At 64.9% G+C, this 57,671-nt stretch carries 42 protein-coding genes, 1 other RNA gene and 3 pseudogenes (1 of these 46 running past the window's edge); 20 read left to right on the top strand and 26 right to left on the bottom strand.

The window, feature by feature from the left end:
- Positions 1–891, top strand: partial view of a YopJ family type III secretion system effector XopJ gene (gene xopJ / locus J7360_RS08975; RefSeq protein ID WP_280515178.1) — the 3' portion only. Its footprint begins 198 nt before the window's first position; the window shows 891 of its 1,089 coding nt (coding positions 199–1,089); its start codon lies beyond the left edge, outside the window; it ends in the stop codon at positions 889–891.
- A gap of 36 nt (positions 892–927) precedes the next feature.
- A pseudogene (locus J7360_RS08970) lies at positions 928–1,140 on the top strand (Tn3 family transposase); the annotation flags it as partial.
- 329 nt (positions 1,141–1,469) lie between these two features.
- Here the strand turns inward: J7360_RS08970 and J7360_RS08965 are convergent.
- Positions 1,470–1,712 (bottom strand): annotated as a pseudogene (locus tag J7360_RS08965) (hypothetical protein); the annotation flags it as partial.
- Between the two features lie 346 nt (positions 1,713–2,058).
- Between J7360_RS08965 and arsC the strand changes: the two are divergent.
- Both arsC and def read left to right on the top strand, forming a co-directional pair.
- Entirely contained in the window at positions 2,059–2,481 is a 423-nt protein-coding gene (gene arsC / locus J7360_RS08960) for an arsenate reductase (glutaredoxin) (protein ID WP_007963670.1), read from the top strand.
- 333 nt (positions 2,482–2,814) lie between these two features.
- Entirely contained in the window at positions 2,815–3,330 is a 516-nt protein-coding gene (gene def / locus J7360_RS08955) for a peptide deformylase (protein WP_007963672.1), read from the top strand.
- A gap of 218 nt (positions 3,331–3,548) precedes the next feature.
- Here def and J7360_RS08950 read toward each other — a convergent pair whose 3' ends face one another.
- Positions 3,549–4,493 carry a DegV family protein gene (locus tag J7360_RS08950; protein WP_209033698.1) on the bottom strand — a complete coding sequence of 315 codons (945 nt, stop codon included), beginning with the start codon at positions 4,491–4,493 and terminating at the stop codon, positions 3,549–3,551.
- Positions 4,494–4,974: 481 nt separating this feature from the next.
- Between J7360_RS08950 and J7360_RS08945 the strand changes: the two genes are divergently transcribed.
- A complete protein-coding gene (locus tag J7360_RS08945) occupies positions 4,975–5,790 on the top strand; it encodes a cellulase (RefSeq protein ID WP_007963675.1) in 816 nt (271 codons plus the stop codon).
- A 389-nt stretch (positions 5,791–6,179) separates the two neighbouring features.
- Here the strand turns inward: J7360_RS08945 and J7360_RS08940 are convergent, their stop codons facing one another.
- The 4 genes from J7360_RS08940 to J7360_RS08925 all read right to left on the bottom strand — a co-directional run bounded on the left by J7360_RS08940 (position 6,180) and on the right by J7360_RS08925 (position 11,439).
- Complete coding sequence (locus J7360_RS08940) at positions 6,180–7,769, bottom strand: rhamnogalacturonan lyase B N-terminal domain-containing protein (RefSeq protein ID WP_209033696.1); 1,590 nt, start codon at positions 7,767–7,769, stop codon at positions 6,180–6,182.
- A gap of 356 nt (positions 7,770–8,125) precedes the next feature.
- A complete protein-coding gene (locus J7360_RS08935; protein ID WP_057663783.1) occupies positions 8,126–8,452 on the bottom strand; it encodes a hypothetical protein in 327 nt (108 codons plus the stop codon).
- Between the two features lie 300 nt (positions 8,453–8,752).
- Positions 8,753–10,033, bottom strand: coding sequence for an amidohydrolase family protein (locus J7360_RS08930; RefSeq protein WP_057663780.1), 1,281 nt, complete (start codon positions 10,031–10,033; stop codon positions 8,753–8,755).
- Positions 10,030–11,439 (bottom strand): amidohydrolase, encoded by a 1,410-nt coding sequence (locus tag J7360_RS08925; RefSeq protein WP_209033694.1) that lies wholly within the window; start codon positions 11,437–11,439, stop codon positions 10,030–10,032. Before J7360_RS08925 ends, J7360_RS08930 begins: the two co-directional genes overlap by 4 nt.
- A gap of 133 nt (positions 11,440–11,572) precedes the next feature.
- Here J7360_RS08925 and J7360_RS08920 point away from each other — a divergent pair, with 133 nt between their 5' ends.
- Complete coding sequence (locus J7360_RS08920) at positions 11,573–12,139, top strand: DUF924 family protein (RefSeq protein ID WP_173644191.1); 567 nt, start codon at positions 11,573–11,575, stop codon at positions 12,137–12,139.
- Between the two features lie 154 nt (positions 12,140–12,293).
- Here the strand turns inward: J7360_RS08920 and J7360_RS08915 are convergent, their stop codons facing one another.
- Both J7360_RS08915 and grxD read right to left on the bottom strand, forming a co-directional pair.
- Positions 12,294–13,163, bottom strand: coding sequence for a hypothetical protein (locus J7360_RS08915; protein ID WP_057663775.1), 870 nt, complete (start codon positions 13,161–13,163; stop codon positions 12,294–12,296).
- Positions 13,164–13,361: 198 nt separating this feature from the next.
- Positions 13,362–14,288 carry a Grx4 family monothiol glutaredoxin gene (gene grxD, locus J7360_RS08910; protein WP_057663772.1) on the bottom strand — a complete coding sequence of 309 codons (927 nt, stop codon included), beginning with the start codon at positions 14,286–14,288 and terminating at the stop codon, positions 13,362–13,364.
- Between the two features lie 45 nt (positions 14,289–14,333).
- Here grxD and J7360_RS08905 point away from each other — a divergent pair, with 45 nt between their 5' ends.
- Complete coding sequence (locus tag J7360_RS08905) at positions 14,334–15,125, top strand: polysaccharide deacetylase family protein (protein ID WP_007963688.1); 792 nt, start codon at positions 14,334–14,336, stop codon at positions 15,123–15,125.
- Between the two features lie 150 nt (positions 15,126–15,275).
- On the opposite strand, the gene J7360_RS08900 is transcribed toward J7360_RS08905, so the two are convergent.
- From J7360_RS08900 to J7360_RS08890, 3 genes are all read right to left on the bottom strand, one after another.
- Positions 15,276–15,947, bottom strand: coding sequence for a methyltransferase (locus J7360_RS08900; protein ID WP_209033706.1), 672 nt, complete (start codon positions 15,945–15,947; stop codon positions 15,276–15,278).
- Positions 15,948–16,400: 453 nt separating this feature from the next.
- Positions 16,401–17,051, bottom strand: coding sequence for an SGNH/GDSL hydrolase family protein (locus J7360_RS08895; RefSeq protein ID WP_057663767.1), 651 nt, complete (start codon positions 17,049–17,051; stop codon positions 16,401–16,403).
- Positions 17,051–18,322: a pyridoxal phosphate-dependent aminotransferase gene (locus tag J7360_RS08890; RefSeq protein WP_057663764.1), complete on the bottom strand. Its 1,272-nt coding sequence runs from the start codon at positions 18,320–18,322 to the stop codon at positions 17,051–17,053. The genes J7360_RS08895 and J7360_RS08890 overlap by 1 nt, the downstream gene beginning before the upstream one ends.
- Before the next feature lie 152 nt (positions 18,323–18,474).
- Between J7360_RS08890 and rsgA the strand changes: the two genes are divergently transcribed.
- Entirely contained in the window at positions 18,475–19,566 is a 1,092-nt protein-coding gene (gene rsgA, locus J7360_RS08885; protein ID WP_057663762.1) for a ribosome small subunit-dependent GTPase A, read from the top strand.
- Positions 19,566–20,828 (top strand): flavohemoglobin expression-modulating QEGLA motif protein, encoded by a 1,263-nt coding sequence (locus J7360_RS08880; RefSeq protein ID WP_057663759.1) that lies wholly within the window; start codon positions 19,566–19,568, stop codon positions 20,826–20,828. Before rsgA ends, J7360_RS08880 begins: the two co-directional genes overlap by 1 nt.
- A gap of 46 nt (positions 20,829–20,874) precedes the next feature.
- Here the strand turns inward: J7360_RS08880 and J7360_RS08875 are convergent.
- Positions 20,875–20,950, bottom strand: a non-coding RNA gene (locus J7360_RS08875) — sX9 sRNA.
- A 171-nt stretch (positions 20,951–21,121) separates the two neighbouring features.
- Between J7360_RS08875 and J7360_RS08870 the strand changes: the two genes are divergently transcribed.
- Positions 21,122–21,802, top strand: coding sequence for a type 1 glutamine amidotransferase domain-containing protein (locus J7360_RS08870; protein ID WP_209033692.1), 681 nt, complete (start codon positions 21,122–21,124; stop codon positions 21,800–21,802).
- A 178-nt stretch (positions 21,803–21,980) separates the two neighbouring features.
- Here the strand turns inward: J7360_RS08870 and J7360_RS08865 are convergent, their stop codons facing one another.
- Both J7360_RS08865 and J7360_RS08860 read right to left on the bottom strand, forming a co-directional pair.
- Positions 21,981–23,900: an alpha-amylase family protein gene (locus J7360_RS08865; protein ID WP_209033690.1), complete on the bottom strand. Its 1,920-nt coding sequence runs from the start codon at positions 23,898–23,900 to the stop codon at positions 21,981–21,983.
- 34 nt (positions 23,901–23,934) lie between these two features.
- A complete protein-coding gene (locus J7360_RS08860) occupies positions 23,935–26,391 on the bottom strand; it encodes a TonB-dependent receptor (protein ID WP_209033688.1) in 2,457 nt (818 codons plus the stop codon).
- A 265-nt stretch (positions 26,392–26,656) separates the two neighbouring features.
- Between J7360_RS08860 and J7360_RS08855 the strand changes: the two genes are divergently transcribed.
- Positions 26,657–27,976 (top strand): MFS transporter, encoded by a 1,320-nt coding sequence (locus tag J7360_RS08855; RefSeq protein ID WP_057663747.1) that lies wholly within the window; start codon positions 26,657–26,659, stop codon positions 27,974–27,976.
- A gap of 140 nt (positions 27,977–28,116) precedes the next feature.
- Here the strand turns inward: J7360_RS08855 and J7360_RS08850 are convergent, their stop codons facing one another.
- The 4 genes from J7360_RS08850 to J7360_RS08835 form a co-directional block, all read right to left on the bottom strand.
- On the bottom strand, positions 28,117–29,148 hold the full coding sequence (locus tag J7360_RS08850; protein ID WP_007963280.1) for a LacI family DNA-binding transcriptional regulator: 1,032 nt from the start codon (positions 29,146–29,148) through the stop codon (positions 28,117–28,119).
- 239 nt (positions 29,149–29,387) lie between these two features.
- Positions 29,388–30,128, bottom strand: a complete 741-nt coding sequence (gene phbB / locus J7360_RS08845; protein ID WP_007962607.1) for an acetoacetyl-CoA reductase — start codon at positions 30,126–30,128, stop codon at positions 29,388–29,390.
- A gap of 124 nt (positions 30,129–30,252) precedes the next feature.
- Complete coding sequence (locus J7360_RS08840; RefSeq protein ID WP_057663744.1) at positions 30,253–31,581, bottom strand: CitMHS family transporter; 1,329 nt, start codon at positions 31,579–31,581, stop codon at positions 30,253–30,255.
- 226 nt (positions 31,582–31,807) lie between these two features.
- Complete coding sequence (locus J7360_RS08835; RefSeq protein WP_209033686.1) at positions 31,808–33,001, bottom strand: porin; 1,194 nt, start codon at positions 32,999–33,001, stop codon at positions 31,808–31,810.
- 266 nt (positions 33,002–33,267) lie between these two features.
- Between J7360_RS08835 and J7360_RS08830 the strand changes: the two genes are divergently transcribed.
- The 4 genes from J7360_RS08830 (at position 33,268) to J7360_RS08815 (ending at position 37,338) form a co-directional block, all read left to right on the top strand.
- Positions 33,268–33,969: a response regulator transcription factor gene (locus J7360_RS08830; RefSeq protein ID WP_007962611.1), complete on the top strand. Its 702-nt coding sequence runs from the start codon at positions 33,268–33,270 to the stop codon at positions 33,967–33,969.
- Entirely contained in the window at positions 33,962–35,344 is a 1,383-nt protein-coding gene (locus J7360_RS08825) for a sensor histidine kinase (RefSeq protein ID WP_209033684.1), read from the top strand. The genes J7360_RS08830 and J7360_RS08825 overlap by 8 nt, the downstream gene beginning before the upstream one ends.
- Positions 35,344–36,393, top strand: coding sequence for an ABC transporter substrate-binding protein (locus J7360_RS08820; protein WP_007971217.1), 1,050 nt, complete (start codon positions 35,344–35,346; stop codon positions 36,391–36,393). Before J7360_RS08825 ends, J7360_RS08820 begins: the two co-directional genes overlap by 1 nt.
- 306 nt (positions 36,394–36,699) lie before the next feature.
- Positions 36,700–37,338: a response regulator transcription factor gene (locus J7360_RS08815; RefSeq protein WP_022558509.1), complete on the top strand. Its 639-nt coding sequence runs from the start codon at positions 36,700–36,702 to the stop codon at positions 37,336–37,338.
- Between the two features lie 129 nt (positions 37,339–37,467).
- On the opposite strand, the gene J7360_RS08810 is transcribed toward J7360_RS08815, so the two are convergent.
- The 3 genes from J7360_RS08810 to J7360_RS08800 are packed head-to-tail and all read right to left on the bottom strand — an operon-like array spanning position 37,468 to position 39,480.
- Positions 37,468–37,836, bottom strand: a complete 369-nt coding sequence (locus tag J7360_RS08810; protein ID WP_042675250.1) for an Atu4866 domain-containing protein — start codon at positions 37,834–37,836, stop codon at positions 37,468–37,470.
- A gap of 11 nt (positions 37,837–37,847) precedes the next feature.
- On the bottom strand, positions 37,848–38,393 hold the full coding sequence (locus J7360_RS08805) for a nuclear transport factor 2 family protein (protein ID WP_209033683.1): 546 nt from the start codon (positions 38,391–38,393) through the stop codon (positions 37,848–37,850).
- Positions 38,394–38,409: 16 nt separating this feature from the next.
- On the bottom strand, positions 38,410–39,480 hold the full coding sequence (locus tag J7360_RS08800) for an aldo/keto reductase (protein ID WP_209033681.1): 1,071 nt from the start codon (positions 39,478–39,480) through the stop codon (positions 38,410–38,412).
- Positions 39,481–39,791: 311 nt separating this feature from the next.
- Between J7360_RS08800 and J7360_RS08795 the strand changes: the two are divergent.
- Positions 39,792–40,693 (top strand): annotated as a pseudogene (locus J7360_RS08795) (LysR family transcriptional regulator).
- Here J7360_RS08795 and J7360_RS08790 read toward each other — a convergent pair.
- The 4 genes from J7360_RS08790 to J7360_RS08775 form a co-directional block, all read right to left on the bottom strand.
- Positions 40,685–41,452, bottom strand: coding sequence for a substrate-binding domain-containing protein (locus J7360_RS08790; RefSeq protein ID WP_209033704.1), 768 nt, complete (start codon positions 41,450–41,452; stop codon positions 40,685–40,687). The pseudogene J7360_RS08795 and the gene J7360_RS08790 overlap by 9 nt on opposite strands.
- A gap of 8 nt (positions 41,453–41,460) precedes the next feature.
- Positions 41,461–42,810, bottom strand: coding sequence for an MFS transporter (locus J7360_RS08785; RefSeq protein WP_209033679.1), 1,350 nt, complete (start codon positions 42,808–42,810; stop codon positions 41,461–41,463).
- A 301-nt stretch (positions 42,811–43,111) separates the two neighbouring features.
- The gene (locus J7360_RS08780) at positions 43,112–45,757 is read right to left on the bottom strand and encodes a PAS-domain containing protein (RefSeq protein ID WP_209033677.1); all 2,646 of its coding nucleotides are present in this window, start codon (positions 45,755–45,757) and stop codon (positions 43,112–43,114) included.
- Between the two features lie 375 nt (positions 45,758–46,132).
- Positions 46,133–47,284 (bottom strand): OprO/OprP family phosphate-selective porin, encoded by a 1,152-nt coding sequence (locus tag J7360_RS08775; protein WP_209033675.1) that lies wholly within the window; start codon positions 47,282–47,284, stop codon positions 46,133–46,135.
- A gap of 283 nt (positions 47,285–47,567) precedes the next feature.
- Here J7360_RS08775 and J7360_RS08770 point away from each other — a divergent pair, with 283 nt between their 5' ends.
- Both J7360_RS08770 and J7360_RS08765 read left to right on the top strand, forming a co-directional pair.
- Complete coding sequence (locus tag J7360_RS08770; RefSeq protein ID WP_007964504.1) at positions 47,568–48,941, top strand: dicarboxylate/amino acid:cation symporter; 1,374 nt, start codon at positions 47,568–47,570, stop codon at positions 48,939–48,941.
- Positions 48,942–49,139: 198 nt separating this feature from the next.
- Positions 49,140–51,449: an NADP-dependent malic enzyme gene (locus tag J7360_RS08765; RefSeq protein WP_209033673.1), complete on the top strand. Its 2,310-nt coding sequence runs from the start codon at positions 49,140–49,142 to the stop codon at positions 51,447–51,449.
- Between the two features lie 338 nt (positions 51,450–51,787).
- On the opposite strand, the gene J7360_RS08760 is transcribed toward J7360_RS08765, so the two are convergent.
- Complete coding sequence (locus tag J7360_RS08760; protein ID WP_057664272.1) at positions 51,788–55,129, bottom strand: GH92 family glycosyl hydrolase; 3,342 nt, start codon at positions 55,127–55,129, stop codon at positions 51,788–51,790.
- Positions 55,130–55,526: 397 nt separating this feature from the next.
- Here J7360_RS08760 and J7360_RS08755 point away from each other — a divergent pair, with 397 nt between their 5' ends.
- Complete coding sequence (locus tag J7360_RS08755; RefSeq protein ID WP_223572696.1) at positions 55,527–55,910, top strand: helix-turn-helix transcriptional regulator; 384 nt, start codon at positions 55,527–55,529, stop codon at positions 55,908–55,910.
- Positions 55,911–56,404: 494 nt separating this feature from the next.
- Positions 56,405–57,568 (top strand): HlyD family efflux transporter periplasmic adaptor subunit, encoded by a 1,164-nt coding sequence (locus tag J7360_RS08750; protein WP_209033702.1) that lies wholly within the window; start codon positions 56,405–56,407, stop codon positions 57,566–57,568.
- Positions 57,569–57,671: the final 103 nt, after the last annotated feature.

Here is a 57,671-nt window from a genome sequence, read left to right as displayed (position 1 = left end):
AAAGCTAAGGCGTTGTCTGAGGCGCTTGAGCGTCCGAACATCAATCCTGAGTTGGCGCACTATGCACAAAGGGTGCTGGACACTGTCACTCACAGCCAGCCGACTCGTGAGATAAGTAATCTCGATGCAAAAAACTTGGCGGTCCTAGTCAGGACATATAACGCCAAGTATCCCGGACTGAATTTGGGATATGCAAAATCGCCAGCGGAATTTAGGGCAACGCTGGCAGCTACCCATGAGCCTAGCTGGCGTTCAATCTCAATTCTGGACTCGAGGGGCTCGCACCGAATCGCTATCGACGTCAGGACACACGATGACGGTCGCAAGTCGTTGCTTGTCATGGAGACAGCGCAGGCGCTCAAGCGGGGCAAGAACAACGAGCCATTAATCTTGAATGGATACCCAGAATTTATTTCGGACCTAAAAGATGAGTTTGGCGATTCGGCTTCAATGGCGATAATCGATGTGGCTGCACAAAAGTCCAAGATAGGATGCCAGCAATTTTGCTTGGACTTCACCTTGCATGCCTTTCATAAGTCCAACTTCTTTGATAACCTACACCAGCGGCTGCATGACTACGGCCAGTGCTTCGCCGATGAAGATAGGGCGGAGCAAATCAATGGCATGGAATATATTCAGGGAATGGAAATTCTACCCGCCATCTTTTACAAGCATGCCGAGTCCCGCGCCTCAATCGATAGAGTACTGGAAAAGCAGCCAGACATCGCGGGAACGGATGTAAGTACCAACCGCTACGGTGCTGCCGAAACGCTTCACGAGCGAGTCCGCGCGTTCGGTATCAAGCGTGGCGCGCGACCTTACAGTATGTCTATAGAGGCTTCTCGCATCCGAAAGATTCGAGAAGCCATCGAAAATGATCCTGGCCCCTAGAGTGTGTCATCGATTGTCAGGATGAGGGTCGGCAGGTTCCGCCCCGATGAGGACATTCGTTACGAATACATCGATGCGCTGTTCCGGGACACTGCCGACTGGGATCTGATCGAGACCCACTGGAAGGGCCTGATGCAGGTCGTGCTCTCGATCAAGACCGGCAAGATCGCGGCCTCGACGCTGATGCGTAAGCTAGGCAACTACAGCCGCAAGAACCGGCTGTACCAGGCCTTCAACAGGGTTGGCAGGGATTCGTGCAAAAAAACAGCCAAATGTGGGATAACTTGCTGTTATTAAATAATTTTTTCGCAGATTCCTGCCGACTCTCAATCCCGGCAGCGTGTACTGCCGAATAGTCCTTGCGTGCTCTGCTGTGAAGCCGGCGGCATCCGTGTATTACCCACACTGCGACCGACCGGTCTCGCACAGTCGCCGCAAGACAGTTGCAGCGTGCCGAACCTCGAAAGGGACGAGGTAGTGGATGAGCGATGGAAGCGCCGTTTTATCTGGCAACTTCATGTTTTCACAAAAGAAATTGGATTCTGCGAGTCATTTTTACACGTATGTCGGCTGAACCCCGCTTCGGTCTGCGGAACCGCGGTGCGTGCGGCGCTGCTGCGTGCTGCGGAGGCGGCTGTAGCCGCCTGCTGATCCAGCGCCGCGCTCTCGGCGTCGGTCAGCGGGCGCAATTTGCCGGTGGTGGGGTCGATACCGACCTTGGAACTGCTGGTAGCTGCTTGCTGCGCTGCAGCGATCGCCGGCAGGCATGCGACACACAACACACCGGACAGCATCCATCCGGGCTTGCGAAAGCTCATCATCGTTGGGGTTTCCTTGGGTCCAACAGGGGAAAAAACGCCGTGCTGACACCGGCGCTCGGGAGAATCCTTCCGTTTCAGTCTGTTCATGACTGAATCATGAATCCGTGATTCGTGTCAATCTTTTGACACATTCGCCGTCGAATGCGAAGCGACAACCTGAAAAAGTCATCGGCAGGATTGCAGTCTGGGAATTCACTTCCGCCGGCCCGTCACCAAGGCGCCAGCGCACGCCGTGGCCCGGCGCTCGGCATCCCCGGACGCCACTCGTACACTGGCCGGTCTGGTCGTCGTCCGGACATCCGTTGCCGGCCCCGCCATCCACCAGCCAACCCAGCGCCAGGCCACCATGCACGCCGTCATCTACCACAATCCCGGTTGCGGAACCTCACGCAACACCCTTGCCCTGATGCGCCACATCGGCGTCGAACCGCAGATCGTCGACTACCTGCAGCATCCGCCCAGCCGCCAGACGCTGCAGTCGCTCATCGCCGCTGCCGGCATCACGGTCCGCGAGGCCATCCGCCAGAAAGGCACGCCCTATCTGGAACTGGGACTGGACGATCCCACCCTGGACGATGCGACACTGTTGAGCGCAATGCTCGCCCATCCGATCCTGATCAACCGCCCATTCGTCCAGACCGCGCGCGGCACGCGCCTGTGCCGTCCCTGCGAACGGGTGCTCGACCTGTTGCCGCCAGCCACGCATGGCTTCATCAAGGAAGACGGCGAACGCGTGCTGGACGAGGCCGGTCAACGCATTGGCCGCTGACATGTTTGAGCCGGTTCAACCGGCGCGAAGCTGGTGTGCTCCGTTACGTTGGCCGCAGCGCTGACGATAGACGCAGTACGCTTATGCACAGGGCGATGAACAAGCTTGTTACACGCCCGCTTGCGCATGCACGGCACCTGTTGAGCGCGGCAAGACAAGGTGACTGTACGCACCGTGCGCTGGCGCGAGCGGTGCCCGGAGCCGGGCATGCGCAAGCGCGGCAGCGACCGCTCGTACGCTGCCGCGCTTGCGTACCATTGCAGCGCCTGCACCTGTTCGCTACCGGTCGTCAGCCCCTCTAGAATCCACGCCACGATCGTCAGGAGCACCCGCATGATTCGCGAAATTATCCGCATGGGCGACAAGCGTCTGTTACGCGTGGCACCACCGGTCACCAACCTGGGAAGCGCCGAGTTGCACACGCTGGTGGCCGATATGTTCGAAACCATGGACGCTGCGCGTGGCGTCGGTCTGGCAGCACCGCAGATCGCGGTGGATCTGCAATTGATGGTGTTCGGTTTCGACGCCAGCGAGCGCTATCCCGAAGCGCCCGCAGTGCCGCGCACGGCCCTGGCCAACGCGCAGATCGAACCGCTGTCGGAAGAAATGGAAAACGGCTGGGAAGGCTGTCTGTCGATTCCCGGCCTGCGCGCAGTGATTCCGCGCTATCGCTTCATTCGCTACCGCGGCTTCGCACCCGACGGCAGCCCGATCGAGCGCGACGCCGAAGGCTTCCACGCACGCGTGGTGCAACACGAATACGATCATCTGGTCGGTCGCCTGTATCCCTCGCGCATCGAGAATTTCGACACGTTCGGTTTCGAAGACGTGCTGTCCTACGATCTCTAGCAGGTCGTTCGCTGTGTAAATTGCGGCGTGGCTGCGGCCATGGGACGGCAGCCATCTGTGCTGGATTTCGCCTCATTCAAGGTGGCCATCAGCAAGCTGCCTGGCGCGGTGCCCTCGTCGCTAGCGTCAGCGTTGGCGGCATGAACGCAGCAATCGACTCGCGGTGGATTGACGGCGTGTCTGGCGAGCGGCGAGGGTAGCGCACCCTCGGCCACGTCTCAGGCCGAAAACGCGTGTGGCTCGGCGGCAAATCCGACCGCCAAGGCGCCCTTGCCGACGTTGACCATGCCGGTCAGGCTCATCACGCTTTCCAGGAGTTCCACGCCGTGGGTCTGGCAGGCGCCCTGCAGTGCGGCGTAGCCGGGCAGGGCATGCAGCTCGGCCAGCTCGCCGCCGTAGCCCACGCACACCGTGGGCGTCATCAGGCCGTCGCGAATCTTGGGCACGGTGAAGCCGAACAGCTTTTCGGCCGAAGGTTCGAAACCCTTGAGCTTGGCCACCGGCTCGGTGACGCCGCGGTAGGCGCGCAGCACCGGTTTGATGTCCAGCGCGCTGCCGAGCGCGGCGCCGATCAGGCCGACGCTGCGATCGCCCTTGGTGCGCGCGCGGGCGCGCAGGTAATAGAGATCGCGTGGAATCATGTAGCCATAGGTGTGCTCGGCCAGCTGTTCCAGACGAGTACGGATGGCCGCCACGCTCTGGCCCTGGTCGCGCAGGCGGGCCGCTTCCACGGCGGTGATGCCCTGGCCGGCGAACAGGTTGAGCGTGTCGATCACCCGTAGCGCGAACGGCGAGGTGTGGCCTGCGGCCTGCCGGATCGGCTTGTAGTCGTTGAGGATCGCGAAACTGGCCTGCATCGCGTTGTCGAAGATCTGGCTGCGGAGTTTGGAAATGGTCAGGCAGAACACATGGTCGTAGTCGATGACCAGTCGTTGCAGGAACAGATCGCGGATCTGGCTGACCGAGAACGGCGTGGTTTCCGCTTCGTGCCCGCGCTCGGCCACGTGCGCCTGCAGAAAGCTCAGCGTGGCTTCCTCGTCGCGGTGATCGGCCAGCACCGCCTCGCCGATGCGCACGCTGATCGGCAATACAACGATGTTGTGACGTTGGATGAAGTCCTGCGGCAGATCGCACGCGCTGTCCACCACGATTCCGATACGCATCGTCGCCCCCTCCGGCTGTTGCGTTGTCTGTAGTGCGAACGCTATCGCAAAACGGCCCCGCCGCGTAGGCCTGAGGTGGGGCTTGTTCCGGGCACCGACCGCGCGGATGGCGGCCGGACTGATGCAGACCGGTGGCAGCGACGCGGCACTGCGTGCAAAGACATTGCATGCGCAAGCGACGCCGCCTGGCACGTGCGAACACGGCCGATGCGGATGTGGCTATGCACCATTCGCCGCCCCCACGCCCGGGCGTCTTCGCGCGAAACCTGCCGCTGCGCCCGCGTCCTGTGACCTAAGTGCTAGCCAGCGCACGCTCCAAGTGCAAGGTGGCGCCCGCTATCGCGCTTGGCCGGGTGGCGCCGCCGGAATCGTTATAGCTCCCCGCGCGGCGCCGCTGCTAGGGTCCAACCCCGGCTGCCGCACGGCAGGTCCCGACGGCGCTGCACCAGCGCCGCCGCGTTGAATCATACGGAGAGTCACTATGCACAACTGCCCATCCAGCTCCCTTGTCCAGACGTGCGCCCAGGCGCCGACCAAACGGCGGCGCGCCGCGCGCTGGTGGACCGCGGCGCTCGCCTTCGGTCTGGTCGCGCTCACCCCGGTGGCGCTCGCCGGCCCGTACAAGATCTTTGGCAACCACTATGCGTGGGTGAACAATTTCAACGATCCCAACAACATCATCCAGGGGACGTTCGGCACCGGCAGTACGCCGGAGTTGACGGTGACCTTCAACTTCGCCGACTACAACCTCTACGGCTATCCCGCGATCGTGCGCGGCTGGCATTACAACTGGAATCCGACCACCGACACGCTGTTCCCCAAGCAGATCTCCTCGATCAGCTCGCTGCCATTCAAATTCAATTACAGCGCAGGCGGCACCAACCTGTCCGGTGATTTCGCCTACGACATCTTCTTTCGCTGGGACACCGCAAAGGGCAATCCGCAGCTGGAAGTAATGATCTGGGGCGACCACAATTCCTGGCCGGTCGGCACGGTGACTGCGACCAAGGTCATCACCGCAGGCGGGCGTACCTTCGACCTGTGGGAAGGCTTCAATTCCGGCGCCGGCTATTACGTCTACACCTTCATCCCGACCGGGACTGCCGGCCAGCCGACGCTGAAGACCAGCGGTAGCCTCAACGTGGATGCCAAGCCGTTTCTGACCTGGCTGCAGAACAACCGCTCCAAGGATGGCCGCTACAGCAACAGCATGTATCTGCACGCGGCCGAAGCGGGCTTTGAAGTGGTACGCGGCAATGGATGGGCCAAGGTCAGCGCGACCTTGGATGCGAAGTAAGCGCCGCCGCAGCGGTGTTGTGCGTGTCGGCGGTGCCGGTCGGCACGCACACGGTTTTGTCAGAGATTGGCGACTCGCCGCCTGTGCGTTGTGCGCCAGTGACTGTCCGCGTAGTTCGCTGCGCACATGACAACGACGTGCCGTGTGTGGCGCCTGTCGCCTCGGCATCGGATTTCGAGCGAGCTCACGGTGAGCGATGCATGGATGACTGCCTCTGCGCGGCATGTGGTCGCGGACGTGCCGGCGCGCAGATCTGGAGCGGCTGGCAATGTGCCGCTAAACGGGCGGTGCGGGTGCGAAGAACATCGGAACGGCTGAGCGCTGCACGCCGGCGCCACGCACCAGCCGCGCGTGCCTGGCTGCGGCGCGGATCGTGTGTTCGGACGCTGCTATAACGCCACCAGCTGGATGCTGTCGAACACGATTGCCGGGCTGAGGTAACCGTTGTCCGGGGAGCCGGAGGCAATGCCGATCTCGATGCGGTTGTTGCCGGCCTGCAACGCAGCGGCGGGGATGTCCACTTCGTACAGGGTGTTGTTGCCACGCGCGGTGCCGCGCGTCTTTGGTTGCATGGGCGCGGCAGGCACCGGTCCGTTCCAGCGTGCATTCACGCTGATCTGCGGACGTGCGCCGCCCTGTGCCAACGGCACGAAGATACGCAGGCGATAGCCGCGCACTTCGTCGGCGGGCAGGGTGAAGTCGATCCGGCTCGGGGTGTTGATGCCGCGCCACTGCACCGCGGGGAAGCTGCTCAGGCTGCTCGATCCCACGGTATAGGTCACCGCAGACCAGTGCATGCGCGCATCGGAAGGGTGCGCCCGCGGTAACAGGTCCGCATGTCTGAACCCTGCCGGCGTGCCATCGGGAATGCCGATCTGCCACTTCACCGTGCCCGGCAAGACGACTGCCTGCAGTGCGGCGTGCGCAGTGGCGCCGGCGGAAACCTCGATGTTGCGTTGTGCGACGTCCAGTTCGTTCTGGTAAAGCGTCACGCGATAGCTGCCCGGGCGAACACCCGTCACCCGGTAGTCGCCGCTGCCATCGGCAGTGGCCCAGTACTGCGCCTGCGCGTTGCGCAGACCGATGACAGCCGGCTGGCCCGGCAGCACGCCGCCGACGTGCCCGCTCACGGTGCCGCGCCCGCTTGCCGGCAAATAACCGCTCAGGCCCAGCGTGGCATCGACGAACGCGGTGTCCAGCTGCGCGCCCGACGGCGCGCTTCCATCGGTGAACAGCAGCCCGTACACACCGTGCAGGCCGCCGCGAAACGCTTCGGTCTGGGTGTGATCGGAATACATGTAGTGATAGAGCTCATGCGTCACGCTGGTTTTTTGCGTGGCGATGTCCTTGAAGAACGGGCCGCCCGCGCTGCGCTCGCGGTTGCCCATCAGCATGAACACGGCAACGCCAGAGCCGCTGACGCCATGCACCTGGTCGTCCATCGTTCGACGTGCGGAATAGAACTTGGAACTGGTGCGCCCATCCGGCAACAGAAAGACATCGTTGCCTTCGATCGCTTTGCCGACATTGGAATCGGGCTCCTGCTGCGCATTCGGCAACGTGGACACGTTCAAGCGGGCGACGAAGCGCAATTCGCCCACCGGCAGCAAGCTTGGCGCATCGGTGGCCATGTAGATCGCGTTGCGGCCCTTGCGCGCGATGTAGTACTGGACCAAGTCGCCGGCCTTGGCCGAGACCACGATCGTCTCGCCAACGATGCGCGCATCCACACTGGCACTGCCCAGCCCCGAAGCGATGTGCGAGCCCTTCGATTCGGTGGTCTGCAGTTCGTTGTCGCGATAACGCATCGACACGATGTCGCCATGACGGGCATCGACCGCAAACACCAGCTCGGCGCCGCTGTCGACGATCACGCGGTCGCCGCTGCGGCTGATCCCGAAGTCGGCCAGCGCAGGTGTACCGACGCCGGCATAGAGCAGCAGTGCACAGGCGAAGGTATGTGGGCGATTGCGAGGCATGCGGGTGAGTGTCCGGAAGCAAGGCGTGGTCGCGATGCGTGCGCGCGATGCCAGGCGAGTGCTGAAGATGGAGACTGTGCGCACTGTTCGAAATTCCAGCGATCAAGGTAGAGTCGTTGGTTACTTGCGGGCATCGCTGACCGTCGCCACAGTGGGTAACTGCAATAAGCAGTTCTGGCGTCTGCCATGGAGAGGCTACCAAAACGCCAGGAACCGTTGTCGGTTGGCGTGGAGGGCGGACGGCAAATGCGCTGCACGAGCGGACATGCCGCACGGATCACCGGCCGCTTGCGGCCCTGGCAGTGAACAGTCGCCCTGCCAGCGGTTTGTGCGAGGCACCGGCGATGTTGCATCGCTCAGCGCAAGGCATCCCGTGCCGAGGCGATGTCCGCCATCCATTGCGTGCGCTTGCCGATCACGAAGCGGTATTGGTTTCCGTCATCCAGCCGTACTGCCAGCGATGTCGGCGCGATCGGCAGCAGGCCGAACAGGCGCGTCCAGCAGGGCTGCATCGCCACGATCTGCCGCAAGGGCACGCTCAGCGACTGGCACTGCACATTGAATGCATGCGGCTGAAACAGCAGCGCATCGGCAGTGAGAATCAGGCGCCCGCCCACCGCTTCCATGCCGCGTTGCAGATTGGCAGGCGCCTGGCGCAACACCGCACGATCGATCGAACGCAAGCCGCTACCGTGGAAGAGCGAGCTCACGGTCGTGCAACGGCGAGGTGGGCGCGTGGCATGTGCCGGGGCAAGACGCCAAGGCGGCAACGCGCTGTCAGGAGCGAAACCGAAAACATGCGATAGGCCTTGTGGGAAACATCACTAGAGCGAAGGCCGCCAGCAAGGTGCGGCAGGACGCCATGACAGCACATCGCCTGTGCACAGCAGCCAAGCGGTGAAGCGGTGTGCCGGTACCCGCTGTGCCGGTACACCAACGATGAAAGACCATGCTCAGGTGGCGCTTGAGCAACCACCGCACGCCTACTTCAGATAGGCGCGCGGCAGCGGGCCGGGCTGCTGCATGTAGCGGTCGCGCAGCTCGCTCTGGCGCGATCGCATCGGCATGTCGTGGCCGCCCAGCCAGACCTGCTCGGCATAATGCGCCACATCCAGCGGGTCGCCTTCCCACAGCACCAGATCGGCCTGCTTGCCGACCGCAATGCTGCCGATGCGATCGCCCACGCCGAAGATGTCCGCCGGCACGCGGGTCAGACCGGCCAGGCCGGATTCCCATGGCAAGCCATTGGCGACCGCATTGCCGGCCAGCTGGCGCAGTTTGCGCGCGTTGTGCGAAGCATCGCCGTTTTGGGTGAAGCTGACCTCCACGCCGGCAGCGCGCAGACGTGCGGCGTTTTCCAGCGTCGCGCCAATCTGGTCGAAGGTCGATGGCAGATCCGCCAGCGCGTCGACCAACACCGGGACCTTGGCCTGCGCCAGTTGCGGCGCGAGCTTCCAGGCTTCGGCACCGCCGGCAATGGCAATGCGCACCTTTTCGCGCTGCGCCCAGCGCAATAGCTGGCGGATGTCGGCTGCGCGTTCCACCTGCACCACGATGCGACCGTGGCCGGCCAGATAGTTTGCGAGTACACCGCGTCCAACCGGGGCCAGCAGTGCATGCGGCGAATCGGCCGGGATACGCCCGCGTGCTTCGGCGACCAGTTGATCCAGCAACATCCATTGCGCCGCGCGCGAGCTGCCGGTGAGATCGGACGCCGCTGCACCGATGCGAAGGAACAAGGCAGGCGGGCCTACCGGATCCGGACTGCCATCCAGCCGCACGATGCCGCCCTGGCCAGCGATGAAGGCGCCACTGGTGGTCGCCCCCAACGCGGTGAAGCCGATGCCCTCCACGCGCGCCACCGGCACCAGCACCGAATCGGGGTTGTAGGCCAGGGTGACGTCGAATTCCGGGCGCATCGGTTGATCGGCCAGCTTGACGCCGCTGTCCACGGTGCTTTCTTCGCCGGAGACTTCTTCGATACCGATCTCGGTAATGCCGCCGAACAAGGCCGGCGTCAGTGGGCGGCCTTTTGCTTCGACCACGCGGCCGTCGGTGGGTACTGCCAGGTTGCGGCCGATGGCGCGAATCACGCCGCCCTGCACCAGCACGTCGGTGTTCTGCAGGGTGCCTTGCGCGGTGGCCGTGTGCACGGTGGCGCCGCGAATCAACACCTGCTGCCCGAAGGCCGGCAATGCCAGCGTGGCCATCACCAGCGCCGCGAGCGCGCGCAAACGCGGGCGCACAACGGTTGCGCGGCTCATCGTGCCACCTCCTGGCCAAGCATGAAGTCCGACACCGGCTGCAGTGCGCGATTGTGCCGGTCATACACCTGCGCGCCGTCGATATACACCTGTTCGGCCAGCGCATACGAACTGAAAGGGTTGCCGTTCCACACCACCACATCGCCCATCTTGCCCGGCTCCAGTGCGCCGGTCTGCTGCTCGATGCCCAGCGCCTTGGCAGCATTGCTGGTGAGCCAGCGGATGGCGCGCTCTGGCGGAATCTCCATGCCGCTGCGGCGCGCGTTGGCGATCACCTTGGCGGCCTCCTGGTTGAGCCGCTGGATGCCTTCTTCCGAATCCGAATGCACGATGGCGCAGCTGTTGGCGGGGCGATCGACCAGCGCGATGTTTTCCTGGATGCCGTCGAAGGCTTCCATCTTGAAGCCCCACCAGTCGGCCCACAGCGCGCCGCAGACGTTGTCCTGCGCCAGGCGGTCGGCCAGCTTGTACGCCTCCACGCCGTGATGGAAGGCGGCAATGTGGAAGCCGAACTCCTTGGACAGATCCAGCATGGTCGCCATCTCATCGGCGCGGTAGCAGTGGATGTGCACGCGGATATCGCCGTTGATGGCACCGGCCAGTGTGTCGAGCTTGAGATCGCGCTTGCCGCCGGCATCGCCGCTGCTGTCGTTGTCGCCGCCGCGGCTCCACCAATGGCGCTTCTTGGCGGTTTTCTTTTTCGGTGCATTCTTCTGCAGATACTCGGCCGCGTCGATGAACGCAGCGCGGTAGCCGGCCACGTTGCCCATGCGCGTGCCGGGGCCACCTTTCTGGCCGTAAACGCGTTTGGGGTTTTCGCCGCAGGCCATCTTCAGGCCCCATGGTGCACCGGGAAATTTCATGCCCTGGTAGGTGGTGGAGGCGACGTTCTTGAGCGTGACGCCGCGCCCGCCGATCAGATTGGCCGAGCCCGGCAACACCTGCAGCGAGGTAATGCCGCCGGCAAGCGCAGTGCCTAAGCCTGGGTCCTGCGGCCAGATCGAGTGCTCGGCCCATACGTTGGGCGTCACCGGTGCGGTCATCTCGTTGCCGTCGCTATGCGCGCTGACGCCCGGGCTGGGATACACGCCCAGATGCGAGTGCACATCGATTATGCCGGGGGTCACCCACTTGCCGGTGCCGTCGATACGGCGCACGTCTGCGGGCGCCTCGAGCGCCTTGCCCACCGCAGCCACCTTGCCATCGCGCAGCAGCACGTCGGCATCGTCCAGCCGCTCGCCGGTGCCGGTGAGCACGGTGGCGTGCCGGATCAGCACCGGAGCGGACGCGAGCGCGCGATAGGTGCTGGGGTAGGGATCTTGCACGAAGCGCGATGCTGCAGATGCCGCAGACGCAGGCCCGCACAGCACCGCCGCGCCCAGCGCGGCGAACAGGATGGAACGCATGGATTTCCCCGGTAAAACGAAAACGTCAGCCGCCAACCTAGTCGTCGGCGGCGTGCTTGCCAAGTGCTGGAGGTTGAGAGCGGCGGGCTCATCACATGCACCCGTGCATGCTATGCCGAATTCGTCAGGGGGTGTGCCGATGATTGCCAAAACAGAGCGCAACAAGCAGGCCGATGTGGTGTTGGCTTTCTGGGAGCTGGCCGGTGCGGCCCGCTGGTTCACGCACAACGATGCCTTCGATGCCAATTTTCGCCAGCACTTCAGCGAGCAGCATTTTGCCGCCGCACGGGGCGAGTACGTGCAGTGGATGGCGCGCGCCGAAGACGCACTGGCCTTGCTGATCCTGCTGGATCAATTTCCGCGCAATGCGTTCCGCGGCAGCGCGCATGCCTATGCCACCGATGGCCTGGCACTGCGGCACGCCAAACAGGCGCTCGCCAGCGGCTTCGATCAACAGGTGTCGGCGCAACTGCGCCTGTTTTTCTATCTGCCCTTCGAGCATGCCGAAGACGCCGATGAGCAGGCGCGAGCGGTGCAGCTGATCTCTGCATTGGGCGATCCACAGACCACCCATTGGGCGTTGGAGCATCAGCGCATCATTCAGCGCTTTGGCCGGTTCCCGCACCGCAATGCGGTGCTGGGGCGTGAGGCCACGGCAGAAGAGCAGCAGTTTCTGGATGACGGGGGATTTGCCGGCTAAAGACCGGCATCGGCCATCTGCATGCCGATGCTCGAGGTCTGCCGCGCAGCGCGGGCAACGACGCTGCTGCAGCCGGACAGAGGCGGACCTCGCAACGCAGAAGATTCCGCCATGCCCATGCCGCACCAGGCAGTGCGCGAGCAGTCAAGGGCGATCAGCAGCCGCCCGGCAATGCTTCCGAACGCCAGCTGGCGCCTTCCCCGAGCAGCAGATAAAACCCGTAACTTTCGTAGCCGCTTTCGGCCAGCACGAAATCGAGCGTGCCGTTGCCGTCGATATCGCCGAATTGCAGCAGATGCGTGCGCAGCGGCAGGTCTTCGCAATCGTCGCAGCCGCTGGCAGCGTGACCCTTGCGGAACTGCCAACGGCTGCCGTCATGCTCGAAGATCGCAAGGACGACGAGCACGCCGGTGGGGTTGTCGGGGTTGCCGGTCTCGATCGGATGGTTGGAGGTCAGGATCGCCACGCGTCGCTGCGGTTGCTGGGTATCGGTGACGATCTGCAGCGCCGCCAGATCCTGCGCGCGATCGGCATTGAACGCGGCCAGCGCCTGCGCCAGGGCTGCCGGCTTGACGCGCTTGCGCAGCTGCGCGGTGTTGTTCACCTGGGCGAACAGCTCGGCCTGTTCGCTGGTGGTGGCGGCGCGGCCGGCAAAGCGCTTGCCGGGATTCACATCCACGGTCGACAGCAGCGGCGAATCGGACAGCGTGGGGTTGCCCTTGATGCGCAGCTTCGCGGTGCCGCCGCACATGCTGTTGTCGTCCACCGTCAGTGCCGCAAGCCGCACGTTGCCCGTGGAAACGCCTGCGTTGAAGACCTGCAACGGCTGGCCCAGCAGTGACTTGGGTAGGGTCGATTCCTTGGCAACGCCCTTGCCGAGCCAGACCGGGATGTATTCCAGCGGATCATCACTCGGTTGGTTGTCGTAGGTCTGGACCAACAGCACCGCGCGCGACGGTTCGGCAGCGTGGGTGGCCAACGGTAGCAGCGCGGCCAGGGCGACAGAGAGCAGGCGGGTATGCATTGCAGCGATGTCCTTGTGCAGGTTGATCCATGAAAAAACGGACGCTCCAGGGAGCGCCCGTTTCGGTATGCGGTGTGCCGGCCTAGCCTGCTTCTGAGCAAGCTGCGCTCACGCAGTCGTCGCAAGCGCGGCAGTCTGCAGAGGGAGCATGACCGGTGAGCGGCAGCCGCGACCGTGCGACGACCGCTGATGTCTTGCTCAGTATTTCGCCACGCCGTTGTCCACCTCGTCCGACCACGAATCGATGCCGCCGGTGACGTTGTAGACGTTGGTGAAGCCCAGGCCACGGAAATGTTCGGCGGCCTGCAGGCTGCGGCCGCCGCGGTGGCACAGGAACGCCAGCGGGGTGTCCTTGGGCAACTGTTCGATGGCGGCGCGCTCGTGCGCATCCAGCGTGCGGAACGGTGCGGCCACCGTGGCCAGCGCGCGCTCGTCGGCCGGGCGAACGTCCACCAGGGTCAGGCTGCCGGCCTTGAGACGGTCGTCGGCGTCGCGCACCGACAGCTCCTGCACCGGCTTGGGTGCATTGGGATTATCGATGGCCAGGCCGCGGCCGCGGATGTCGTCGACCCAATCGATGGTGATGCCGTCGGCACGACGCGCGCTGGCCAGGTCGAACTGCACGCGCAGTCCGTTGGATTCAGCCGCAATGGCGTTCGGGTTGGTCGGCGCCAGCTGGAAATTGGGCTGGAAATTGGCATCGATGGCCAGCGTCAGCGAGGCATCCGGCGCATCGGCCAGCGCACCTTTGAGCATCTCGACCGCGGCTGGGGTGATGGTGATCTTGGGCGGGCTGCGGTCGGGCGCCTGCAGGCCGAGCATGCTGCTCAGCTCGCCGCTATCGGCCATCTGCACGATGATGTCGCTGCCGCCGATCAGCTCGCCGTCCACGTACAGCTGCGGGATGGTCGGCCAGTCGCCATAGGCCTTGATGCCCTCGCGGATTTCCTGGTCGGCCAGCACGTTGACGTGGGCATAGTCGACGCCCAGGCCGTCCAGCACGCCGACCGCCTTGGCCGAAAAACCGCATTGCGGCATGCCGGGCTGGCCTTTCATGAAGAGCACCACGCGGCTGGACTGCAGCAGCGTATCGATACGGGAACGCAGGGCGGGATCGAGAGACATGGCAGTACTTCGGTGGCAGCGTGGAGACAGGGCATTCTACGCCGCATGGCATCATTGGGCATGACCACGCCGGAAACGCTGTATCGCACCCCTTCGCGCCCCTACCGCTGGGTAGGCCTGTTGGCCCTCTCGCAGGTAGCGGTGGCACTGCTGTGGTGGCATCTGGGCTGGGCCTGGGGGCTGCCTGCGCTGCTGCTGTCGCACGCGCTGTTCGTGGTGCCGGTGTTCCTGCCGCGCGCGGGGCTGTACGCGCCGGTGCTGGCCCGGTTACCCGGTCGCGCGCCGCAGGTGTGGCTGACCATCGACGATGGCCCGTCCGACGACACCGCGGCCATCCTCGACCTGCTGGATGCTTACGATGCCAAGGCAACGTTCTTCGTGGTCGGCGCGCGTGCCGAGCAGCGGCCCGAGCTGGTGCGCGACATGGTGCGTCGCGGGCATGGCATCGGCAACCACAGCCACACCCATCCGCAAGCCTGGTTCTGGGCGCTGGGGCCGCGCCGGATGGCACAGGAAATCGGCCAAGCGCAGCGCGTGCTGGCGTGCATCACCGGCCAGGCGCCACGGCTGTACCGTTCGGTGGTCGGCATGACCAACCCCTTCGTCGCCTCGCCGCTGCGCGCGCACGGCCTGACCCGGGTGGCCTGGAGCGCGCGCGGTTTCGACGGCGTGCGCTGCGAGCCGGACACCACCATTGCCCGCATCGTGCGCGACCTGCAACCCGGCGCCATCGTGCTGCTGCATGAAGGCGCTGCGCACGGCCACAACCTCACCATCCTGCGCGGCGTGCTGGAGGCGATGCAGGCGCGTGGGTTGGTGGGGCGGCGGCCGGATTAAGCACGACGAACAAAACGACTGCGCTCACCGCCTGGCGGGCGCGGCCGGTATTGGGTGGCCCTGTACCGCCTGTACACGGCAATTCCGTCGCGCTCTCTGTGTAGTCGACGATTGCTCGCTACGGGTAGCTCGTCGCAGGCAGCGCGGTGCCTAGCGTGGCTCGGCCACGATCAGCCAGTTGTTGAACGGCGTGTTGCCATACAACGGCGCAAACGTGGCGCGCAGACCGGCCGCGTCCAGATGCGCCTGCAGGCTGTCGCGCGTGGGATAGCTGCGCGGCATCCGCTGCATCCAGCCGCTCAGGTGCGCCAGGACGTCGGTGACACGGCTGGTGCGGCCACGGCTGCTGGCATCGCCCAGTGCGCTCCGAATCACCAGCTTCGCGCCGGGCGTGAGCATCTGCGCCACGCTGCGCAGCAGACTGGCCTGCATGTCCGCTTGCAAATACTGCAGCACGTCCAGGATGGTGACGCTGCCCCGATGCTGCGGCCATGCCACGCTCAGATCCACTACCTCGAACTTGGTAGTGTCCAGGTTCGAGCGCTGCGCGATGTGCCGTGCGCGGCGAATCTTGGACGCATCCACATCCACCCCGTGATACGCCAATGCCTGACCATCGGCGCGAAGTGCATGGGCCAGCAGGCCGAGCCCGCAGCCCAGATCCAGCACTGGCGCAGTGGTGGTGCGCAGCTCGGCCAGCACGCCCGGATACAGCGGGTCGGTGCGCAGCTTGGCTTGCGTGTAGTAGTAGTCGTAGCGGTTGCCCAGCGGATGCGCCGGCAGAAATGCGCGTGCAATCGTCAACGCCTGCGCGCGGCTCATCGGTTGGGTGGCAGTGGTGTGCAATGTCGTTCCTTGGCAATCAGGCGTGCTGCAAGGCTAGCTTAGGGCTTGCCGGGCTGGTTGGGGTAGGGCGGGTTGGCAGTATGCGGTGCGTGACCGCGGATGCATCGGTGCCGGGTCTCCGTATTGCGCGTGTTGAAAGGCCTGTGCGCAGCGCCTGGTCCTGCCGCATCGACGTCAAAAAGACGACTGGCACAGACTGGGTGCGACATCTCGCGCTGCCAGGCAGGTGCAAAGCGCATGAGCGCAAATCCACCGCGCACAAAAGCGCAGGACAACGCTTTGACCTGATGCCTTGCCTACACGTAGCGTGCAGTCATCAGATGGGCGTGGGCCGCATGCAAGATGTGCAGCGGAAGGTTGCTAGATCCTGATTCCGAGCGCTGGCCGCAGCCACCTGGCGGCGGCACAGTCTGCGTTGCCCAGCGACGCTTAGACGAGTGTGTCCAACGATCCAACTGCCCCCAGCGCATCGCGCGCTGCCGGTAGCGCCAGTGCTGTCCAACGCGCATACATCGCACCGGAAGGATGCAAGCCGTCGTCCACCAGCATGTCCACCGCATCGCCGCCATCGCGGCTGGTGGCCGTGATGTCGACAAAGCGCACCGCATGCGCACTGCAGCGGTCGGCAGCGATCGCGTTGAATGCGTCGATCTGCGCACCGATCAACGCGGCATCGCCACTGCGCGCGCGCGCAAATGGGGTCAGGCCCCAATCGGGAATCGACAGCACGAACACGCGTGCTGGGTGGCCGTTTGCGAATGCAACTGCGCGCAGCAGCAGGGCATCGAATTGCTGGCGGTACTCGTCCAACGAGCGCCCGCGGTACTGGTTGTTGACGCCGATCAACAAGCTCACCAACGCGAACGGCCCCTGCGGTGCAGCCGCGTCGATCCCGGCCTGCAATTCGTCGGTGGTCCAGCCGGTGGTGGCGATGATCTGCGGCGGCGCCACGTTCCAACCGTAAGCACGTAAGCCGTCGACCAGTTGCGATGGCCAACGCTGGGCAGGCGCAACGCCTTCGCCGATGGTGTACGAATCGCCAAGCGCCACATAGCGCAGCGGCGTGCCAAGCGCAGCCATCAGGCCACGCTGCGTGGCTTGAGTGGAACCACCTTGGTGGCGGCTTCGGCGCGGCGTGCCAAGGCACGATCGATACGCGCGAACACATCGCGCATCACACTGGCTTCCGGCATCAAGGTCACGCGGAAATGATGGCGATACGGCACGTTGAAGCTGGAGCCGGGAACCACCAGCACGCCTTCTTCATTCATCAAATCGAGTGCGAACGCATGGTCATCGAAGTTGCGCGCCGCCGCACCCACCACTGCCGGGAATGCGTACAGCGCACCGGCCGGTACCACCAGCGACAGATGCTCGCTGGCCGCGCAGGCGTCGATCACTGCGCGGCGGGTTTCATACAGACGCCCGCCAGGCGCGCATAGCGCCGAGATGGTGTCGGGCCCGTTCACCGCCGCATCGATGGCGTACTGGCCCGGCACGTTGGCGCACAGGCGCAAGGCGCCGAGCAGGTCCATCGCATTGCGCAGGTCGTTGATGCGCGCCTGGTCGCCGGACAGCAACGCCCAGCCCACGCGCCAGCCGCAGGCGCGGTGCACCTTGCTCAGCCCGCTGAAGGTGATGCACGGGTGCGCACCGGCCAGCGGCGCGACCGGCACGAACGCTGCGCCGTCGTACAGCACCTGGTCGTAGATCTCATCGACCATCAAGAGCAGATTGTGCTTGGTGGCGATCGCCACGATGCGTTCCAGCAACTCGCGCGAATAACTGGCGCCGCTGGGGTTGTTCGGATTGATCAGCACGATGGCGCGGGTGCGCGAGGACACCAGCGTCTCGATCTCCACCGGGTCTGGCTGGAAGCCGTTCTCCGGTGCGCAGCGGTAATACACCGGGCGGCCGTCGTTGAGGATGGTCGCGGCCGACCACAGCGGATAGTCGGGCGAGGGCACCAGCACTTCGTCGCCGGGGTTGAGCAGCGCACGCAGCGACAGATCGATCAGCTCGCTGACGCCGTTGCCGATGAAGATGCGGTCCGGATGCGCATCTGGATGCTGGCGCCGCGAATATGCCTTGGCGACCGCTTCGCGTGCCTCCGGCAGGCCTTGCTGATGGGTGTACGGGTCGGTGCGGCCCATGTCGTCGGCGATGGCGCGCTGCAGATGCTCCGGCGCACGGAACCCGAATGCGCCCGGGTTGCCGATATTGAGCTTGATCAGCTTGCGGCCCTGCGCCTCCAACTCCCGCGCTCGCCGTGCCAGTTCGCCCCGGATTTCGTAGCGGACTTCGGACAGACGCTCACGGATCGCGAGCGGCTTTTGCGGGGCTGTGGACATGCGATGGGCCGGTTGTAGGCGTGAGACTTGGCATGGTATCGGAAATATGACAGGCGGACATGCTTGCATCGGCAACGATGTCAAGGGGCGTCAGGCTCCGGGCAGCAACACGCTTGCACAAGCCGCTGTGGCCAGCCAGCTAGAATTGCCCCATGAGCGACACATCCCCCGATTACCCCACCCTCCAATCCATTGGCTGGCCCTGGCCGGGGCCGCCTGAAGAAGCGTCCTGGCAGGCGGTCTTCGCCGCGCATCCGCAGGCGCTGCCGGCGCGGGTGGTGGAGCAGCACCGTACCGGCTATGTGGTGGCCGATACGCCCGAGGCCAGCCTGAAGGCCGAGTCGTTGCCGGAGTGGCAGCGGCCGCGCTTTCCCAGCCATGAGCGTGCGGCGGTGGGCGACTGGGTGTTGATGGAGGGCAAGCGCATCGTGGCGCTGCTGCCGCGGCGCACCTCGATCAAGCGGGGAGCGGCCGGCGAGCATTACCACCAGCAGGTGATCGCGGCCAATATCGATACGGTGTTCATCGTGTGCGGGCTGGATGCGGACTTCAATCCGCGTCGTATCGAGCGATATCTGTTGCTGGTGGGCGGTGGCGGTGCGCAGCCGGTGGTGGTGCTGACCAAGGCCGATCAGATCGAATACGCCGAAGACGCGTTGGCGGTGCTGGAAGAGCTGGAGGCGCAGAATATTCCGTTGCACGCGGTCAATGCCAGGGATCCGGACAGCGTGGCCGCGTTGCGGCCGTGGCTGGGCGATGGCCGCACCGCGGTGCTGGTGGGCTCGTCCGGTGCGGGCAAATCGACCCTGACCAATACGCTGCTCGGCACGCAGAAGATGAAGACCAATGCCGTGCGCGAGAACGATTCGCGTGGCCGGCATACCACCACGCACCGTGCGTTGATTCCGTTGCCGTCCGGGGCGTGCCTGATCGACACGCCCGGCATGCGCGAGCTCAAGCCGACCGGCGAAGAGGATCTGGCCGAAGGCGGTTTTTCGGACGTGGAGGCGCTGGCGGCGCAGTGCCGCTTCAACGATTGCGCGCATGTCGCCGAGCCGGGCTGTGCGGTGCAAGCGGCGATCGATGCCGGCGAGCTGGACCCGGAGCGGGTGGCCAACTACATGAAGCTGCGCATGGAAGTGGCCAGCGCGGCCGAAAAACTCGCCGCCCGTGTTGCGCAGAACAATCGCGGCAAGGGCTCTGGCAAGCGGCCGGCCAGCGTCGATCGTCCCGGACGGCGCTGATGCCCTCGCGCAAGGGGCCGCCGGACATCGTCCATCACGCGGCGCTGGATGCGCGCCTGGTCAAGGCCGTGCGCGGTGTGCGTCTGCTGGCCTTGGCCAGCTGGCCGCGCTCGCTGCAGGAGCCGTTTCTCGACAGCGTGGCGCGCGGGCAGCCGGAACTGCCGCAGGTCGAGTACCCAACGCTGGATTTCGGCGATACCCGGCGCGAACTGGCCGCCATCGCCAGGGATGCCGACACGCATCATCCGCTGGGCGAATACCTCATCGATTCGGCGCATAGCTGGAGTCTTGCCGCAGGGTTGCTGGAGTCGTTGGGCACCACGGCGGTGAGCGATTACTCGGCGCAATTGTTCGGCGTGCCGGAAGACCCGATGCCGGGCAACGGGCCGAGTACCCGCGAAGCGGCACAGCATTTCATCCAGATCGCGCAGGAACTGGATCGCGAGCTGATGGCGCCGGAAGAGCAGGTGCCGGTCTCGGCGACGGCGTTGCGCATGCAGTTGCAGAACGATCTGGATGGGTTTTTCGAGGGGCGCGTCATCACTGTCACGCTCGATCCGGATCTGCTCGCCAAGGCGGCTGCCGGCGCGCATCGCATTCGCTTGCGCACCGGTGCCACGTTCAGCGATTACGACCGCGCGCAGCTGTTCCATCACGAAGCGCTGGTGCATTCGCTGACGGCGCTCAACGGACGCGCGCAGGTGCATCTGCCCAGCCTGGGCATTTCTTCACCGCGCACGACCGCAACGCAGGAAGGCTTGGCCACGTTTGCCGAGCAGATCACCGGCAGCATCGATATCGAACGCATGAAGCGCATCAGCCTGCGCATCGAAGCGATTGCGATGGCACGCTCGGGTGCGGATTTCATCGAGGTATTTCGCTATTTCACCGCAGGCGGGCAGAGCGCTGCAGAAAGTTTTTCGTCGGCGCAGCGCGTGTTCCGCGGCGTGCCGACCAGTGGCGGCGGTGCCTTCACCAAGGACACCGTGTATCTGCGTGGGTTGGTCGCGGTGCACACCTTCTTCCGCCATTCGTTGCAGCGCGACCAGCTGCAGCTGTGCCGTTACCTGTTCGCCGGCAAGATGGCGTTGGGCGATGTAGCGCGCCTTGCGCCGTTGTTCGACAGCGGCGTACTGCTGGCCCCACGCTGGCTGCCGCCGTGGGTGAGCCGTGTCAGCGGACTGGCTGGCATGCTGGCGTTCTCGTTGTTCGCCAACCGCATCCGCATGGATCAACTGCAGCCGCCGGCAATGAATGTGTGAGGCAAGGCACATGCGGCCGTTGCGGCGCACTGCGGTGCCCTGGAGCGGCTCGCAACGCCTAGCGAGCAGTGGCTGGGTGGGCGCTGATGGCGCGCAGGAGCCGGCGTGTCCGAAAGGCACCTGCGGCGACGAGCACCGGCGGCTCACGCCTGTCGGGCGCCTTGGTGTGTTGGACGCGATCGCTACATCTATGAACATTTGCAGCGGGCGCCAAGGACTCTACACGAGGCTGCAACGGGCTGAACTGCACACTGGCCTCCTTGCCCAGTTGGGCCATGACACGAGGCAACGCGATGAAAGTTTTGATGGTGCTGACGTCCCACGACCAGCTCGGCGACACCGGCAAGAAAACCGGTTTTTGGCTGGAAGAATTCGCCGCGCCGTACTACGTGTTCAAGGATGCAGGCGAAGACATCACCCTGGTTTCGCCCAAGGGCGGCCAGCCGCCACTGGACCCCAAGAGCGACGAGCCCGACGCACAGACCGATGCGACCAAGCGCTTCAAGCAGGATTCCGAGGCGCAACAGGCCCTGGCAAGCACGCACCGTCTGGCCGACGTCAAGGCCGATGACTTCGATGTGCTGTTCTACCCGGGCGGCCATGGACCGCTATGGGATCTGGCCGAGGACGCCGATTCGATCGCGCTGATCGAAGCGTTCGCCAAGGCCGACAAGCCGCTCGGTCTTGTGTGCCATGCACCAGGCGCGCTGCGTCGGGTCAAGGGCAGCGACGGCAAGCCGCTGGTCAATGGTCGCCGCGTCACCGGCTTCACCAATCGCGAAGAAGAAGGCGTGGGCCTGGCCAAGATCGTGCCGTTCCTGGTTGAAGACGTGCTGACCGAACTCGGCGGCAACTACGAGAAGGGCGCCGACTGGGGCGTGTACGTGGTCACCGACGGCACCCTGGTCACCGGCCAGAACCCCGCCTCGTCCGAGAAGGCCGCAGAGACCTTGCTCGCAATGGCTAAGCGCTGATCCTGGCCATTGACGGGCTTGAAGAGCCCGTTCCCGTCGGGACTCAATGCACGGCCCGCGCGCTCCCGCGCGCGGGCCGTGTTGCGCTAGTAAATGGGTCAGCGCACAGCCGGCTCAGACGAAGGTGCTGCTCACCAAACGCGCGGCAGACCACCGCGCACGCTTATCGGGTGCATGTTCAGTCCCCACGCTGTAGCCAGCGCACGCCGTAGGCCGGAAGCACGATCGATACATCGTCCCTTGCAGCGGCGCCAGCAACCGCGTCATCGATGGCCAGCAGTGTCCATCCATCGACGCCGATCGCCGCAAGCTCCACGTCGAGCGGCTGGTCGCTGAAGTTATGCAAGGCGATGAAACTGTCGCCACGCGCCAGCGCGAACAAGCGAGGATCATTCAGCGCAATGCTTGCCAGTGCTTGATCTGCTGCCAACGCGCCTAACGCGGCACGTTGCCGGATCAATCCACGCAAGCGTCGGTACACGGTGCCACTCAGGCTCTTGGCATCGTGACGCTGGGAGGCAAGCTGCCAATCCATCGCCGGCCGATGCAGCCAACGGCCTTCATGTTGGCGGTGCGGGTCATCGCGGTAGCCGGGGTCATTGACCATCGCCAATTCGTCGCCCATGTAGATCAACGGAACGCCCGGCATGGCAAGCGCAACGGCATACAGCAACACCAGCCGGTCCACTGCAACTTCCAACGCCGCTGCATCGCCTGCCTCCTGCGCGGCCTGAATGCCCGCAAGTGCAGCAGCCATGCCATTGGTCCCATGCACGCCGTCGCCGCTGCTCTGGAAGCTCTCGCCGCGTGCGTAACTGCCCGGCACCGCATTGGCATAGAAGCGCGCCACATCGCGTAGCGAGAACGGCGGCTGCGCTGCATTGCCGGAGGCTTCGTGCTGCAGCACATTCCAGCCGATATCGTCATGGCAACGCACATAGCTCAGCCATGCACAGTGGCGCGGCAAAGGCGGACTGTGCGCGATCACGTGGTGCAGGATGTCGCCGCGTTGCAACGCCAGTGCCGACCAGCCGGCCGCCATCAAGGTGCTGTGATACGCCAGATGGCATTCGTGGCCCTGGTCCGTGCCGCTCCCGAAGTACGGTGGCAGTTGCGTCATCGGCACGATGGCTTCGGCCTTCATCACCACCGCCGGCGCGACGATATCGGTCACCGCGCGCAGTGCCACCAGCAGGGTGTGCGCCTCGGGTTGGTTCATGCAATCGGTGCCGATGCGCTTCCACAGATAGGCCGTGGAATCCAGGCGGAATGCTTCCACGCCCAGATTGGCCAGCCGCAGCATCGCCAGGGCCATGTCGCCGAACACCGCCGGGTTGCTCCAGTTCAAATCCCATTGATACGGGTAGAACGTGGTCCACATCCACTGGGCGGTGTCGTCCACCCAGGTGAAGTTGCCGGGCGCGGTGTGCGGAAACACCTGCCCCAGCGTGGCTTCGTACCGGTCGGGCAGGTTGCGGTCGGCAAAGTGATGGTAGTAGTCGAGATAGCGTGCGTCGCCGGCGCGGGCCGCCTGTGCCCAGGCGTGATCGTCGGCGGTGTGATTGAGCACGAAGTCAGCGCACAGGCTGATGTCGGCTTCGCGCAGGCGGCTGGTGAGCGCGATCAAGTCGTCGTTGCTGCCCAGGCTGGGTTCCACCTGGCCGTAATCGCTGACCGCAAAGCCGCCGTCGTTGTCGCCGGCGCGTGCCTGCAGGAATGGCAGCAGGTGCAGGTAGCGCACGCCCAGTTCCTGCAGATACGGCACGTGTTCGGCCACGCCTTGCAGCGTGCCGGCAAAGCGGTCTGCATAGGCGCTGTAGCCGAGCATGTGCGGTTCGCCGAACCAGCCAGCGTGCCGCGTGCTGTCGAGCGTTTGCAACGCTTGCGGACGTTGCCGGGCGATGTCGCCCACCTCGCCCAGCCATTGCGCCAACCACGACGCATAGTCGGCACGCTGGCCGTACAGCGCATGCAAGGCCTCCAGCAAACGCGACGCGTGCTGGTCGTAGCGCGACAACAGCACCTCGGCGTGTTGCGGGTCCAGCGGCCCGGCAAAAGCCGCGCGCAGTGCGGGGGAATCGATCGGGCAGGTGCTCATTGGAAGCCGCCGGGCAGAACCCGGCGCGGGGTCCTTAAAAGTCGTAATGCAGGCTGATGCTGGTGGTACGGCCGGCGATCGAACGCGCACGGATGATGCCATTGGCCGGGATGGTCGCCTCTTCGGCTTCGGTCAGGCCAAAGGTGTTGAACAGGTTGTTGACGTTGAGCGCCACGGTGAGCGCATCGGTGACGCGGTAGTCGCCGAACAGGTTCACCTGCGTGTAGCCGGGCATCTTCAACTGATTGGCGTCTTGCGTGTAGGCGTCGGTGGTGCCGATCAGGTTCACGCCGAACTGGTAGTTGTCGCCGCGGTAGCTGGGCGTGAGCTGCCACACCACATCGGCCTGGCGGCGCGGCACGTTGCCGGCATTTTCCGGGGTGATCTGATCGCGCGAGATTTCTGCATCGGTCCAGGTCAGGCCGCCGTTGAGGGTAAACCCTTCATAGCGGTAGCTGGCTTCCAGTTCCACGCCGTGCGCTTCATAGCTGCGATTGAAGAAACGCTGGCTGGTGATTTCGAAGTTCTGCTCCTGGGTACGCGCAGAGAACGCGGTGGCGAACAGGCTCAGCCCGTCGCGGCGCCACTTCAGGCCCGCTTCGGCCTGGCGCACCACATTGACGCCTTCCTCGGAAGATACCGAACCGTCGTCGCGCACCACGCCGAACAACAAACGGTCTGCGTTGGCGCGTGCGCCGCGGCTGATGCGCGCAAACGCGCCCAGGTCGTCGGTGATCAGATAGTTGCCGCCCAGCGAGTACGACAGGTAATTCCAATCGTAGTCCACCGGCCGCGAATTGGCGGTGTCGACCGTGGCCACGCGCTGTTCCACCGGTTGGATCACGCCATCGCCGTTGACGTCCAGGTTCTGTGCGATGGCGGTGCCGTTGTAGCTGCCGCGCGCATCGCCCATGTCGTAGCGCAGGCTGCCGTCGATGCTGAACTTGCCGCTGTCGAAGGTCAGCGCAACGTAGGGCGCGTTGACGTCGTAACGCACATCGTAGCTGCGGGTGACGCAGCAGTCGCCCCAGAATGGTGTGCCATAGGCGTACAGGCCGTTCTGCGAGCGTGAGACGCCGGCCGCGTCCACCACGTTGAGCAAGCGCGAATTGCGGCCCAGGCTCTGCACGTAGGAATTCCAGGTCCAGTCCATGTCGATGGTCTGGCGCGAGCTGTAATAGCCCATGCGCAGGTTCAGCGTCCGCCCGTCGCCGCCGAACTCGCGCGAGACGCTGAGGTCGTTGGTGACGTTGCCCAGGTCGTTGATGGCTACGTTAAATAGGTGCGTGCGGATCGCATTGCCGGTATAGGTCTGGCCGGCGTCGGGGCCGCTGGCCTGCACCAGCTGCGCACCGGCACCGCCGATGGACGCGGCCAGCGACGCGGCGTCGGTGACTTCGGCCGGGAACGGGCTGACGAAGCGGCCGCTGTTGTCGGCGACGCGGAACTTCTCGCTCAGGTTCCAGCCGTTGCCCAGGTCGAACCAGGCCTCGGCACCGATGGTGCGCGAGATGGGGTGCATGCCGTCGCCCAGATCGGTGCGGCGCGGCTGGTTGTTGCCGTCCAGGCCCACGTCGGTTCGGAAATTGCGGCTGTACAAGGTGTCGTTGCCGAGATCGAAACCGGGAAAGCCGCCCAGGTCTGGCGAGCCATCGCGGCCGCGCACCGAGGTGGGCACCGGCAGGTAGCCGGCGGCGCGGTCGTTGAGGTATTTGCCATACACGCGCACATAGCCATTGTCGAACAGGCGGGTGAGGTTGGCCTTGAGTTGGCCGCCCTTGTCGGTGGTGTAACCGGCATCGCGCACGCCATCGCCCTGGCGGAAGAAGCCGCCGATGTTGAACTGCCACTGCTCTGCGAACGGTGCGCCGTAATTGAAATCGATGCGGGTGTTGTCGTAGTCCAGGCCGCGGCTGACGCCGACGCTGCCGCCTGCGGTGTCGCCGGTCTTGCTGATGAAGTTGATGATGCCGCCGGGCGCGTTGCTGGTGAAGGTGGACGCCGAACCGCCGCGGATGGCTTCGATGCGGTCCAGGGTGAAATCCGAACGCAGGAAGATGTCCGAGTTGCCGAAGGCGATATCGCCGAACTCCATCACCGGCAGGCCGTCTTCCTGCAGCTGCAGGAATTTCGCGCCGCCGGAGGCCACCGGCAACCCACGCACGGCGATGTTGGCATTGCCTTCGCCACCGCTGGATTCGGAGCGGATGCCGGGGATATTGCGGAAGATTTCTGCGGTGCTGCGCGGCGCCGATTGTTCGATGGCCTCGGCACCGACGGTGCTGACCGAGACGCTGGATTTGAGTTTGGTGGTGGCGGTGGACGTACCGGTGACGAACACCGAATCCAGATTGACCGTGGCGCTGTCGGCAGCCGGCGGCGTGGCCGGTGCAGCCGCGGCGGTGTCCTGGGCCAGCGCCGCGGGCGCGCACAGGCAGGACACGACCGCGCAGGCCAGGGCATGCAGGCGCATGGTGTGCAAGGTGGACATTGCGATTCTCTCTCTCACAGATGGTGGTGTGCCAACGCCTGCATCGTCCCCTCCCAGGGAGCGGCCATGTGGCCTGCAGTGCGAGCGCAGTAATACGCCGCAATACAATCGATTGCAATCTTGCGGCGCAGCATAAACATCGAAATAGATCTGATTTATTCCAGACGGATAATGTGTTGCGACGCAGCGTTACAATCGATTGCAAAGACGGCAGGGTACAGTGCGCTGCGGCCACCGGGAGCCGCACCGATGCCCAGGGCTTTGCATGTCGTCGACCGTTCCTCCGCTCTCCTTCGCGCGCATCCTGGCGCTCAACGCCGGTTTTTTTGGCGTGCAATACAGCTTCGGGCTGCAGCAGAGCAACATGAGTCCGATCTACAACTACCTGGGCGCCGACCACGCCAACCTGCCATACCTGTGGCTGGCCGGGCCGATCACCGGCCTGGTGCTGCAGCCGTTCGTCGGGGCCTGGAGCGACCGCTCGGTGACGCGGTGGGGCCGGCGCATGCCGTACATGGTGCTGGGGGCGTTGGTGTGCAGCCTGTGCCTGCTGGCGATGCCGTTCAGTACCGCGCTGTGGATGGCGGTGTGCCTGCTGTGGGTGCTGGATGCGGCAAACAACGTGGCAATGGAGCCTTACCGTGCGCTGGTGAGCGACGTACTGGCGCCGCCCCAGCGACCGCTGGGGTATCTCACCCAGAGCGCATTTACCGGCCTTGCGCAGACGCTGGCCTACCTCACGCCGCCGTTGCTGGTGTGGATGGGCATGAACCAGGACGCTGCCAACGCACACCACATCCCCTACGTCACCATCGCTGCGTTCGTGATCGGCGCGGGCTTTTCAGCGGGCTCGATCCTGCTCACGGCACGCAGCGTGCGCGAACCGGCGATCGCGCCGGCAGAGATCGCACGCATCCGCCAGAGCGGCGCCGGGCTGGGGGCGACCGTGCGCGAAATCGGCACCGCGCTGCGCGAGATGCCGCCCACCATGCGCCAGTTGGCACCGGTCATGCTGTTTCAGTGGTACGCGATCTTTTGCTACTGGCAATACATCGTGCTGTCGCTGTCGACCACATTGTTCGGCACCACCGACCCCACCTCGCATGGTTTCCGCGAGGCCGGTCTGGTCAATGGGCAGATCGGCGGGTTCTACAATTTCGTCGCGTTTGTGGCGGCGTTTGCGATGGTGCCGGTGGTGCGTCGCTTCGGTCCCAAGTACACGCATGCGGCCTGCCTGGTCGCCGCCGGTATCGGCATGTGGCTGCTGCCTGGCATCGAAAATCGCTGGCTGATGTTGCTGCCGATGATCGGCATTGGCCTGGCTTGGGCCAGCATGATGGGCAACCCGTACCTGATGCTGGCCGATAGCATTCCGCCCGAGCGCACCGGCGTGTACATGGGCCTGTTCAACCTGTTCATCGTGCTGCCGATGCTGATCCAGATCGTCACCTTGCCGCTGTATTACGAGCATGTGCTGCACGGCGACCCGCGCAACGTGGTCCGCCTGGCCGGCGCGCTGATGCTGGCAGCGGCAGCGGCGATGCTGTGCGTGCGCTTGCGCAAGCCGAAGGCGGTGCAGGCGTAGTCACCCCGCCTGCGTCGCTGCATAACGGCCGCCTTTCAATGCCGTGGCGACCACGCCGCAGTTGCGCCCGGCTTGCGGCTGTGCAGGCTCTTGCGATTCCCGATTCCCGATTCCCGATTCCCGATTCCCGATTCCCGGCCTCACGCCGACTCGCGCACCACCAGCTTTACCGGCATTTCAACCGATTGCACTTGCTCGCCTGCAATCAATGCCAGCAGCCGATCGACCAACAGCCGCGCTGCCAGGCCCAGATCCTGCTGCACGGTGGTCAACGGCGGTTGGCTGTAGGCAGCCAGCGGGATATCGTCGAAGCCCACCAGCGAGATGTCCTGCGGCACGCGGTGGCCGGCCTCGACCAGGGCGCGGATTGCACCCACGGCGATCACATCGGAAGCGGCGAACAAGCCATCGGGTGGGTCGGCTTTCTTGAGCATCGCGCGGGTGAGGCGGTAAGCATCTTCGCTGACGAAATGGCTGCGCGCGTGCAGCCGCGTATCGAATTCCAGCCCGTGCCGTTCCAGCGCGTGGCGATAGCCGGCAAATCGCGGCGCCACCTCTGGTAATTGGTCATCGCCCAAAAAGGCGATGCGTTGGCGGCCGCTGGCGATGAGATGTTCGGTGGCCAGCACGCCGCCCTGGAAATTGTCGCTGCCCACGCTGATGTACGACTGCCCATCGATGCGGCTGCCCCATACCGCCATCGGCAGGCCGTCGCGTGCGGCTGCATCCAGCGCGGCGTGTTCGGAACTTTGCCCCAGCACGATGACGCCGTCGGAGCGGCTGCCGCGCGCAAGTTGTTCCACCCAGCCATCCTGATGCCGGTCCAGTTTGGACAGCAGCATGCTGTAACCGCGTCCGGTGAGCTCTTCGGCCAGCAGCGCCAGCATGGTCATCAAGAACGGGTCCGAGAGCGGCTGATCCAGCGCATGCATCATCGGCACTGCCACGCTCACGGTGTTGGAGCGTTTGGCGCGCAGGCTGCGTGCCACCGGGTCGACCTGATAGCCGGCATCGGCCGCAATCTGCTTGATATAGGCGCGGGTGCGTTCGGCCACGACCGGGCTGCCGGCCAGGGCACGCGACACAGTGGATTCGGACACGCCCGCCATGCGCGCGATGTCGGCCATCTGCGGACGGGCAGTGAGCGTTGTGCGGTCTGAAGGTTTGGCCATGGCAGCGCGCTGCGGAAAAGCCAGAGTGTAATCAGTTCGCACTAGAGGCGGGTTGTCCGCACGGTGGCGGCTGCTTGTGCACGCTGGCGGGGCGCACACGCGCACGGATCTGCTGGCCTTGTGGGCGCTCCCGCAGATCGGGCGCCGGACATGCGGGGCGGGCGGGCAGCGGGACATGCACAGGTGCGCGGCGAGAGCGTGTTGTGCGTACAGCGCAACGGCCGTCGGGTGTGCGCTGCTCAGCCCATGTAGAGCCCGCCATTCACCGCGTAATCGGCACCGGTGACATAGGCGGCCTCATCGGAGGCGAGCCAGGCGCACAGTCCGGCAACTTCGGCCGGTTTGCCGAGCCGGCGCACCGGCACCGAGGTGGCCAGGCGATCGAGCACATCCGGTGGAAAGCTGCTGATCGAGGCGCTGGCGATATAGCCGGGCGAGATGGTGTTGACGGTGACCCCGCGCGAGGCGACCTCTTGCGCCAACGCGCGACTGAAGCCATGCATTGCCGCCTTGGCGGTGGCGAAATTGATCTGCCCGATCTGGCCCTTGTGTGCACTGACCGAGCCGATGTTGACGATGCGCCCCCAGCCGCGCGACGTCATGCCGTCGACCACCTGCTTGGTGATGTTGAACAGCGAATGCAGGTTGCTGGCGATCACCGCATTCCAGTCGTCGCGCGTCATCTGCCGGAACAAGGTGTCGCGGCTGCCGCCGGCATTGTTGACCAGCACATCGATCTCGCCGACTTCGGCCTTGACTTTGGCGAACGCAGCCACGGTGGACTCCCAATCGGCGGCATTGCCTTCGGATGCCACGAAATCGAAGCCCAACTCGCGCTGCTCGCGCAACCACGACGCCTTGCGTGGCGAATTAGGCCCGCAACCGGCAACCACGGTATGCCCGCTGCGCGCCAGCCTCTGGCAGATCGCGGTACCGACACTACCCATGCCACTGGTGACGTATGCGATGCGGAGAGTCATTGTGTAACTCCTTCGGAGTTGGGAGTTGGGATTCGGGATCGGGAATGAGGGGATTCGCCACAGCGGTCATTGGCGTTCGCGTTTTGCGAATCCCCAATCCCGAATGCCGAATTCCGGCGCGCGGCTAGCGCGCCAAAGGGAACAGGCCAAACAACAACCCGCCGCCCAGCATCAACAGCGAAATCAGCACCGCCCACTTGAGCGTGAAGCGTTGATGGTCGGCGAAGTCGACCTTGGCCAACCCGACCAAAAGGTAGGTCGATGGCACCAGGGGGCTGAGCAGGTGCACCGGCTGGCCGGCGAGCGAAGCGCGGGCCATTTCCACCGGGGTGATGCCGTAATGGCCTGCGGCTTCGGACAGGATCGGCAGCACGCCGAAATAGAACGCGTCGTTGGACATGAAGAACGTAAACGGCATGCTGACGATGGCGGTGATCACCGCCAGGTACGGACCCCAGCTGTCGGGAATGACGGCCAGAAAATTGCGCGACATCGCTTCGACCATGCCGGTGTTGGACAGGATGCCGGTGAAGATGCCGGCAGCGAAAATCAGCGACACCACCGACAGCACGTTGCCGGCGTGGTTGACCAGGCGGCGGCGCTGCTCGGCCAGATTGGGGTAGTTGATCATCAGCGCCAGCGCGAAGCCGATCATGAACAGCACCGGCATCGGCAGCACGCCCTTCACCAGCGCGCCCATCAAGACCAACGTCAACAGCAGATTCACCCACAGCAGCTTGGGCCGCTTCATGTCCTCGGTGTCTTCCACGCGCGGCAGGGCGTCGTTGTCTTCGGGGATGCTGGTGTCCAGCCAGTTGCCGTCCGCCGGCAGACGCACCACGCCCAGGCGGCGACGTTCGCGCATGCCCAGATACCATGCCAGTGCAAGGATGCCGGCGATCGCCAGCAGCATGGCCGGCACCAGCGGCACGAACACATCGCCCGGTTCCACATGCAGTGCGGTGGCCGCACGCGCAGTGGGGCCGCCCCACGGCGTCAGGTTCATCACGCCGCTGGCAAGGATGGTGACGCAGGTGAGGTTGAGCGCGTTCATGCCCAGGCGCTGGTACAGCGGCAACATGGCCGAGACGGTGATCATGTAGGTGGTGGAGCCGTCGCCGTCGAGCGAGATCAGCATCGCCAGGATCGCCGTGCCCATCACGATCTTCAGCGGGTCGCCCTTGACCAGGCGCAGGATGCGGCCGACCAGCGGGTCGAACAGCCCGGCATCGATCATCACCCCGAAGTACAGGATGGCGAACATCAGCATCACGCCGGTGGGCGCGATCTTCTTGATGCCTTCGAGCATCATCTCGTTGATGCCAGTGCCGAAGCCGCCCAGCAACGCGAACACGATCGGTACCGTGATCAGAGCCACCAACGGCGATAGCCGCTTGCTCATGATCAGGTACATGAAGGTGATCACCATTCCGAAACCGAGCGCGGTCAGCATGCGGGCGAATCCTTTGAGGCGTACAACAGGGGGAGAGTGGAGCTCAGCGTTGCGCAAGGTGCGCAGCGCTGACCATGCAGGTGCGCGGTTGCTGCTGGACGCACGCGGGGTAACGCAAGCGCGGCGTTGCGCGCGGGCGTACCGACGTAGCGGCGCGTTGCGCAGATATGCGCGAACAGCGTGCGCATGTGGGTCTTTCCGATTGCCGACACGATGCAGTTGCGCATCAGAAGTCGTACTGAAAGCGGCCGGTCACCGCCAGCGTGTGGTCGACCACTGCGTTGGCGATGCGGTTGCGGTTGCGGCTATCGATCACGTTGAGCATCACGCGCAGGTTCGGCTTGAAATACCAGTTGCCGCCCAGCGTCCACGATTGCGTGCTGGCGTTGATGAAGTCCGGCTGCCCGTCCAGATGCTGGTCGCCACGCATGTAGTCGTAGCGCAATGCCAGCTCGAACTCACCGGAGGGGCGGTTGGGCGTGGCGATGCGGCTGAAGCGGCCGGTCTTGCGGTCGTACCCGCGCGATTCGCCGGTGACGAACCAGCTGACCAGCCCATAGCTGGCCAACACCTCGGCGTGCTGCGCGCCATCGTCGAGCAGACCGCCACTGAATTCGCTCTGCCACGACCATGGCCCGAGCACTTCGGCATATTCCAGCGACCATTTATCGAAATCGGTATCGCGCCCATCGGCAAAGCGTGCCAGGGTGATGCGGCTATTGTTGGCCAGATCGTTTTCCGGACGTGGGCGGATCAACAGCGATGAAGCGCCACCACTGCCCGGATGCGAATAGCGCTCGTGCGCCAGCGAGATACCCAGGTGGCGCAGGCGTGCCTGGCCCATCTCCGGCGCGTAGGTCAGGCGCGTGCCGAGCGCACCGCCCTTGGTCGAAGAATTATCGATGCTTTCCAGGCTGTAGGCAGACGTGGACCAAGTCGCATCCGGGCGATTGGTCTGCCAGGAAATGGCCTTGCGGTAGATCGGCGCCAGCGTGGTCGAGGCATAGCCGCGTTCCAGGAACGGGCCGTAGTTGGAGCCGGTGCGATCATCGAGCGAGAAGTACTGCTTGAACTGGCCGACGGTCAACGTACCGGCCGAAAACTTCTTGGCGATATAGACATCGCGCGCCAGGATGCCGCGGCTGCCTGCCTCGTATTGCAGGCCGGCGAAATCTGCCTCGGCCTTGTAATTGAACCCGTAGAACTTGCCGGATACATCCAGCCACACGCGGCGGAACTGGGTGTCGTTGTGCTCGCGTGCACCACGGTCGTCGTTGTCGAACACGGTGAAGTCCCAATGCACGCGTCCGCCCAGTTCGGCAGTGACCGGGCCGGCCTCGTCGGCTGCATGTGCCGCCGGTGCCAGGCAGATCGCCGCGCAGGCGCCGAAGGCACGCAATCGCAAAGTGTCGTTGCTCACAGACCCTCCCAGGTACATGTGTGAATCACGTTCAGCGATGCACCGCACAACCGCCGCGGCGCGTGGGCAGCAGCCTAGTCCGGCGAAGCTGTCATGGACCTGTCAGTGCGTGGGAATGGGGAATCGGGAATGGGGAATCGCAACAGCGAAATCGCGGCAGCGGAATTGCCGAGGTGTAGAAGCTTTTGTTCTCTGGGCCTGTTACCTTCCGGCCGCGGCCCAGCGCCGTTGCAATTCCCCATTCCCTATTCACGAATCCCCGCCCCATGCGCCTTCTGCTAGTCGAAGACAATGCCGACCTCGCCGATGCCATCGTGCGGCGCATGCGCCGTAGCGGGCATGCGGTGGATTGGCAGGCCGATGGGTTGGCGGCGGCGAGTGTGTTGCGGTATCAGAGCTTCGATCTGGTGGTGCTGGATATCGGTTTGCCCAAACTCGATGGACTGCGGGTGCTGGCCGGCATGCGCGAGCGGGGCGATACCACGCCGGTGCTGATGCTGACCGCGCGCGATGGCATCGAAGACCGCGTGCAGGCGTTGGATGTCGGTGCGGACGATTACCTGGGCAAGCCGTTCGACTTCCGCGAGTTCGAAGCGCGTTGCCGCGTGTTGCTGCGGCGTAATCGGGGCCAGGCCAGCGAGGTGGTGCAGATCGGTGGATTCGTCTTCGACAATGCCGCGCACACGCTGTTGCTGGATGGCGTGCCGATCGAGTTGCCCAATCGCGAATATCGCCTGTTCGAAATCCTGATCGGACGGCTCGGGCAGGTGGTTGGCAAGGACGAGATCGGCAACGGCCTGTTCGGCTTCGACGATGACGCCGGGCCCAACGCGATCGAGCTGTATGTCGGCCGGCTGCGGCGCAAGCTGGCCGCCGCGCCGTTGCGTATCGTCACCGTGCGCGGTGCCGGTTACAAACTCGAAGAAGCCGACCCGCACGCGCCGATGGAGCCGGGCGTCGATGGCTGAGCCGCTGACGGTGGCACCGTCCATCCGGCGCACCTTGCTGCTGTATCTGGGCAGCATGTCGCTGCTGGGTGCGGTGGTGCTGTTCTTTGCCGCACGCGATTACGGCCAGCGTGCGGCCAATCGGTCCTACGATCACCTGCTGGTGTCCTCGGCCCTGTCGATCATCGACAGCGTGGCGTTGGTCGGCGGCGACTGGCAGGTGGATCTGCCGTACGCCTCGCTGGATCTGCTCGGCATGGCGCCGGAAGACCGCGTGTTCTATCGCGTGTTCGATGCGCAGGGCCGCACCATCACCGGCGAAGACACGCTGCCGCTGCCGCCGCGTGCGCCGCGCGACGAGCGGCCGCTGTTGTTCGATGCGCAGTACAGCGGCGAGCCGGTGCGCTTTGCGGTGGTGATGCATCGGGTGGCGTCGGCGTCGGGGCAGGGCGAGGTGCGCGTGCAGGTGGGCCAGACCCGGCGCGCACGCGATGCGGTGGCGCGCGATGTGGTGCTCAACGCCCTGGTCGCGATCGGTGTGCTGTCGCTGCTGGCGCTGGGCCTGGTGTGGCTGGGTGTCTACCGCGCGTTGCGGCCGCTGCAGCGCATCGAGGGCGATCTGTCGCGGCGCGAGCCCTCCGACCTCAAGCCGCTGAACGTGCCGGCGCCGCAGGAAATGCAGTTGATGGTGACCGCGCTCAACCGGTTCATGGTGCGGCTTTCGTCCAGCAACGAAACCCTGCGCGCCTTCATGGCCGAGGCCGCGCACCAGATGCGCACGCCGCTGGCGGCCTTGCGCGCGCAAGCGCAGCTGGCGATGGACGACGACCCGCGCGAGATGCAACGCAGCCTGGTGGCGATCGAGCGCAACGCCAGCCACATGAGCCGGTTGCTCAATCAGTTGCTCAGCGATGCCAGCGTGATCCATCGTGCCAACCTGCAGCGCTTTGCCACCGTGGATCTGGCCGAGGTGTTGCATCAGGCCTTGCACGAAGCGTTGCCGCGCAGCCCAGGCGCACCGCGCGTGCAGCTGGCAGTCGACCCGCAACCGGCGCTGCTGCGTGGCGATGCCTTGCTGCTACGCGAGGCGCTGAAAAACCTGATCGACAACGCCTGCAAATACGGTGCCGGTGCCCCGCTGCAGGTGGCGCTCACCAGCGACGGCAACCACCACGTACTGACCATTGCCGATCATGGCCCTGGCATTCCGGCCGCCGAAGCCGAGCGTGTATTCGAGCGTTTCGTACGCGGGGTGGATGCGCCGGCCGGCGGCGCCGGGCTGGGATTGGCCATCGTCAAGCGCGTGGTGGAAGCGCATGGCGGGCGCATTGATCTGGCCAACCGCATCGGTGGCGGCTTGATCGCCTCGCTGCATTTTCCTGGAGGAGGCGCGTGATGCGGCCGATGTGGATGCTGGTGTTGCTGCTGGTCCATGGCATCGCCTGCGCGGCGCCAGGCGATGTGCGGCGCTTTCCTGCACAGGGCCCGGTGCGTGTGCAGCTGCGCGTGCAGGGCTCCACCGACCTGGAAGTGTTCGGTGCAGTCATCCGGGACTACCAACGGTTGCATCCGGGCACTGAGGTGATCTACGAAGACGTGATCGCCTGGGACATTTATGACCGTTATTTGCACCCAGGCTATGGCGCACCTGCTGCAGACATGCTGATCAGCGCCAGCATGGATCTGCAGACCAAGCTGGTGAACGACGGCCACGCGTTGACGCATCGCTCCGCACAGACCGAAGCCTTGCCGGCATGGGCGCAGTGGCGCCATGAAGTGTTCGGCATCAGCTACGAGCCGGTGGCCATCGTCTACAACACGCGCAAGCTCGATGCCGCCCGCGTGCCGCGCACGCGCCGGCAATTGCTGGCCTTGTTGCGCGCGCCCGATGCACCGCTGCGCGGCAAGGTCGGCACCTACGATGTCGAACGTAGCGGCGTGGGGTATCTGTTCGCGACCCAGGACGGCCAGGTGGGCAGTATCGCCGGTGCGCTGCTCGCGGCGCTGGGGGCCAACCGGGTGGTGTTGGAAGAGCGCACCGGCAGCTTGCTCGACCGCGTCAGCCGTGGCGAACTGTTGCTGGCCTACAATGTGCTTGGCTCCTACGCACAGGCCCGCATCGATGCGGGGGCACCGCTGGGCATCGTGCAGCCGCAGGACTACACGCTGGTGGCGTTGCGCACGGCAGTGATCCCCAAGACGGCGCCGCATGCACCGGAGGCGCGCCGGTTTCTCGACTATCTGCTCTCGCCACGCGGCCAGCAGGTGCTGTCGCGCGAGGCGCGGCTGATGCCGATCCTGCCGGCCGCCGGCGGCCGCGGCGGTTCGGCGCAGCCACCATTCCGCCCGATCCCGCTCGGCCCCGGCCTGCTGGTGTACCTGGACAAGCTCAAACGCCGCCAGTTTCTGGATGCCTGGCGGGCTAGCACACAGCCGCCGCGTTAGAGCGTGTTATGTACGTTGAGATGAGATGCGTTGGCGGTCAGCGGCACGGAGCGGGTGCTGCGTGGCGCCGGCTTGGCTGGCGCCAAGGCAAGCTGCGCGGCGCGCGCTCCGTGCCGCTGACCGCCAACCCTCCGGGAAGCGCCCTGTGGCGCGCCGACCACGTTGTGCGCCTTGCCCCAGGCGGCCAGCCCGGGCTGCAGCGCACGTCTTGCCTGGGCGCGCCACAGGACGCTTCGCACTCACCTCAAAGTACACGACAGACTCTAGGGCAAGGCACCGGCGGCGGCCCTGTGCCAGACTTGGCGCATGGCCGATCTCACCATTCTCGTCGCCGACGACCACCCGCTGTTCCGCGCCGCCGTCATCCACGTGCTCCAGCAGACCCTGCCGCAGGCCCACGTGGTGGAAGCCTCCAGCGCCGCCACCCTGAGTGCCATGCTGCGTTCGCATCCGCAGGCCGAGCTGGTGCTGCTGGATCTGGCCATGCCCGGTGCACGCGGTTTTTCGGCGCTGTTGCATGTGCGTGGCGAGCACCCGGACATTCCGGTGGTGGTGATCTCCTCCAACGATCATCCGCGTGTGATCCGGCGTGCGCAGCAGTTCGGCGCGGCGGGGTTCATTCCCAAATCCACGCCGGCCGAATCGATCGGCACCGCGGTGGCCAGCGTGCTGGAAGGGGGCACCTGGTTCCCGCCGATGACGGCCGAGCGCTCGGAGGCCGACGCACAACTGGCCTCCAAACTCGCCCAGCTCACGCCGCAACAGTTCCGTGTGCTGCTGAGCCTGGCCGATGGCCTGCTCAACAAGCAGATCGCGCACGAACTGGGCCTGGCCGAGAACACCGTCAAGGTGCACGTCACCGCCATCCTCAAAAAGCTCGACTGCTACAGCCGCACCCAGGCCGCGGTATTGGTCAAGGCGTTGGAGCCGGAAGGCGAGGGCTGATCCCGCGCGCGGCATGGGGTGCTGCGCATTGCGGTCTGCAGCACGCGCAACGCATCGCGGAGGCAGCGAGTGCGGCCGCGCGAGGCCCGGGGCGAGCAAGCATGGCGAGCAGTCCTTTTTTCAGTCGCTCTAGGCCGGCGGCTGCCGATAGAACACCATGCCGCCATGATGCAGCTCATCGTCGGTGACGAAACGCCCATCGGCAGTGAAGCCGGTGTCGTCCCAGTAGTCGATGTGATTGCCGGTGATTTCGTAGCGGCCCTGGTAGGCGCTTTGGCGTGTGCCGCGGGCCTCATCGTAGCGGCCGTTCGGCAGGAGTTCCTGCCGGATCCGTCCGTCGCCGGTGACCCACATGCCGAGATAGGGGTGTGCTTGCATCGGATGTCCTGGTTGTTGGGTCGCGATAGTGGTGGGCGCCGGGGGCGGTTGCGCAGCTGCCGCGAACGGGCAGGCGAGCGCCGAGCCGGCGCCCAGCGCCACCGCGATGGCGGCCTTCATCGGTCTGTCGCTCATGGGCTGGCCCTGCGTTGCAGTTGGCGGTGGCCGCGCTGCAGCACCGCGTCGTAGGCGGGCAGGTCGAGGAAGGCGTTGACCTCGACCGCCTTGCCATTGGCCATCCGCATGATCCATGCGTAGCGATTGCGATAGCTTCCGCCATCACGCAGCGTGGCCACGCCTTCCCACTGCACGATGACGTGCTCGCCATCGGCCCAGATGCGTTGCTGCACCGGTCGCAGCGGCGAGGACAGACGCTCGGTCAGTGGGCGTACGGCGGTGTCGACCAACAGGTCGCGACCACGCAAGGTGCCGGCGCTCGGGCCGGAGCCTTCGACGGTCCACACCACCTCGGGCGACAGCAGCGTCTCAAAGATGCCGCTACCCCCGTTCTGCCACTGCGCAAAGGCCGCTTCGACGATGCGCCTGTTGCAGGCGGGCACCGGTTGCTCTGTACAGGTGTCGGTGGATGCAGCGTCCTTGGATGTGGCGCCGGCGTTGCCTGCGAACGCTGCGGCGACGAGCAACGCTGCCGCCGCGAGGGTTGAGCGTCTGGTCATGGTTGCTCCGTGGTGATTAGGTGCGCAGCTGCACGTGATGGGTGCCGTAGATCAACTGCTGCGCCATCGGCCTGCCGATGAAGCGTTCTGGGAAGATCGGCGGCACTGCGCTGACCGCGTCCAGGCGCGCGAGTTGCTCGTCGGCAAGCACGAGCTCCAGCGCGCCGAAGTTGTCTTCGGCCTGCTGCAAGGTGCGTGCGCCCATCACCGGCGACACAACGTCCGGGTTGCGCAAGGTCCAGGCCAGCGCCACCTGCGAGCGCGATGCGCCCAGTTCATCGGCGACCGCACCGACCACATCGGCGATCTCCAGCGAGCGTGCATTGAGATGTCCGGTCGAGGCGATCACCCCCTTGCGGCTGCTCGACACCTCTGCCGCATTGTCGTCGGTCAGATCGGCGCGGCTGTATTTGCCGGTGAGGATGCCACCGCCCAGCGGCGACCACGGCAACACGCCCAGGCCGAGTTCGCGCGCCATTGGCAGCAGCTCATGTTCGACGCTGCGTTCGACCAGGCTGTACTCGATCTGCAGCGCCACCAACGGCGACCAGCCGCGCAGGTCGGCCAGGGTCTGCAGTTGCGCCACGCGCCAGGCCGGCGTATTGCAGATGCCCAGATAGAGCACCTTGCCCGATTGCACCAGATGCTCCAGGCCGCGCATCACTTCGTCGGGCGCGGTGGTGAAATCCCAGGCGTGCAGGTACAGCAGATCGATTCGGTCGGTGGCAAGTTGGCGCAGGCTGGTTTGGACCGAGCGAATCAGGTTCAGGCGATGATTGCCGCCGGAATTGATGTTGTCCGCATCGCGTGCCATGGTGAATTTGGTGGCCAGCACGAAGCGTTCGCGTCGGTCCTTGATCAACTCGCCGAGGATGCGTTCGGAGCCGCCGTTGGTGTAGTTCACCGCCGTGTCGATGAAGTTGCCGCCGCGCTCGGCATAGGCGTCGAAGATGCGCTTGGCTTCGCCTGCATCTGCGCCCCAGCCCCAGGCTTCGCCGAAGGTCATGGTGCCCAGCGACAGTGGCGAGACGCGCAGGCCGGAGCGGCCGAGCAGGCGGTAGTGGTCCAGTGAGCGTGGCTGGTGCATGCGTGATGTCTCCCAAGTGATGGCGTGGTGCGTGTTGCCAGCCACTGTGCCGCGGCGCGGGGGGAGGGCGTGAGCCTGGTTATCCGGCATCCTTGCCTGATCGTCCGAATGGCCGATGCAGCGCCATCGCACAGGCAAGGTCTGGGGAGGCGTGGTGTGGCGTCGCATTGAATTCGATGCCAGTGCTGGCTCTTGCCAATTCGAACGCAGGCAATGCGCCCGAATGCAGCGGCTTTTCGGCGTCAGACGCAGCACCGCTGGCAAGCGTCTATGCTATGGCGACCGCCATCGAACACTGAAGCTGCGGCACCGTGACCATCAAATTCGACCTCAACGATCTGCAGGCATTCCGTGCCGTCGCCGAGAACGGCAGCTTTCGCCGCGCTGCCGAACGCATCCGCATCACGCAGCCGGCGCTCAGCCGCAGGATCGACAAGCTCGAGTCGGCGTTGAACGTCAAGCTGTTCGAGCGCACCACGCGCAAGGTTGCGCTCACCACCGTCGGCCAGGCATTCATGCCGCAGGTCGAGCGCATGCTCGACGATCTGGATATGGCGCTGATGAACATCGGCGATGCAGGGTCCAGCAGGATGGGCACGGTGACCGTGGCCTGCGTGCCGTCTGCGGCGTACTACTTCATGCCGCAGGCGATCCACGGGCTGCATCAGCTGTTTCCGAAGATCCGCATCCGGCTGTTCGACGGCAGCGCCAGTCATGTCAGTGCGGCAGTGGCCTCCGGCGAAGCGGATTTCGGGGTCAGCTTCAGCGGCAACCTGGCGCCGGAGGTGGAGTTCGAACCGTTGTTGCAGGAGCGCTATGTGATTGCCTGCCGCCAGGACCATCCGCTATCCGGGCGCGCACAGGTCAGCTGGCAGGAGGCCTACGGTTACGACTACATCACGCTGGACAAGACATCGGGCAACCGGCTGGTGCTGGATCGGGCGCTCTCTGCATTCACGCCGGACAAGCCCAGCATCTGCGAGACCCGCCATGTCACCACGTTGCTGGGGTTGGTGGAGGCCGGCGTCGGTATTGCCGCCGTGCCTTCCATTGCCATGCCGTCCGGCCCGCTCCGGTGCTGGCGGCGGTGCCGCTGGTCGAACCGGAGGTATCGCGCAACGTGGGCCTTCTCAAACGTCGCGGACGCACGCTGACACCGACCGCGCTGGAACTGGCGGAACTGGTGCGACGGATGCCCGCACGTTCAAGGTGACACCGGATCCAGGCCAGTCACGCGCGCAACCGCCTGCGCCTCGCCCGACTGCAGGTACGTAAGCAGGCGCCTGGCCGCGTCGGGGTGCTGCGCGTTGACCGGAACACCGGCGGCGTAGCGCGTGATCGACTGCAACTGTTCGGGGATCTTGCCGACAAACTCCACGCCTGCCACCGGAAGCAGCTCGGCCACCTGCTGAAAGCCGAGCTGATAGCTGCCATCGGCCACCACCGTGCCCACCGGGAGACGCGGAATCTTCTTGCTCTTGGCCATCATCGGGCCTTGGATCCGCAACTGCTTGAACAGCGTGGTCTCGATATAGACGCCGCTGGCGCTGTCCGAATAGGCCACCGAATCGGCGTGCAGCAGCGTCTGTCTGAAGTGCTCGACGCTGTCGATCTTGGGTTTGGGTGCACCGCTGCGCACCACCATGCCGATCCTGGAATCGGCCAGCTCCACCCGCGATGCCGGGTCGACCACGCCGGCGTCGATCAGCGTCTGCAGCGCGCTACCGACCATGATCACCACATCGGCATGCTCGCCGCGTGCGAGCCGGTTGGGAATGGCTTGCGGCGTTTCGCCCATGGAAGGGCCAAGCAGGGTGGTGACCTTCACCCCGGTCTGCTTGGTGTACTGCGGCGCCAGGCGATCGAAGGCGGCCGTGAAACCGCCGGAGGTCATCACGGTCAATTCCTGCGCGCCTGCCGCTGTCGACAGCAGAACCGTTGCAATGATCGCACCCAGCCACTTTTTCCACATGCTCCGCATCATTTCGTCGCTCCTGCCGCGGCATCCAGGCCGGTCGCCGTCGCGGGATTGCTCTGGCGGCGATACAGAAACAGCGTGGCCCCCAGCGCGCACACCGACGCGAAGACCAGCCAGTAGCCAGGCGCGGCCTTGTCGCCGGTGACATGGATCAGCCAGGTGGACATCACCGGCGTAAAGCCGCCAAACACCGCGGTCGCCAGGCTGTAGGCAAGCGAGAATCCGGCGACCCGCACATGCGCCGGCATCCGTTCGGTGAGCGCCGGAATCATGGTGCCGTTGTAGATGCCGTAGATGAAGGACAGCCACAGCAGTGCCTGCAACATATGCGTAAAGCTCGGTGCGGCCGCGAGGAACGCGAGCACCGGATAGGCGGTCACGATGCATACCACTGCCATGGTCACCAGCAGCGGCTTGCGGCCGAAGCGGTCGCTGAGCGCGCCACCGATCGGCAGCCAGATGAAATTGGAGACGCCTACCAACAGCGTGACGATCAACGCATCGCCGGTGCTGAGTTTGAGTACGCTCTTGCCGAAGGTGGGGGCGTAGACGGTGATCAGATAGAACGCGGTCGTCGTCAGCGCGACCATCAAGCCGCCGGCAATCACGATGCCGGCATTGTTCGCCAGCCCGCGCATCACCTGCTTCATCGTGACCGGCTGCCGGCGCTGGGCAAATTCTGCAGTCTCTTCCAGGCTTCGCCGCAGCAAGAAGATGAAGGGAATGATGACGCAGCCGATGCCGAACGGAATCCGCCAGCCCCACTGCGCCAGGTCCTGCGGCGCCATCAGCTGGTTGAGCGCAAACCCGATTGCGGCCGCCGCGACGATGGCAAGCTGCTGGCTGGCCGATTGCCAACTGGCGTAGAAGCCGCGCCGGCCCGGTGTCGCCATCTCGGCCAGATACACCGACACGCCGCCCATTTCGGCGCCGGCCGAAAAGCCCTGCAGCAGGCGGCCAAGCAGCACCAGGGCCGGTGCCCACAAGCCGATGCTGGCGTAGCCCGGCACCAGCACGATCAGCACCGTACCGCTGGCCATGATCGCCAAGGTGACGATCAAGCCCTTGCGGCGCCCGACATCGTCGATGTAGGCACCCAGGATCACCGCACCCAGCGGCCGCATCAGAAACCCCGCGCCAAACACGGCGAAGGTCATCATCAGGGACGCAAATTCGTTGCTTGCCGGGAAGAAGGTCGCGGCGATCTGCGTTGCGTAAAAACCGAACAGGAAGAAGTCGAACTGCTCGAGGAAGTTGCCCGAGGTCACCCTCAGCACCATCCCGAGTTTCGACTGGTGCGTTGCCTCACTGCTGGAACTCTGCATAAATCGCCCTCCACGATAGGTATGCATGGACGTATGACATCTGAGGCACTCGATTCTGGTCGAGATGGTCAACGTTGATAATTGCTGCTTTCTCATCGATTGATGCGCGTTGAACATCGGCCGGCGCGGCTGCAGTGCTCGACGTGCAGTGACCTCGCCACGACGCGCACGCCGCATTCGCCAGCGGCGGCTGGCATGGCCGCCTGACGTGAGGTCGATCCGTCCATGCCGTCGCCGCAGTGCTCTAGTGGCCTGCCGATGCGCCGATCGGTTCGGTGCGTGCGCTGCGGTGAGCACGTGAGAGGGCGCCGGCAGCGCCGGCAGCGCGCTACCCGCGCCGCATCAGCATCTGCGTCACCAGCGCGCGCAGGGCAGGTGGGCGGACCGGTTTGGACAAAAATCCCCAGCCCAGATCCAGCGCATGCTCGCGCAGGACAGGGTCGGGTTCTGCGGTGACCAGGATCACCCGTGGCTCGCGTTGCCAGCGTTCCACCAACTGCGACAGCAGCATGGGGCCGTGGTGCGCGCCCATGCGCACATCCAGCAGCAGCAGTTCCGGTACCTCCTCGGCATTGGCGGCGCTCAATGCCTCATCCAGGCCGCCGGCAAAATCCACGCGGCATTCCCAGCGTTCCAGCAGCGTGCGCGTGGCCTCGCAGACCAAGGGCTCATCATCCACGCACCACACCCGGCAGCCATGCAGGATGGGGTCGTTGCCGTGTTCGGCAGTGCCGACAGGCGCTGGCAGTTGCCGTGCGATGGCGGTGCGATCGCCCAGCGGGACCGTCACCGAAAACACGCTGCCGGCGCCCAGGGTGGAACGCAGCCCGATGCGATGGCCGAGCAGACGGCCGATGCGCTCGACGATGGCCAGGCCCAGGCCTGCGCCGCGATCGTTGGCCACGCCGTCGTCCAGGCGGCGGAATTCCTCGAAGATTTCGTGTTGCAGGGCTTCGGGAATGCCGGGCCCCTGGTCGTGCACTTCGATGCGCAGCCAGCCGCCGCGGCGGCGGCAGCCGATCAGCACGCGCCCGCGCGGCGTGTAGCGGATGGCGTTGGAGAGAAAGTTCTGCAGGATGCGGCGCAGCAGGTTTTCATCGCTCAACACCACCGCCGAGGTCGGCACCGATTCCAGCACCAGCCCGCGGTCTTCGGCCAGGATGCCGAAGTCGCGCGCCAGGGTGTCCAGCAAGGGCGCAAGCGCAAAGTCGCGCACCTGGGTCTTCAGGCTGCCCGCTTCCAGGCGCGAGATGTCGAGCAGGCTGTTGAGGATGGCGTCCTGCGCCGCCAGCGCACCGTCGATGTTGTCGACCACGCGTGCGCTGCCAGCCTCGCGCACTTGCCCGCGCAGCACCGAGACGAACATGCGCGCGGCGTTGAGCGGCTGCAGCAGGTCGTGCACCGCCGAGGCGACGAAGCGGGTCTTGTAGCGGTTGGCGCTTTCGGCTTCGCGCTTGGCCGCCGCCAGGTCGCGGGTGCGCTCGGCCACGCGGTGTTCCAGCGCGTCGGCCAGCGAACGCAGTTCGCGTGCGGCGTTCTTGTAGCTGGTGATGTCGGCGTAACTGGTGACAAAGCCGCCATCGGGCAGCGGGTTGCCGCGGATTTCCAGCACGGTGCCGTCTTCTTTTTCGCTCTCGCGCATATGCGGCTTGCCGCTGCGCAAGTGGTTCAGGCGACGCTCGATCGCCGCCTCGATCGGCCCCGGCCCCAGCAGGCCGCGGCGTGCATTGAAGCGGAACAGGTCTTCGATCGGGCGGCCGATCTTGAGCAGTTCCGGCGGAAACCGGAACAGCTCCAGATAGCGCGAATTCCACGCCACCAGATTGAGCGCCTCGTCGATCACCACCACGCCTTGCGGCAGATGTTCCAGGCTGCGGCTCAGGCCGGCATTGGCCTGCTGCGCAGCGGTGACCACGCCGTCCTGTGCGGTGCGCAGTTCTTCGGCGTGTTGCTGCAGCAAGGTTTCCAGCTCGTGCCGGCTGCGCTGGCGCAACGCCGACAGCCGCCGCCGTTGCTGCACGAACAACCACAGCAGGGCCAAGGCCAGCCACGCGCCGGCCGCGGCAATCGCCGCGGCGCGGCCGGCAGCGGCACTGGCGCGGGTGTCGTGCAGAAGATGCAGGCGCCAGCCGCTTTCGGGCACTTGCAGGGTCTGCCACAGCACCTGCGCGCCGAGCGGCGGGTCGCGCACGTCGGCCAGCACGCCGCCGTACCCGGTCTGCTCGATCAGCCGGCGCCGCAGCGGCAGCAATTCCTGGTCGGCGTACTGGCGGGTGCTCTGCAGTTCGCGGCGATCGCGGTCGCTGAGCGGGGCCAGCACGCGGTAGCGCCATTCCGGCTGGCTGGCCAGAAACACCACCTCGTGCGCGTCCGACGCCAGCACGATATCCGGGGTCTGCAGCCACTCACGCTCCAGTGCAGCCAGGGCGATCTTGATCACCACTACGCCCTGCACCTGACCGGCGCCGTCGACAATGGCCTGCGACAGGAAATAGCCCGGCTCGCTGGTGGTCATGCCGATGCCGTAGAAGCTGCCGCTGCCGGTGGCCAGCGCCTGCTGGTAATACGGACGGAAGGCATAATCCACGCCCACGTTGCTACGTGGCGCCCGCCAGTTGCTGGCGGCCAAGGCCACGCCGTCGTGGTTGATCAACGTCAGCGTGGACGACTGGGTGACATTGTTGGCGCGTTCGAGCTTTCGATTGAGCGCATCCACCTGGGCCGGCGACAGCGGGCCGGACACGGCCGCGCGCAGTTCTGGGTCCAGCGCCAGAATCTGCGGCAACGTGCGATAGCGGTCCACGCGCTGCTGCAGCGCCTGCGCGTAGAGCCGCAGCTGGCGGCGCACGGTGGCGCTTTCATCGTGCAGCGCGCTCTGTTCGACGAAGTGCCCGGCCGCGACCATGGCCACCACCATCTCGCCCAGCACGATGGACAAGGTGAGCAGCAGGCGACGGCGTTGCGATGCATACATGGCCGCAAGTATGGCGGTCTGTCGCCGGATCGCGCAGCCATCCGCCTGCAATGTCTAACAAAAAAGCGGTCGCGCTCATCGCCAGATGGGGGGCGCGGCCGGCAGACGGTGCCATCGCGTGTGCCACGCGTGACGACGGTTCCGGGCGCTCCGCCCGCATTTGCCCGGCGACCGCGCGCGACGTGTGTCAGCCGCTCTCATCGCACGCTTGGCAAGCGCCGAAGACGACAACGGCCGCACCCGTGATGGATGCGGCCGTGTCCAATGCCTGTTGCGGTGCGATGCCGGCGGCGCGTCGGCAAGCCGGCGCGTGGCCATGACGCGCGGCAGTGCGCCGGAGCGAATCGCCGGCGCGCTGCCCCTGCTCGGTGCGGCTTAGAACTGCACCTGCGCACGCAGTTCCATCACGTGCGGGGTTTCATGCACGCCATTGCGCGAGGAATCCACCCAGCTGTAGTTGGCCTGGAACTTGAAGTGGCTGGTGAGGTACCAGTTGGCGCCGATGGTGGTGTCGTGCTGGCGGCCGCCATGCACATTGTTGTCTTCCAGGTTCAGGCGGCTGTAGCGGGCGGTCAGCTCGACCGCGCCGTAGTCGTGCGACGGCTTGATGTTGCCCGGCACGCCGCCGGCATAGCTGCGCGATTCGCCGGTCAGCGTCCAGGTGCCGTAGACGTACTGGCCCTGGGCGATGAAGTGCGGCTGGTTCGCGTTGCGTGCCACTTCGGCACGCAGGGCTTCGCTCTGCAGCGAGAACGGGCCATGGATCCAGACCGCTTCCAGGCCGGTGCGGATCACATGGTCCACATCGAGAATGGTGCCGGTGTCGATCAGGCGCACATCGGTCAGGCCGGCTTCCGGGCGCGCACGCAGGCGCACACGCGGGCTGAACGACACGCCGCGGCCGTCGCTGTAACCGCGCGGGTTTTCGATCGAGCCGGCGATGCCCAGGTGCAGCACGTCGCCTTCGGCCTTCGACGGGGTCCATGCCGCGTGCACGGCCTGGGTGGTGCCCGGGTTGTCGCCCTGCAGATCCTTGCCGCCGTAAGCGCCGGCCTGCAGCAGGTACTGCTGACGTTCCAGCGTCCATTCCGCGCCGGTACGACGACCCTGGAACACCGCCTGGATCGGCAGGCCCAGTTCCATGAAGCTGCCCGCGCGCGAGCCCGGCACCTTCATGTAGCCCAGGCGCACGCGGCCGTAATCCTGGCCGAACAGGGCCTTGGTCTCGAACCGGTAGAACACGTCCAGCCACAGCTTGGACTCGAAGTCGTAGTACACCATGGCGTCGTAGACGCCCTTCTTCTTGATGGTGGCGCCGAATTCCTTGCGGCGGAAGTCGTTGCGGTCTTCCAGGCGGTCGTCGCCGGAGAAGTTGTTGTCGTCGTAGGCGTAGTTGCCGGTCAGGCCCAGCTCGGTGCCGTCACCGAAGGTGTACTTGGTCGGCCAGTTTTCGATCGAGGTGGCTGCATTGGCAGCGGCGGGGACGATGGCAGCAGCCAACGCCAGGACAAGCAGATTGAGGCGCATAGGTATGGTCTTCGGCAATAAGAAGGGGCCGGGCGTCCTGCCATGGCGGTCGCAATGAATGTCTTCAGCAAGCGCGCAGGATCCGGACGACGGCAGCACAGAAACCGTGTCTGCGTTAAACGGAATTAACGGCCGGCGGCGGCGCGGCTGAAGTGTAAGCCCACGTTCAGCCGCTGGACATGGGGTAGTACCAATGGGCTATCGGCCGGGGCTGTGACGTGCGGCCAGAATGCGTGCAACGGGTGCCTGCTCGGCACCCTCTCTCGTCTCTCGGAGTGGTGTCATGCACATCAGCAAGCCTGCCGGCCCCCTGCCGGCGTCCGTCCCCTTCTATCGCCAACTGTATTTTCAGGTGGTGGTGGCGATCGTCCTCGGTGCCCTGCTGGGCCATTTCGAGCCCGCCTTCGCCGAAAGCCTCAAGCCGCTGGGCGACGCCTTCATCAAGCTGGTGAAGATGATCATCGCTCCGGTGATCTTCCTGACCATCGTCACCGGCATCGCCGGCATGACCCATCTCAAGACGGTGGGCCGGGTGTTCGGCAAGGCGATGGCCTACTTCCTGTTCTTTTCCACGTTGGCCCTGGTGGTCGGTCTGATCGTTGCCCACGTGGTGCAGCCCGGCGCCGGCATGAACATCAATCCGGCCGATCTGGACCAGAGTGCGGTCAAGAGCTATGTCGAGAAGTCGCATGACCTGACCCTGGTCGGCTTCCTGATGGACATCATCCCCAACTCGCTGATCGGCGCATTCACCGGCGATCAGGTCGTCAACGGCAAGCTGACCGGGCCGAACATCCTGCAGGTGCTGTTCGTGGCGGTGCTGTTCGGTGTGTCGCTGGCGTTGGTGGGAGAGCGCGGCAAGCCGGTGCTGAACCTGCTGGAAGCGCTGATCGCCCCGGTGTTCAAGCTGGTGCACATCCTGATGCGTGCCGCCCCGATCGGTGCCTTCGGCGCCATCGCCTTCACCATCGGCAAGTACGGCGTGGAGTCGCTGGTCAACCTGGCCTGGCTGGTGGGCTCGTTTTATCTGACATCCCTGTTGTTCGTGCTGGTGATTCTGGGGCTGGTGAGCCGGCTATGCGGGTTTTCGGTCCTCAAGCTGATCCGCTACCTGAAGGCCGAGCTGCTGCTGGTGCTGGGTACGTCCTCGTCGGAGTCGGCGCTGCCGTCGCTGATGGAGAAGATGGAAAAGGCCGGTTGCGAGAAGTCGGTGGTGGGGCTGGTGGTGCCGACCGGGTACTCGTTCAATCTGGACGGCACCAATATCTACATGACGCTGGCGGCGCTGTTCATCGCCCAGGCCACCAATACCGAACTGACCCTGGGCCACCAGATCGCACTGCTGGCCGTGGCGATGCTCAGTTCCAAGGGAGCGGCCGGCGTCACCGGTGCCGGCTTCATCACCCTGGCCGCCACGCTGGCGGTGGTACCTGAAGTGCCGGTGGCCGGCATGGCGCTGATTCTGGGCGTGGACCGTTTCATGAGCGAATGCCGCTCGCTGACCAACTTCATCGGCAACGCGGTGGCCACCGTGGTGGTTTCGCGCTGGGAAAACGCCCTGGACCGCGACCGGCTCAAGCTGGTGCTGGACGGCGGCGAACCACCGCTGCTGGCCCCGGTCGGCCAACCCGGCGTGGCACCTGCCAGCCTGCGTTGATGCTTCCTACGGCCCTGTCTTCCGTCGGTGTTAACGACGGGATGCAGGGCCGTTCTTGTTTGGCCTCCACTCCGGCTGCGCCGCCCGCCACGCCGCATCCTGCGATCTCCCTGCCGCGCTGACAGCTGCGCGACAGGCCCTTGTTCAGGCAGGAGGGTAGAATTCAGTTCTCCTGCGCCTTCGAGACCCACACCACCGATGTCCACCGACGACTTCAAACAGGCCGCCCTCGACTACCACCGCCAGCAGCCGGCCGGCAAGATCAAGGTCACCGCGACCAAGCCGATGCTGACCCAGCGCGATCTGTCGCTGGCGTATTCGCCGGGCGTGGCGTTCGCCTGCGAGGCCATCGTCGAAGATGCCACCCAGGCCAGCGAGCTCACCGCGCGCGGCAATCTGGTGGCGGTGATCTCCAACGGCACCGCGGTGCTGGGCCTGGGCAACATCGGCCCGCTGGCCTCCAAGCCGGTGATGGAAGGCAAGGGCGTGCTGTTCCAGAAGTTCGCCGGCATCGACGTGTTCGATATCGAAATCAACGAGAACGACCCGGACAAGCTGGTGGACATCATCGCCAGCCTGGAGCCCACCTTCGGCGGCATCAACCTGGAAGACATCAAGGCGCCGGAATGCTTCATCGTCGAGCGCAAGCTGCGCGAGCGCATGAACATCCCGGTGTTCCACGACGACCAGCACGGCACCGCGATCATCGTCGGCGCCGCCGTGCTCAACGCGCTGGTGGTCACCGGCAAGAAGATCAAAGAGGTCAAGCTGGCCACCACCGGCATGGGCGCGGCCGGCATTTCCTGCGTCAACATGCTGGTCTCGCTGGGCCTGAAGCCGGAGAACATCCTGGCGCTGGACCGCGATGGCGTGATCCATACCGGCCGCACCGATCTGGATCCGGACAAGCAGCGCTACGCCCGCGATACCGACAAGCGCACCCTGGCCGAAATCGTCGAAGGCGCCGATATCTTCCTGGGCCTGTCGGCCGCCGGCATCCTCAAGCCGGAGATGGTCGCCAGCATGGCGCGCCAGCCGGTGATCTTCGCGCTGGCCAACCCCAATCCGGAAATCACCCCGGAAGCGGCCAAGGCCGTGCGCCCGGATTGCATCATCGGCACCGGTCGGTCGGATTATCCGAACCAGATCAACAACGTGCTGTGCTTTCCTTACCTGTTCCGCGGCGCGCTGGACGTGGGCGCCACCGGGATCAACGAAGAGATGAAGATCGCCTGCGTCAAGGCGATCGCGGCGATGGCGCGGCGCGAGGCCTCCGACCTGGGCGCGGCCTATGGCGGCGAGACCCCGAGCTTCGGTCCCGAGTATCTGATTCCGCGTCCGCTCGACCCGCGCCTGCTGGTGGAGCTGTCGTCTGCGGTTGCGCAGGCGGCCATGGATTCGGGCGTGTCCACGCGCCCGATCACCGACATGGAGGCTTACCGCGACAAGCTCGGCCAGTTCGTCTACCGCACCAGCCTGATGATGAAGCCGGTGTACGACCGCGCGCGCGCCGACAAGCAGCGCGTGGTATATGCCGAAGGCGAAGAAGAAGTGGTGCTGCGCGCGGTGCAGAACGTGGTCGACGAAGGCCTGGCCTACCCGATCCTGATCGGCCGCCCGGACGTGATCGAAGCACGCATCGAACGCATGGGCCTGCGCCTGACCGCCGGCGTGGACTTCGAAATCACCAACATCCTCGACGACCCCCGCTTCAACGATTACTGGCAGTACTACCACGCACTCACCGAGCGTCGTGGCGTGACCGTCACCGCGGCCAAGGAGCTGATGCGCTCGCGCCCGACCCTGATCGCGGCGGTGATGGTGGCGCGCGGCGAAGCCGACGCCATGCTGTCCGGCGTGGTCGGCCGCTTCCACAAGAAGCTCGGTTATGCGCGCAGCGTGATCCCGCTGGAGCCGCGGGTCAGCTCGACCTCGGCGATGACGGGTGTGATCAACCAGCTTGGCGTGTTCTTCTTCCTGGATACCCACGTGCAGGAAGACCCCACCGTCGAGCAGGTGGTGGAAGCGACGTTGCAGGCGGCGTATCGCCTCAAGCTGTTCGGCATCGAGCCCAATATCGCCTTGTTGTCGCATTCCAACTTCGGCAGCCACGATTCACGCGATGCGCTGAAGATGCGCCAGGTGCGCGAAGCGCTGCTCAAGCGCAAGCCCGAGCTCAACATCGACGGCGAGATGCAGGGCGACACCGCCTGGGACGAGGCGCTACGCAAGCAGATCATGCCCAACAGCACCTTGAAGGGCCGTGCCAACCTGTTCGTGTTGCCGAACCTGGAAGCGGCCAACATTGCCTATAACCTGGTGCGCGTGTTCACCGACGGCGTGGCGATCGGTCCGATCCTGATGGGCATCTCCAAGCCGGTGCATATCCTCACCACCAGCGCCACCTCGCGCCGGGTGATGAACATGACCGCCATCGCCGCGGTGGACGCACAGATCCGCAGACAGCGCGATGCGGAAAAAACGGCCGCCGACAAGGGTAGCGACTGAGGTCGCTGGTTGCCGGAAGCAGCCGATGACTGACGCGCCTTCAAGCCGTCATTCGCGATCGCAGCACTGAGCGCCGCACGACGGCGCTTGAAGGCCCCTCTCCCCTGGGGCAAGAAGGTGCGGCTTGCGCGCCACTGGCGCGCGTGCATTGGAGCGCCCGCGCCTAGCGCGGGCCGGGGCGCGCAGCGGAAGTTGGGGTGAGGGTAAGGCCTGCCCTCGGCATCGAATCGATCTCGAACGCCGAAACCCCCATCCAAACGCGGGCAAAAACGCGCGCCGCTTATGGTTCCACCACCACCCACGCGCGCCGACGACGTCCAGCTTCATCGCGTCTGCGCTCAATCCCCCAGCAACTCGATTTCTGCCAGCTCGGCGCGCGCAGGCATTTTCAGCCGCAGCCGGTATTCCGCATACGCGCCAGGTGCCGTTATCCGGAACGGACGTGTCTGCAGCGGCCAGGCAAACCGCTCGTCGCTGCGTTGATCGACGATCTTCCATGCACCGCCTGCCTTGCGCCCTTCCAGCGTCCACGCACTGGCGCCGATTGCCGCATTGCCGCTGGTCAAGGTGTACAGCATCGGCGTGCCGCGCTGTAGTCCACTCAGGGTGATGCTGGGCGCACGCGACACCGCGACCACCGTGCCCGCATCGTCGTCGTGCAATGCGGGTGCCTCGCCACCGTCGGCCAACGCAACGTGCGCATCGGTGCCCAGCAGATCGATGAACGGGGCAGGGCGCTTGCCTGGCGCGGTCAACGATGGCGGCACATCGTCCGGTCCGCTACCCCAGCGCGAGGGCCTGGGCCCCATCTCGAAGTCCAGCGTCGCACCCTTGGCGATCGCCGCATGCGGCAACCAGGTCTTGCGCCACGGCTTGCCGTTGAGCGTGAGCGATTGCACATACACATTCTCCGGCGAATTCTGCGGGGCATTGACCGTCAGCGTACCGCCGCCCGGCAAGCGCACGCGCGCCTGCTTGAACAGCGGCGAGCCGATCACATACTCCGGCGCTCCCATCCGCAATGGATACAACCCCAGCGCGGCGAACAGATACCACGCCGACATCTCGCCATTGTCTTCGTCGCCGGCGTAACCCTGGCCGATCTCGCTACCCAGGTACAGGCGCGCCAGAATCTCGCGGGTCATGCGCTGTGTTTTCCACGGTTGCCCGGCATACAGATACATCCATGGAATGTGGTGCGCGGTCTGGTTGCTGTGCGCGTACATGCCCATGCGCACATCGCGCGCTTCGGTCATCTCGTGAATGGTGTTGCCATACGAGCCTGCAAACTGCGCTTGGGCAGTCTCGGGCGTGGAAAAAAACGTGTCCAACTTGGCGGCCAATGCCGCGCGGCCACCGTATAGCGCAGCCAGGCCTTCGCCATCGTGCGGTGCGGTAAATGCGAACGTCCAGCCGCTGGATTCGGTGTAATCGTTGCCCCACACGCGTGGGTCGTACTGCGCCGCGTCCACGCGCCAGGCACCATCGGGCCTGCGGCCCTGGAAGAAGCCGACCGCCGGATCGAACAGTGCCGCATACCCGGCTGCGCGGCGACGAAAATACAGCGCCTCGGTCGCATAACGCTCACGCGCTGGCGCCGTGCTGGCCTGGCGGGACAATGCATCGGCCATGTTGGCGATGCCGAAGTCGTTGAGGGCGCCCTCCATCGACCACGACATGCCTTCATGCGTCTCGGTATCGGTATAGCCGCGGAAGGTCGAGCGTGCCATGCCCTTGCGACCGACATGCCGGTCCGGCGCAACGACCGTGGCGTTTTTCAGTGCAGCGGCGTAGGCCTCGGCCGGGTCGAAGCCTTGCACGCCTTTTCGCCATGCGTCAGCAAACGCCACATCCGAACTGGTGCCTACCATCAGGTCTGCATAACCGGGCGACGACCAGCGCGCGATCCAGCCGCCCGCCCGCGATTGCTCGACAAACCCGTGCACCAGGGCGCCGGCATCATCGGGCGCAAAGAGCGCATACGCAGGCCACGCCGTGCGAAACGTATCCCATAGCCCGTTGTTGACGTATACCCGGCCGTCGCGGATCGGTGCGAAGCTGCGCACCGCGCTGCCGTCGATATTGTCGTCCGACCAGCTGTTCTGGCTGGCGTAGCGCCAATCCGGCGCAGTCGCAGTGCCCACGTTTTCATGCGCCGAGTTCGGATACAGGTACAGCCGGTACAGGCTGGAATACAGCGTGGTTGTCTGGTCGGCAGTGGCATCGGGTACTTCGAAGCGCCCCAGCAATGCATCCCAGGCATCCTGCGCGCGGGCGGCGACCTGCTCGAAGCTTGCGTCTGCGGCAATCTCCAGTTCCGCATTGTGCTTGGCCTGCTCCACCGACATCAGCGAAGTGGCAATGCGCATCTGCACCTGGCGCGCGCTGCCGGCATCGAACTTGATCCAGCCGGTCGGGCGGCCAGTGTCCAGCAGGCCGCTGCTGTGCCAGGGCCTATCGAAGCTGGCATAGACGAACATGCGGGTTGCGCCCGTCGACAGACCGCTGCGCACGTCGGTGTAACCGGACAGTGTCTGGGTCGCCGCATCCAGCTTCAGCCCGCCGCGCGCATCCACGTTGTCGAACAGCAGATTGGCATCGCCCCGCGCCGGGAAGCGAAAACGAAACAGCGCGGCGTGGTCGGTCGGCGCGATCTCGGCATGGATGCCGTTGTCCAGTTGCACGGCGTAGCGATAGGGGCGGGCCTGCTCGTCGTCATGCGAAAACCCCAGTGCACGCCTGCTGCGATCGGCATCCGGCACGCCGGCAGTGAGCGAGGGCATCACCTGAAACGTCTGCCGGTCGCCCATCCACGGGCTCGGTTGATGGCTGAGCGACAGCGCCTGCAGACGCGGACGATTGTCTGCACCGTTGTGTTCGTTCCAGCGATATAGCCAGGTCAGCGTTCCCGCATCGGTGACCGGCGTCCAGAAGTTGAAACCGTGCGGCACGGCCGTCGCAGGGAAATTATTGCCGCGCGAAAACGTGCCATTGGATTGCGTGCCGCGCGTGGTCAGCACCCGATCCGAGGGCCGCCCTGGCGTTGCCAGCGGCACCTCGGCAATAGCGATATCGTCGATCCACCCGGCAGCGCGCGCGCCCGCAGGCGGCGCCAGGTCCAGCTCGATCGCACGCACACGCCGCCCACGCAGCCCGGGCACATCTCCCAACCGCACTTGCTTGCGCGCCCACTGCTGCGGGTACAGCGTCTTCGACTCGCCTTGCGCCTGCGCACCCAATGCCACGCCGTGTTGATCGCGCGCTGCGCCGGCAGAAACGCGTGTACCGTCGTCCAGCACCAGGTCCAACGAGACATACGTGGATGCCACATGGTCGTTGCCGACACTTTCCGGCAAGACCATCCACGATAGCGTTGTCTGCGTTTCGATCAGCAGATCGGTGGTGAACAACGCGCGCCGCCCACCTGCGCCGTTGCTCGCGTAATGCAATGCATGCGCTCCGCTGTAGCCGGCGTTCGGCTTGGCGGCGTAAGGAGCCTGTGGTCCGGCTTGTACTGCAACCGTGATGGCTGAAGAATTAGTCGCCGCTGGTTGTAGTTGTCTGGGCTCGAAAGATGTCCCACTCCCGCTTGTCGCGCGCGCCTTGGGGAGCGCCCCGAGCAAGCAGACAATCGCAATCGATGTCAGCAGCCCACGATGCACGGTGAAAGAAGCAAGCACGTTTGGAGAATTCCTTATTGAAGTGTCGGCTGGATCGAGCAGATCAAGCCCGATCGCATTGCGGTGCAGACCCCGCGACCGGATCAAGCGGCTAGGACCGCGTTATCGATCCTGAACAAAGCGCTTGCTGCATGCAAGCGAACTGGGGCGGATAAATCACCTGACGAGATGCTTTACCGACACAGGCGCGTAGCCAAAAGCGAAGTTCGCTTCGTATTGCGATTGTCGTGCAGCGCGGACGTTGGTCCTTGATAAGCGCCTTTCGATCACGGACGCAACACGCCTCTCTCGGCCTTGGCCCGATGGCATGCCCGGCGCGTTCTCCGCGCGCAGACAAGATTGACAAGCTCGACCATAAGCGCAGAATTCGAGAGACATCCCCCCCAAGTACAGCCGCATGGACAGCCCCCGCCTCAGCAACCGCATGGATCCGACCGCAGTATCCGGCCGCATCAAGTCTGCTCGCATCGCACTCGGTTTATCGCAGGGCGTTTTGGCTTCCCGCCTCGGTGTGCACCGGGCCACCATCGCCCATTGGGAGCGCGACGGTGGGTTTGTCCCCAGCGTCGAGAATCTGCGTGCGTTGAGCCAGGAGCTGCAGGTCGGATTTGAGTGGCTGGCGGTGGGCGGTGTGATTTCTGGACAAGCGGTGTCGCCTACGATACCGGATTCGCGCCGACGCCTTGAGTCACGCATGCTGATGCTGTCGCGGCATGTACCGGTGTCATTCCTGGCGACAGTGATTGCCCTGTTGGAAAGTGCTTCTGCTTATCTGGAATAGTCTGCGATCCCGATCAGGCCCTGCGTATCCCTGATACGCATGGTCCGTACGCGTTTCCTGAAACGGATGTGACATTGACTCACCATTGCCGTTCGCGCGTGTCGGTTCTGGCACACCTCGCGCATTGCGTCTGGTCGCATCCTGGCCCCTAATCGAGCGCATGGACAAAGACTCCGCCATTGTCGAAGTAGGGGGCGCCTCACTCAGTCTGAAGGGTTGCTACATATTTCTTGGTATCGCAACGAGGTCGGTAGGCAAGGCGGCAAGGGTATCTTTGAAGCGAGCCAGGAGGCGGGCCAGCCGCTGGAAAGTTACGGTCGGCCTTCCAATAGTTGACGCGGTCGCGTGTGGTTGGTCGCCGTTTATCGATTTTTTGTAAGCCTTCTTCCCGTGATCTGTGCTTCCTGCGGTTGGATATGATTCGGGTCGGCAATGCCCTTGCGCGCGCACTCATGCGTGCAAACGCGTTCGACCAACAGTTTGGTCAAATGAACCTGCCGCTATTCCGAAAAGAAGTCTTGCAGGCGCGCCGCACCAGCTGGCTCGGTGGAATCTCGCTCGTGCAGCCGTTGCGGACGTGGTTGTTCGTGACCGTGGCTGGAATCGCCGCGATATCCGTAGTGATCTTTCTGTGCGAGGGTACCTATACGCATCGATCCAGCGTGTCTGGTCAACTGGTCCCGACCAGGGGGCTCGCTACTGTGATGGCTCCCGCTACGGGCGTTCTCACCCGGCTCGACGTCACCGAAGGGCAGCGCGTTGCTGCGGGAAAGATACTGGGCGTCGTGACGGTACCGCGAGCCACGCTCGCCAGCGGTGATACCGGTGCCGCCTTACAACGGCAACTGCGCCAACGCGGCGAAGGTCTGAAATCCGCTGAACAGGCGCAATTGCAACAACTGGAAGCACAGGAGCAGGGTCTGCGAGCGCAATTGACCAACCTTCGCCAGGAACTGGTCCAGATTGACGGCGAGGTGGCGATACGCCGGAGCCAGATCGCCCTAGCCAATGAAGTGCTACAGCGCTGGCGCCAGTTACAGGACGACAAGTACGTCAGCGTGCTGCAAATCAAACAACAGGAGTCCAGTACCCTGGAATATAACAGCCAGATGCAGGCTCTTGAGCGGCAGTCCACTGAGATGCGGCGCGCCTCCGCGCAGATCGAACAGCAATTACGCATGCTACCTGGTCAGCGCGGTAGCGTGCAGGCCGACTATCGGCGCGACAGCGCAGCTGTGGAGCAGGAACAGGTGCAGACGCAGGCGAGTGCCGCGTTGGTCGTGACCGCGCCGGTCGCTGGCTTGATTGCTACGCAGGTGGTCAAGCCGGGGCAGGCGATCCAGGCGGGGCAGCCGTTGCTGAGCCTCCTCCAAGGGGAGGGTAGGCTGGAAGCGGTGTTATTGGTGCCCAGTCGCGCAGTCGGCTTCGTAGCGTCGGGCGACCGTGTTCTGTTGCGCTATCAAGCCTATCCATATCAGAAGTTCGGTCATCAGCATGGCGTGGTGACCGAGATCAGTCGCAGCGCGCTGATCCCAGGAGAATTGGCTGCTTTGACGGGTAGCGCAAAAGAGTCCGAGCCGTATTACCGAGTTACCGTGGCCTTGGCTCACCAGGAGATATCGACTGACGGAAAGCTCGATCCGCTAAGGAAGGTCTGATCAACTCACCGCAGATGCGCGACACTATCGCCTTATGTAGAGGATTCATCCATGCAGCTGACGTTCGGTGACGCTGAGGGCTTGGGCAAGCGTAAGCATACCC

Source organism: Xanthomonas sp. D-99 (assembly GCF_017746145.1).
Taxonomy (GTDB): Bacteria; Pseudomonadota; Gammaproteobacteria; order Xanthomonadales; family Xanthomonadaceae; genus Xanthomonas; species Xanthomonas cissicola.
Note: the sequence above shows the minus strand (reverse complement) of the source record. Positions and strands in the feature narration are given on the sequence as shown.

Coding starts and splice junctions, on each gene's coding strand:
- J7360_RS08815 (WP_022558509.1), top strand. CDS start 36,700: ATGGCCGATCTCACCATTCTCGTCGCCGACGACCACCCGCTGTTCCGC.
- J7360_RS08860 (WP_209033688.1), bottom strand. CDS start 26,391: ATGTCCACCTTGCACACCATGCGCCTGCATGCCCTGGCCTGCGCGGTC.
- J7360_RS08800 (WP_209033681.1), bottom strand. CDS start 39,480: ATGCACCAGCCACGCTCACTGGACCACTACCGCCTGCTCGGCCGCTCC.
- J7360_RS08880 (WP_057663759.1), top strand. CDS start 19,566: ATGCCCTCGCGCAAGGGGCCGCCGGACATCGTCCATCACGCGGCGCTG.
- J7360_RS08870 (WP_209033692.1), top strand. CDS start 21,122: ATGAAAGTTTTGATGGTGCTGACGTCCCACGACCAGCTCGGCGACACC.
- J7360_RS08940 (WP_209033696.1), bottom strand. CDS start 7,769: ATGCCTCGCAATCGCCCACATACCTTCGCCTGTGCACTGCTGCTCTAT.
- arsC (WP_007963670.1), top strand. CDS start 2,059: ATGCACGCCGTCATCTACCACAATCCCGGTTGCGGAACCTCACGCAAC.
- J7360_RS08765 (WP_209033673.1), top strand. CDS start 49,140: ATGTCCACCGACGACTTCAAACAGGCCGCCCTCGACTACCACCGCCAG.
- rsgA (WP_057663762.1), top strand. CDS start 18,475: ATGAGCGACACATCCCCCGATTACCCCACCCTCCAATCCATTGGCTGG.
- J7360_RS08915 (WP_057663775.1), bottom strand. CDS start 13,163: ATGCATACCCGCCTGCTCTCTGTCGCCCTGGCCGCGCTGCTACCGTTG.
- J7360_RS08785 (WP_209033679.1), bottom strand. CDS start 42,810: ATGCATACCTATCGTGGAGGGCGATTTATGCAGAGTTCCAGCAGTGAG.
- J7360_RS08805 (WP_209033683.1), bottom strand. CDS start 38,393: ATGACCAGACGCTCAACCCTCGCGGCGGCAGCGTTGCTCGTCGCCGCA.
- J7360_RS08820 (WP_007971217.1), top strand. CDS start 35,344: ATGCGGCCGATGTGGATGCTGGTGTTGCTGCTGGTCCATGGCATCGCC.
- J7360_RS08825 (WP_209033684.1), top strand. CDS start 33,962: ATGGCTGAGCCGCTGACGGTGGCACCGTCCATCCGGCGCACCTTGCTG.
- J7360_RS08905 (WP_007963688.1), top strand. CDS start 14,334: ATGGCATCATTGGGCATGACCACGCCGGAAACGCTGTATCGCACCCCT.
- J7360_RS08890 (WP_057663764.1), bottom strand. CDS start 18,322: ATGTCCACAGCCCCGCAAAAGCCGCTCGCGATCCGTGAGCGTCTGTCC.
- grxD (WP_057663772.1), bottom strand. CDS start 14,288: ATGTCTCTCGATCCCGCCCTGCGTTCCCGTATCGATACGCTGCTGCAG.
- J7360_RS08895 (WP_057663767.1), bottom strand. CDS start 17,051: ATGGCTGCGCTTGGCACGCCGCTGCGCTATGTGGCGCTTGGCGATTCG.
- J7360_RS08855 (WP_057663747.1), top strand. CDS start 26,657: ATGTCGTCGACCGTTCCTCCGCTCTCCTTCGCGCGCATCCTGGCGCTC.
- J7360_RS08810 (WP_042675250.1), bottom strand. CDS start 37,836: ATGAAGGCCGCCATCGCGGTGGCGCTGGGCGCCGGCTCGGCGCTCGCC.
- J7360_RS08925 (WP_209033694.1), bottom strand. CDS start 11,439: ATGCGTTCCATCCTGTTCGCCGCGCTGGGCGCGGCGGTGCTGTGCGGG.
- J7360_RS08755 (WP_223572696.1), top strand. CDS start 55,527: ATGGACAGCCCCCGCCTCAGCAACCGCATGGATCCGACCGCAGTATCC.
- J7360_RS08840 (WP_057663744.1), bottom strand. CDS start 31,581: ATGCTGACCGCGCTCGGTTTCGGAATGGTGATCACCTTCATGTACCTG.
- J7360_RS08780 (WP_209033677.1), bottom strand. CDS start 45,757: ATGTATGCATCGCAACGCCGTCGCCTGCTGCTCACCTTGTCCATCGTG.
- J7360_RS08900 (WP_209033706.1), bottom strand. CDS start 15,947: ATGAGCCGCGCGCAGGCGTTGACGATTGCACGCGCATTTCTGCCGGCG.
- J7360_RS08770 (WP_007964504.1), top strand. CDS start 47,568: ATGCACATCAGCAAGCCTGCCGGCCCCCTGCCGGCGTCCGTCCCCTTC.
- def (WP_007963672.1), top strand. CDS start 2,815: ATGATTCGCGAAATTATCCGCATGGGCGACAAGCGTCTGTTACGCGTG.
- J7360_RS08830 (WP_007962611.1), top strand. CDS start 33,268: ATGCGCCTTCTGCTAGTCGAAGACAATGCCGACCTCGCCGATGCCATC.
- J7360_RS08950 (WP_209033698.1), bottom strand. CDS start 4,493: ATGCGTATCGGAATCGTGGTGGACAGCGCGTGCGATCTGCCGCAGGAC.
- phbB (WP_007962607.1), bottom strand. CDS start 30,128: ATGACTCTCCGCATCGCATACGTCACCAGTGGCATGGGTAGTGTCGGT.
- J7360_RS08775 (WP_209033675.1), bottom strand. CDS start 47,284: ATGCGCCTCAATCTGCTTGTCCTGGCGTTGGCTGCTGCCATCGTCCCC.
- J7360_RS08945 (WP_007963675.1), top strand. CDS start 4,975: ATGCACAACTGCCCATCCAGCTCCCTTGTCCAGACGTGCGCCCAGGCG.
- J7360_RS08790 (WP_209033704.1), bottom strand. CDS start 41,452: ATGTGGAAAAAGTGGCTGGGTGCGATCATTGCAACGGTTCTGCTGTCG.
- J7360_RS08865 (WP_209033690.1), bottom strand. CDS start 23,900: ATGAGCACCTGCCCGATCGATTCCCCCGCACTGCGCGCGGCTTTTGCC.
- J7360_RS08850 (WP_007963280.1), bottom strand. CDS start 29,148: ATGGCCAAACCTTCAGACCGCACAACGCTCACTGCCCGTCCGCAGATG.
- J7360_RS08930 (WP_057663780.1), bottom strand. CDS start 10,033: ATGAGCCGCGCAACCGTTGTGCGCCCGCGTTTGCGCGCGCTCGCGGCG.